The organism is Collinsella sp. AF19-1LB (assembly GCF_003459655.1).
GTDB lineage: Bacteria > Actinomycetota > Coriobacteriia > Coriobacteriales > Coriobacteriaceae > Collinsella.
The window spans coordinates 483-58,153 of sequence record NZ_QRWO01000012.1; the positions used below are offsets into that span (position 1 = coordinate 483).

The 57,671-nt window shown below is 58.3% G+C and carries 50 protein-coding genes and 1 tRNA gene (1 of these 51 only partly in view); 18 read left to right on the plus strand and 33 right to left on the minus strand.

Translation table 11 applies throughout. From position 1 onward, the window contains the following. Positions 1 to 196: 196 nt before the first annotated feature. Complete coding sequence (locus DWX39_RS04690; protein ID WP_117758667.1) at positions 197 to 1,228, minus strand: 3-deoxy-7-phosphoheptulonate synthase; 1,032 nt, start codon at positions 1,226 to 1,228, stop codon at positions 197 to 199. A 344-nt stretch (positions 1,229 to 1,572) separates the two neighbouring features. Here DWX39_RS04690 and DWX39_RS04695 point away from each other — a divergent pair, with 344 nt between their 5' ends. Then, the gene (locus DWX39_RS04695; protein ID WP_117736107.1) at positions 1,573 to 2,223 is read left to right on the plus strand and encodes a GNAT family N-acetyltransferase; all 651 of its coding nucleotides are present in this window, start codon (positions 1,573 to 1,575) and stop codon (positions 2,221 to 2,223) included. A gap of 373 nt (positions 2,224 to 2,596) precedes the next feature. Here the strand turns inward: DWX39_RS04695 and DWX39_RS04700 are convergent, their stop codons facing one another. The 4 genes from DWX39_RS04700 to DWX39_RS04715 all read right to left on the minus strand — a co-directional run bounded on the left by DWX39_RS04700 (position 2,597) and on the right by DWX39_RS04715 (position 8,427). Further along, the gene (locus DWX39_RS04700; protein WP_197032249.1) at positions 2,597 to 3,766 is read right to left on the minus strand and encodes an ATP-binding protein; all 1,170 of its coding nucleotides are present in this window, start codon (positions 3,764 to 3,766) and stop codon (positions 2,597 to 2,599) included. Between the two features lie 251 nt (positions 3,767 to 4,017). After that, a complete protein-coding gene (locus DWX39_RS04705; RefSeq protein WP_089572364.1) occupies positions 4,018 to 5,394 on the minus strand; it encodes an MATE family efflux transporter in 1,377 nt (458 codons plus the stop codon). A 96-nt stretch (positions 5,395 to 5,490) separates the two neighbouring features. Continuing rightward, the gene (locus tag DWX39_RS04710; protein WP_158561617.1) at positions 5,491 to 7,119 is read right to left on the minus strand and encodes an amidohydrolase; all 1,629 of its coding nucleotides are present in this window, start codon (positions 7,117 to 7,119) and stop codon (positions 5,491 to 5,493) included. 315 nt (positions 7,120 to 7,434) lie between these two features. Next, entirely contained in the window at positions 7,435 to 8,427 is a 993-nt protein-coding gene (locus tag DWX39_RS04715) for a helix-turn-helix transcriptional regulator (RefSeq protein ID WP_117758669.1), read from the minus strand. Positions 8,428 to 8,555: 128 nt separating this feature from the next. Between DWX39_RS04715 and DWX39_RS04720 the strand changes: the two genes are divergently transcribed. Continuing rightward, positions 8,556 to 8,747, plus strand: coding sequence for a hypothetical protein (locus tag DWX39_RS04720; protein WP_117758670.1), 192 nt, complete (start codon positions 8,556 to 8,558; stop codon positions 8,745 to 8,747). Positions 8,748 to 8,783: 36 nt separating this feature from the next. Here DWX39_RS04720 and DWX39_RS04725 read toward each other — a convergent pair whose 3' ends face one another. From DWX39_RS04725 to ptcA, 5 genes are all read right to left on the minus strand, one after another. Further along, entirely contained in the window at positions 8,784 to 10,193 is a 1,410-nt protein-coding gene (locus DWX39_RS04725) for an APC family permease (RefSeq protein WP_117758671.1), read from the minus strand. After that, entirely contained in the window at positions 10,183 to 10,365 is a 183-nt protein-coding gene (locus tag DWX39_RS10920) for a hypothetical protein (RefSeq protein WP_055252462.1), read from the minus strand. Before DWX39_RS10920 ends, DWX39_RS04725 begins: the two co-directional genes overlap by 11 nt. 467 nt (positions 10,366 to 10,832) lie before the next feature. Continuing rightward, on the minus strand, positions 10,833 to 12,038 hold the full coding sequence (locus DWX39_RS04730) for an agmatine deiminase family protein (protein ID WP_117583530.1): 1,206 nt from the start codon (positions 12,036 to 12,038) through the stop codon (positions 10,833 to 10,835). A gap of 367 nt (positions 12,039 to 12,405) precedes the next feature. Then, on the minus strand, positions 12,406 to 13,845 hold the full coding sequence (locus DWX39_RS04735; RefSeq protein WP_117758672.1) for an APC family permease: 1,440 nt from the start codon (positions 13,843 to 13,845) through the stop codon (positions 12,406 to 12,408). A gap of 132 nt (positions 13,846 to 13,977) precedes the next feature. Next, positions 13,978 to 15,051 (minus strand): putrescine carbamoyltransferase, encoded by a 1,074-nt coding sequence (gene ptcA, locus DWX39_RS04740; RefSeq protein ID WP_117758673.1) that lies wholly within the window; start codon positions 15,049 to 15,051, stop codon positions 13,978 to 13,980. Between the two features lie 330 nt (positions 15,052 to 15,381). On the opposite strand from ptcA, the gene DWX39_RS04745 reads away from it, so the two are divergent. After that, positions 15,382 to 16,347 carry a LuxR C-terminal-related transcriptional regulator gene (locus DWX39_RS04745; RefSeq protein ID WP_117758674.1) on the plus strand — a complete coding sequence of 322 codons (966 nt, stop codon included), beginning with the start codon at positions 15,382 to 15,384 and terminating at the stop codon, positions 16,345 to 16,347. A gap of 328 nt (positions 16,348 to 16,675) precedes the next feature. Here DWX39_RS04745 and DWX39_RS04750 read toward each other — a convergent pair whose 3' ends face one another. Both DWX39_RS04750 and DWX39_RS04755 read right to left on the minus strand, forming a co-directional pair. Continuing rightward, complete coding sequence (locus DWX39_RS04750; RefSeq protein ID WP_117758675.1) at positions 16,676 to 18,877, minus strand: ABC transporter permease; 2,202 nt, start codon at positions 18,875 to 18,877, stop codon at positions 16,676 to 16,678. Next, on the minus strand, positions 18,867 to 19,652 hold the full coding sequence (locus DWX39_RS04755; protein WP_099432192.1) for an ABC transporter ATP-binding protein: 786 nt from the start codon (positions 19,650 to 19,652) through the stop codon (positions 18,867 to 18,869). The genes DWX39_RS04750 and DWX39_RS04755 overlap by 11 nt, the downstream gene beginning before the upstream one ends. A gap of 148 nt (positions 19,653 to 19,800) precedes the next feature. On the opposite strand from DWX39_RS04755, the gene vsr reads away from it, so the two are divergent. The 3 genes from vsr to DWX39_RS04775 all read left to right on the plus strand — a co-directional run bounded on the left by vsr (position 19,801) and on the right by DWX39_RS04775 (position 22,894). Next, positions 19,801 to 20,787, plus strand: a complete 987-nt coding sequence (gene vsr, locus DWX39_RS11225) for a DNA mismatch endonuclease Vsr (protein WP_233508880.1) — start codon at positions 19,801 to 19,803, stop codon at positions 20,785 to 20,787. Between the two features lie 497 nt (positions 20,788 to 21,284). Then, positions 21,285 to 22,214, plus strand: coding sequence for an AraC family transcriptional regulator (locus DWX39_RS04770; RefSeq protein WP_158549316.1), 930 nt, complete (start codon positions 21,285 to 21,287; stop codon positions 22,212 to 22,214). Between the two features lie 56 nt (positions 22,215 to 22,270). Beyond that, positions 22,271 to 22,894 carry an HAD family hydrolase gene (locus DWX39_RS04775; protein WP_117758676.1) on the plus strand — a complete coding sequence of 208 codons (624 nt, stop codon included), beginning with the start codon at positions 22,271 to 22,273 and terminating at the stop codon, positions 22,892 to 22,894. Between the two features lie 434 nt (positions 22,895 to 23,328). Here DWX39_RS04775 and DWX39_RS04780 read toward each other — a convergent pair whose 3' ends face one another. Next, positions 23,329 to 24,186 carry a class II fructose-bisphosphate aldolase gene (locus tag DWX39_RS04780; protein ID WP_022095149.1) on the minus strand — a complete coding sequence of 286 codons (858 nt, stop codon included), beginning with the start codon at positions 24,184 to 24,186 and terminating at the stop codon, positions 23,329 to 23,331. Between the two features lie 335 nt (positions 24,187 to 24,521). On the opposite strand from DWX39_RS04780, the gene DWX39_RS04785 reads away from it, so the two are divergent. The 3 genes from DWX39_RS04785 to DWX39_RS04795 all read left to right on the plus strand — a co-directional run bounded on the left by DWX39_RS04785 (position 24,522) and on the right by DWX39_RS04795 (position 26,767). Then, positions 24,522 to 25,325 (plus strand): DeoR/GlpR family DNA-binding transcription regulator, encoded by an 804-nt coding sequence (locus tag DWX39_RS04785; RefSeq protein ID WP_117758677.1) that lies wholly within the window; start codon positions 24,522 to 24,524, stop codon positions 25,323 to 25,325. Between the two features lie 72 nt (positions 25,326 to 25,397). After that, a complete protein-coding gene (locus DWX39_RS04790) occupies positions 25,398 to 25,895 on the plus strand; it encodes a helix-turn-helix domain-containing protein (RefSeq protein WP_117758678.1) in 498 nt (165 codons plus the stop codon). Between the two features lie 20 nt (positions 25,896 to 25,915). Beyond that, the gene (locus DWX39_RS04795) at positions 25,916 to 26,767 is read left to right on the plus strand and encodes an IS3 family transposase (RefSeq protein ID WP_199411445.1); all 852 of its coding nucleotides are present in this window, start codon (positions 25,916 to 25,918) and stop codon (positions 26,765 to 26,767) included. 82 nt (positions 26,768 to 26,849) lie between these two features. On the opposite strand, the gene DWX39_RS04800 is transcribed toward DWX39_RS04795, so the two are convergent. Together DWX39_RS04800 and DWX39_RS04805 are read right to left on the minus strand one after the other, a co-directional pair. Continuing rightward, positions 26,850 to 28,010 carry an FprA family A-type flavoprotein gene (locus DWX39_RS04800; RefSeq protein WP_233508881.1) on the minus strand — a complete coding sequence of 387 codons (1,161 nt, stop codon included), beginning with the start codon at positions 28,008 to 28,010 and terminating at the stop codon, positions 26,850 to 26,852. A 129-nt stretch (positions 28,011 to 28,139) separates the two neighbouring features. Then, on the minus strand, positions 28,140 to 29,126 hold the full coding sequence (locus DWX39_RS04805) for a LacI family DNA-binding transcriptional regulator (protein WP_117758680.1): 987 nt from the start codon (positions 29,124 to 29,126) through the stop codon (positions 28,140 to 28,142). 383 nt (positions 29,127 to 29,509) lie between these two features. On the opposite strand from DWX39_RS04805, the gene DWX39_RS04810 reads away from it, so the two are divergent. Together DWX39_RS04810 and DWX39_RS04815 are read left to right on the plus strand one after the other, a co-directional pair. Continuing rightward, positions 29,510 to 30,715: a galactokinase family protein gene (locus tag DWX39_RS04810; protein WP_117758681.1), complete on the plus strand. Its 1,206-nt coding sequence runs from the start codon at positions 29,510 to 29,512 to the stop codon at positions 30,713 to 30,715. Continuing rightward, positions 30,706 to 32,334 (plus strand): UDP-glucose--hexose-1-phosphate uridylyltransferase, encoded by a 1,629-nt coding sequence (locus DWX39_RS04815; protein WP_233508882.1) that lies wholly within the window; start codon positions 30,706 to 30,708, stop codon positions 32,332 to 32,334. Before DWX39_RS04810 ends, DWX39_RS04815 begins: the two co-directional genes overlap by 10 nt. A gap of 319 nt (positions 32,335 to 32,653) precedes the next feature. Here DWX39_RS04815 and DWX39_RS04820 read toward each other — a convergent pair whose 3' ends face one another. From DWX39_RS04820 to DWX39_RS04850, 7 genes are all read right to left on the minus strand, one after another. Beyond that, a complete protein-coding gene (locus DWX39_RS04820) occupies positions 32,654 to 33,589 on the minus strand; it encodes a hexose kinase (RefSeq protein WP_117758701.1) in 936 nt (311 codons plus the stop codon). A 53-nt stretch (positions 33,590 to 33,642) separates the two neighbouring features. Then, positions 33,643 to 34,524 carry an aldose 1-epimerase family protein gene (locus DWX39_RS04825; protein WP_117758683.1) on the minus strand — a complete coding sequence of 294 codons (882 nt, stop codon included), beginning with the start codon at positions 34,522 to 34,524 and terminating at the stop codon, positions 33,643 to 33,645. 374 nt (positions 34,525 to 34,898) lie between these two features. Continuing rightward, on the minus strand, positions 34,899 to 35,423 hold the full coding sequence (gene lacB / locus DWX39_RS04830; protein ID WP_117758684.1) for a galactose-6-phosphate isomerase subunit LacB: 525 nt from the start codon (positions 35,421 to 35,423) through the stop codon (positions 34,899 to 34,901). A gap of 63 nt (positions 35,424 to 35,486) precedes the next feature. Next, a complete protein-coding gene (gene lacA, locus DWX39_RS04835) occupies positions 35,487 to 35,915 on the minus strand; it encodes a galactose-6-phosphate isomerase subunit LacA (RefSeq protein WP_006234830.1) in 429 nt (142 codons plus the stop codon). Positions 35,916 to 36,222: 307 nt separating this feature from the next. Beyond that, the gene (locus DWX39_RS04840) at positions 36,223 to 37,236 is read right to left on the minus strand and encodes a hypothetical protein (protein WP_117758685.1); all 1,014 of its coding nucleotides are present in this window, start codon (positions 37,234 to 37,236) and stop codon (positions 36,223 to 36,225) included. A 465-nt stretch (positions 37,237 to 37,701) separates the two neighbouring features. Then, positions 37,702 to 38,040 (minus strand): PTS lactose/cellobiose transporter subunit IIA, encoded by a 339-nt coding sequence (locus DWX39_RS04845; RefSeq protein ID WP_089572387.1) that lies wholly within the window; start codon positions 38,038 to 38,040, stop codon positions 37,702 to 37,704. A gap of 214 nt (positions 38,041 to 38,254) precedes the next feature. Further along, positions 38,255 to 39,259 carry a LacI family DNA-binding transcriptional regulator gene (locus DWX39_RS04850; RefSeq protein ID WP_117758686.1) on the minus strand — a complete coding sequence of 335 codons (1,005 nt, stop codon included), beginning with the start codon at positions 39,257 to 39,259 and terminating at the stop codon, positions 38,255 to 38,257. A gap of 358 nt (positions 39,260 to 39,617) precedes the next feature. Between DWX39_RS04850 and DWX39_RS04855 the strand changes: the two genes are divergently transcribed. Further along, the gene (locus DWX39_RS04855; RefSeq protein ID WP_117758687.1) at positions 39,618 to 41,393 is read left to right on the plus strand and encodes a lactose/cellobiose PTS transporter subunit IIB; all 1,776 of its coding nucleotides are present in this window, start codon (positions 39,618 to 39,620) and stop codon (positions 41,391 to 41,393) included. 66 nt (positions 41,394 to 41,459) lie between these two features. Then, on the plus strand, positions 41,460 to 42,899 hold the full coding sequence (lacG, locus tag DWX39_RS04860) for a 6-phospho-beta-galactosidase (RefSeq protein WP_117758688.1): 1,440 nt from the start codon (positions 41,460 to 41,462) through the stop codon (positions 42,897 to 42,899). Positions 42,900 to 43,302: 403 nt separating this feature from the next. On the opposite strand, the gene DWX39_RS04865 is transcribed toward lacG, so the two are convergent. Beyond that, a complete protein-coding gene (locus DWX39_RS04865) occupies positions 43,303 to 44,673 on the minus strand; it encodes an ATP-binding protein (RefSeq protein ID WP_117637046.1) in 1,371 nt (456 codons plus the stop codon). 157 nt (positions 44,674 to 44,830) lie between these two features. Further along, positions 44,831 to 45,595 (minus strand): DeoR/GlpR family DNA-binding transcription regulator, encoded by a 765-nt coding sequence (locus DWX39_RS04870; RefSeq protein WP_233508883.1) that lies wholly within the window; start codon positions 45,593 to 45,595, stop codon positions 44,831 to 44,833. A 205-nt stretch (positions 45,596 to 45,800) separates the two neighbouring features. On the opposite strand from DWX39_RS04870, the gene DWX39_RS04875 reads away from it, so the two are divergent. Next, positions 45,801 to 46,853 (plus strand): aldose epimerase family protein, encoded by a 1,053-nt coding sequence (locus tag DWX39_RS04875; RefSeq protein ID WP_158561618.1) that lies wholly within the window; start codon positions 45,801 to 45,803, stop codon positions 46,851 to 46,853. Between the two features lie 326 nt (positions 46,854 to 47,179). Here DWX39_RS04875 and DWX39_RS04880 read toward each other — a convergent pair whose 3' ends face one another. Continuing rightward, entirely contained in the window at positions 47,180 to 47,662 is a 483-nt protein-coding gene (locus DWX39_RS04880; RefSeq protein ID WP_117637050.1) for a PTS sugar transporter subunit IIB, read from the minus strand. 207 nt (positions 47,663 to 47,869) lie between these two features. On the opposite strand from DWX39_RS04880, the gene DWX39_RS04885 reads away from it, so the two are divergent. The 3 genes from DWX39_RS04885 (at position 47,870) to DWX39_RS04895 (ending at position 49,092) form a co-directional block, all read left to right on the plus strand. Then, a tRNA-Thr gene (locus tag DWX39_RS04885) sits at positions 47,870 to 47,945 on the plus strand. Positions 47,946 to 48,202: 257 nt separating this feature from the next. Beyond that, positions 48,203 to 48,712: a hypothetical protein gene (locus DWX39_RS04890; protein WP_117736086.1), complete on the plus strand. Its 510-nt coding sequence runs from the start codon at positions 48,203 to 48,205 to the stop codon at positions 48,710 to 48,712. A 14-nt stretch (positions 48,713 to 48,726) separates the two neighbouring features. After that, positions 48,727 to 49,092 carry a hypothetical protein gene (locus tag DWX39_RS04895; protein WP_117736085.1) on the plus strand — a complete coding sequence of 122 codons (366 nt, stop codon included), beginning with the start codon at positions 48,727 to 48,729 and terminating at the stop codon, positions 49,090 to 49,092. Positions 49,093 to 49,228: 136 nt separating this feature from the next. Here DWX39_RS04895 and DWX39_RS04900 read toward each other — a convergent pair whose 3' ends face one another. The 3 genes from DWX39_RS04900 to DWX39_RS04915 all read right to left on the minus strand — a co-directional run bounded on the left by DWX39_RS04900 (position 49,229) and on the right by DWX39_RS04915 (position 51,776). Continuing rightward, a complete protein-coding gene (locus DWX39_RS04900) occupies positions 49,229 to 49,702 on the minus strand; it encodes a YhcH/YjgK/YiaL family protein (protein ID WP_089572396.1) in 474 nt (157 codons plus the stop codon). A 197-nt stretch (positions 49,703 to 49,899) separates the two neighbouring features. Then, on the minus strand, positions 49,900 to 50,835 hold the full coding sequence (locus tag DWX39_RS04910) for a hexose kinase (RefSeq protein ID WP_117648435.1): 936 nt from the start codon (positions 50,833 to 50,835) through the stop codon (positions 49,900 to 49,902). Between the two features lie 59 nt (positions 50,836 to 50,894). Next, a complete protein-coding gene (locus DWX39_RS04915) occupies positions 50,895 to 51,776 on the minus strand; it encodes an aldose 1-epimerase family protein (protein WP_117758690.1) in 882 nt (293 codons plus the stop codon). Between the two features lie 157 nt (positions 51,777 to 51,933). Between DWX39_RS04915 and DWX39_RS04920 the strand changes: the two genes are divergently transcribed. Then, positions 51,934 to 52,518 (plus strand): hypothetical protein, encoded by a 585-nt coding sequence (locus tag DWX39_RS04920; protein ID WP_117648434.1) that lies wholly within the window; start codon positions 51,934 to 51,936, stop codon positions 52,516 to 52,518. Positions 52,519 to 52,593: 75 nt separating this feature from the next. Here the strand turns inward: DWX39_RS04920 and nagA are convergent, their stop codons facing one another. The 5 genes from nagA to DWX39_RS04945 all read right to left on the minus strand — a co-directional run. Next, on the minus strand, positions 52,594 to 53,763 hold the full coding sequence (nagA, locus tag DWX39_RS04925; RefSeq protein WP_117646248.1) for an N-acetylglucosamine-6-phosphate deacetylase: 1,170 nt from the start codon (positions 53,761 to 53,763) through the stop codon (positions 52,594 to 52,596). A 119-nt stretch (positions 53,764 to 53,882) separates the two neighbouring features. After that, positions 53,883 to 55,049, minus strand: a complete 1,167-nt coding sequence (locus DWX39_RS04930; protein ID WP_117756829.1) for an SIS domain-containing protein — start codon at positions 55,047 to 55,049, stop codon at positions 53,883 to 53,885. Between the two features lie 114 nt (positions 55,050 to 55,163). Then, positions 55,164 to 55,895: a GntR family transcriptional regulator gene (locus DWX39_RS04935; RefSeq protein ID WP_117758691.1), complete on the minus strand. Its 732-nt coding sequence runs from the start codon at positions 55,893 to 55,895 to the stop codon at positions 55,164 to 55,166. Positions 55,896 to 56,080: 185 nt separating this feature from the next. Then, on the minus strand, positions 56,081 to 57,163 hold the full coding sequence (locus DWX39_RS04940) for a PTS system mannose/fructose/sorbose family transporter subunit IID (RefSeq protein ID WP_117758692.1): 1,083 nt from the start codon (positions 57,161 to 57,163) through the stop codon (positions 56,081 to 56,083). Next, a protein-coding gene (locus DWX39_RS04945) for a PTS sugar transporter subunit IIC (RefSeq protein WP_035137676.1) crosses the window boundary here: on the minus strand, positions 57,153 to 57,671 show its 3' portion. It continues 282 nt past the right edge of the window; only the last 519 of its 801 coding nucleotides appear in the window; its start codon lies beyond the right edge, outside the window — the gene reads right to left on this strand; it ends in the stop codon at positions 57,153 to 57,155. Before DWX39_RS04945 ends, DWX39_RS04940 begins: the two co-directional genes overlap by 11 nt.

The following is a 57,671-nucleotide window of genomic DNA, read 5'->3' on the forward strand; positions in this document are numbered from 1 at the left end:
CTGGAAAAGGCCAACAGGGTAGTCATTGGGGACGTTCTTAAACGACCAGTCAAACAAGAACGTCCCCAACGACTACTTAAAAACGGGAGATTATCCACTCTCATTCTGCGAGCACTCATTTAAGTCTGTCCCCAATGAGTGCCCGGCAGCAACGGGACCGCCGATGTCTTGGCAGAGTCAGCGAAAACCCGCGTAACTAAACCCGCTCCGCGATCTCGTGAATGAGGTAGTCGGTCTTTTCCCAGCCCAGGCACGGATCGGTGATCGACTTGCCAAAGACACCGCCGTCGACCGGCTGGTTGCCGTCCTCAAGGTAGGACTCGATCATAAAGCCCTTGACCAGCCTTGAAATGGCTTCGTTGCGGCGGCAGCTGTCGAGCACCTCCTTGCAAATGCGATACTGCTCCAGTGGACGCTTGCCCGAGTTGTCGTGGTTGCAGTCGATGACCGCTGCCGGATTGGCATAGCCGGCGTGCTCGGTATAGCGCTCGGCCAGGCGCTCGAGGTGCTCGTAGTGGTAGTTGGGGTAGGTGCGCCCATCGAGACCGATGTAGCCACGCATAACGGCGTGCGCGAGCGGATTGCCGTCGCACTCGACCTCCCAGTTGCGGAAGATGAAACTCTGATGCGCCTGAGCGGCGTAGATGGAGTTGAGCATGACGGTGGTGGAGCCGGCAGTGGGGTTCTTCATGCCCACCGGCACCGAAATGCCGCTCGACACCAGACGGTGCTCCTGGTTCTCGACCGAGCGCGCGCCCACAGCGACGTAGCTCAGCAGATCGACAAGGTACTGATAGTTAGAGGGGTAGAGCATCTCGTCGGCGGTAAAGAAGCCGGTCTCCTCGATGACGCGCAGGTGCATGTGGCGAATGGCCTTGACGCCCTCGAGCAGGTCATCGGGCGCCTCGGGGTCGGGATTGTGCAGTAGACCCTTGTAGCCGGTACCCTTGGTGCGCGGCTTGTTGGTGTAGACACGCGGGATGAGGATGAGCTTGTCCTTGACCTCCTCGGCGGTTTTGGCCAGGCGGTTCATGTACTCGAGGACCGAATCCTCGCGATCGGCAGAGCACGGGCCGATGATGAGCACCTTGCGCGCGTCCTCGCCGGTAAAGACCTTGGCGACCTCGGCGTCGAATGCCTGCTTCTTAGCGGTAAGCTCGGCGGAAAGCGGCATTTCCTCGCGGATCTCCATGGGGATCGGCAGCCTGCGTTTGAAATCCATGGCCATAGGGGCCTCCTCAATCTATAGAGAGAGCAAAAAGCGTATTGTCGAGTGCTCGGCATTATCCGCTGTCGCACGCTAAAGTGCAAGCACAGCCTACTAAAAAGGGAATGAATCGACACAAGGGCCCGCTCACCACGAGAGTGGATAATCTCCCGTTTTTGGCCCATGTTCGCGCTCAAAGTGGGAGATTATCCACTCTCGTCGGGCAAGCGTCCGAAAATCCTCACTCGTGACCCCTTTTCCTCCGTCCCCGAGGGATCGGGGCTCGCCTGCCGAATGATTGATGCGGCCGCCCTGCGTCCATGTCACACTCAGAGGTGGCCTGACCCAACTTGGAAGGAGCCTTCATGAGCCTTGACAACGTAACCCTGCGCGCCGCCACGCTCGACGACCTGACCGGCATCGCTGCCATCTACAACCAGCTGTGGTGCAACACGCTGCGCAACCGCGGCGACGTCGAAGCTGCCGATTTCTGCGCGCGCTTTAACATCGCTATGCAGCTGCAACGCTCACCTATCGCGCTTGTCGCCGAGGCCGAGGGCCGCATTATCGCCGCCTGCTGCATCGGCATCTTCGAGGACGGCAAGCCGCGCACCAACCCCACGTGGGAGTCCTGCTACAACGAGATGCTCGCCCAGGCAACCGAAATGGCAAAGGCTGCCGACGCCAAGCTCGAGGGCTCGCTCTTCGGCGACAGTCGCGAAAAGGCCACGGCGGATCGCTTTGCCGCCACAGGCAACGAGTATGCCCAGGGCCAGCTCAACCTGATCATCATCGTGCCCGAGTGGCAGGGCAAGGGGCTCGGCCGCGCGCTTATCGACCTTGCGCGCGCCGAGCTCGCCAAGGCAGGCTGCACCAAGTTCTTCCTGATGAGCGACTGCAACTCCGACTGGCAGTTCTACGAGCACCTCAACATGAAACGCATCCTGGAGGATCACAGCCAAGACACCGGCGACGGCTTTATCGTCTACATGTACGGAGGCGACACGCAGGATTAGCCTGAGTGCCACCTCATGGGCTTTCTCCAAAACAGCCCAAACCAATCAGCCACGCCAAAAGGGACATGCCAAAAAGGGACAGGTTTATTTTGGCAGGTTTTATCTGGGAAAACGCCAACCGCCGCGAGGGGAGCTACTTGCCCTTGCGGCGGCCTTCTCGCCGAAAAACCAAGTGAGTAGACCTTTTGCAGGAGGCCGAGCACACTCCAAAACGCCACAGCTCTGACCTGCGGTTTTATTTAGCGTTTGTCGCGGTGTGCTCGACAGATCCAAAAAAGCCTACTCACTTGCATCTGAGGCGCACCGGATCGGCAAAAAACCGCCGCGAAAGGGATCCGGACCCTTCGCGGCAGTTGTTAATACGCCGAACTTGTTATCGCAAAAGCCAATCACGCGCCGAGACCACGCTACAGTCTTTCGACTCATACGTTGAATCCACGCGGGCCACAACATAGCGCGCATCTTTTGCAATGTCGATCTCATCGCATACAGCCTGTAAATGGCGGGCGTACTTATCGTGATACGTTCTGGATGATTTTATTTCGATAGCCTTGGGACTCCCTGAGTTTGTGCAGTCGAGCAAATCGATTTCTCGCTTGCCGTCGTCCCTATAGAAATACAACTCGGGATTCTCGCCCACGTTGAGATGGCTCTTCGCCGTTTCGGAAACGATGAGGTTTTCGAAAACTGCCCCCAGATAAGGGCTCTCCAAAAGTTGCTCCAGTGATCCAATTTTGAGCAAGTAGCAGAGCAGCCCCGTGTCGTAAAAATAAAGCTTGGGCGTTTTAGTCAAACGTTTCCTGGCATTTGCATAATAAGGCTGCAGTGAAAACGTCAGGTAGCTCTGCTCCAGGATAGACAACCAGCTTTTAATGGTCGATACGTTCACACCCGTATCTCGAGAAAGCGAAGATATATTAATGAGAGCACCGGCGCTCTGGGCAATTATGGACAGTAACTTATGAAACTCCGCTTTATTGCGCACGTCAAGCAAGCCCACAACATCGCGCTCAACATAGGTATCAATATAGCTGGGGAAATAAACCGAGGACGGCATTCCGGCGGAACGCAGGCGAGGGTATCCCCCTTCGAGCGCAAACAAATCCACTTCCAACTGCCCCTGCTGGCCCCTCTCCGCTTCTCGAAACGAAAATGGCAGCAATTTTAAGATCCCGACTCGCCCGGCAAGAGACTGGCCGATGCTTTTCATCATCAAAAAGTTTTGCGATCCCGTAAGGATGTATTGACCGGCATCTCCCCGCTCATCCGAAACAACCTGGATCATCGAGAACAAATCCGGGGCGTATTGCGCCTCATCGATGATGAGTCCGCCCTTTCGGTTGCGGATAAAACTCACCGGATCCTCCAAGGCCGCGCGCCTCGTTTGGGGGTCCTCAAGCGTGACATAGGAATAGTCGGGAAAGGCATGCCTAACCAGCGTAGACTTTCCGCTCTGCCTAGGCCCCGTCAACGACACAACAGGAAACCAACCCGCCATGCGAATGAGCAACTCATGCAAATCCCTGTTAATGTACTCGGCCATATCAACGCCCCTTATAACGCTGTTACCATAATCGTATAGTATCATTTGCCATAATCTCGCAGTAGCGTTTTCCATAATCTTGTAGTAGTGTTTTCCACAATCTTATAGTAGCCCAGTTCAAAAACGTTATTTATAGAGCCGAAATCTCAGACCCTAAATAACAATAGCCACCACAATGGGAACTGTCCCCATTGTGGTGGCTTGCAGGCGAGTTGACTTATTCGACTATCGCGGGCCGGCCGTGTCCGAGTCTAGAGCGTGGCAAGTCGCTTGGATTCGCGGACGGCGAGGGCGATGGAGATAAGACCAGTGATGGCGTCAGCCGCCACCAAGGCAAACCAGACACCCTGAACGCCCATCATGTTGCCAAGCAGGTACATAAGCGGCACGGAGCAGATCACGTAGCGGAGCAGACCGGTGAACGTGGCGATACCCACCTTCTCAACCGCCTGGAAGTACATCGACATGGTCATGGCAAGATAGCCCAGGGCCACGGCCAGGATAACGATGCGCGTGGCGTTGGCGGCAACCTCGACGAGCGCCGGGTCGCTACCAGCAAAAAAGGCGCAGACCGGCGTTGCGGCCACCCATAGCACAGCAGACACCGCAGCAAGCGTCACGACCTGGTACTTAAGCGTGCAGGAGAGCGTTTCCTTGAGGCGCGCCCACGCCTTGGCGCCGGCGTTGAAGGCGGCAATGGGCTGCAGGCCGTACGAGAAGCACTGGGCGACCATCATGGTAATGTAGAGGATGTAGCCGTTGATCACACCAAAGGCCGCGATGTAGAGCGAACCCATGTCGCCGCCGAGCTGGCCAAGCAACGAGTTGGCAACGGTGTTGAAGATGAACGTGGCAGCTTGCACCAAAAAGAACGGGAAACCAATCTTAATGATCTGGCCGCAGATGGCCATGTCGAGTTTGAGGTCGGCGGCGCTGATCTGGAGCTGCGACTTCTTACCGCCGATGAACCAGAAGATACCGATGGCCCAGATACCGATGGAAAGACCGTAGTACACGCCAGCTCCCATAACGCCAAGCTTGAGCACAAACGTGGAAAGCGCAAGCCAGCAGATAGCGACGATGGCAGACACGGTCATGAGGTTGGCCTGGATCTGAACCTTCTCGTCCACACGCATGACGGCGGTGACCATCTGACCAATGACCGTGAGCGGCAGCAGCACGGAGAAGGTGCGCACGCCGGCAACGGTATCGGCCATGATGTCGGGCGTGGCGCCGAAGAATGCGCAGATGGGCTCGGTAAACACAGCCATCACCACAGCAAGCAGCACACTCACAATCGTGGTAAGCCAAAAACCCTGGCTAAACGCCTTGCTGGCGCCCTTAATGTCGCCGGCACCCAAAAGGTTGCCCACCACGGCGGGCACGCCGGTGCCAAACAGGTTGCCAAAGGCCAGGTTAATGTACTCGACCGACATGATGATCGAAACACAGGCCAGGCCGTGTGCACCCAGGCCCCAACCCATCACGAGGCCCTCAAGGACCACCATGATAATCTGGGCGAGCATACCCTGGCCGGTGATGATGGTGTACTTGCGCACCAGGCCGGGAATCGGCTGCGAGGCAAGCTCACGCTCCTCCTCAACAGCGGCGGTTGTCTCTTCTGCCATTGTTCTCCCCTTTCCATGAGAGATTGATGAATGGATGGATGAATGGATGGGCGGCACGCACAGGCTGTGGCACCGCCCAGCGATGCAGCAGCCCCGCTAGGCCTCGTAGACCACCTTGCCGGCAATCATCGTGAGAGACGCCGTGGCCTCGAGGACCTCAGCCGGTTCGCAGTCAAAGAGGTTGCGGTCGAGCACACAGATATCAGCCTGTTTGCCGCATGCGAGCGTACCGATGCGATCCTCGGCATGCATGGCGTAGGCGCTGCCGTAGGTGTAGGCGCGCAGGGCCTCGGCCATGGTGATGCGCTCCTGCGGGAACCACCCTTCTGGGTTGGAGCCGTCCTCGAGCATGCGGAAGACCGCGCCGTACACCTCCTCCATGGGCTCCAAGCCCACAACGGGGAAGTCGCTGCCCAAGTGCACCACGGCACCGCTGGCAAGCAGGCTGTGCAGGGGCCACGAAAGCGCTGCACGCTCGGGGCCCACGGCATCGTCCTTGGCAAGGTCAGCCATATCGAGCAGCATGTGCCACGGTTGCATGCCGGGGCATATACCAAGCTCCGCGTAGCGCGGCAGATCCTCGGGCTGAACCGTCTCGTTGTGCTCCATGGAGTGGCGGCAACCCCGCTTACCATGCAAGCGCTCGCCCTCCTCAAAGCAATCAAGCACAAAACGCACCGAGCGATCGCCGATCGTATGGACGCGCGTGTCAACGCCCCATTCCTGCGCCCTGACAATGGCGGCACGGATGCGCTCTGGATCCTCCGCGGGCTCACCGCAGGTATCGGGCGCGTTGGAATAGGGTTCAAGCATCCAAGCGGTGTGGTCGGAGCACACGCCATCAAGAAACTGCTTAAAGCCGTGCCACTCGACCTGCGTACCCGAGAAGGCGTATTTCTCCTTGATCTGCTCGAGCGTTAAGGACTCGTTTTCGAACAGATCGGTGTACAGGAACACGCGCAGTGGCAAGTCGCCCTTGGCATTAAGACCTGCCAACACCGCATACGGGTTTTCCATGCTCACAAACGTAGGATTGACCATGCCGACCGTAGTGATTCCCAGGGCATTGGCGCGCCGGGCGGTTTTTGCAAACGACGCGTCAACAACCTCGGGCGCTGGGTCGTAGACCTCGTCCATAAAGAAGACGCCGGCGTTGTTGGAAAACACGCCCGTCAGATTGCCCTCGGCATCCTTAAGGATCTTGCCGCCTGCGGGATCGGGCGTCTGCGAAGTTACTCCCACCTTGTTGATGGCGCAGGTATTGGCACTAAAGGTATGCAGGTCAACCTGCTGCAGAAAGACCGGGCGGTCCGAGATGTACTCATCGATCATCGCGGCTGTGGGCATCTCGGGGACATCCCACTGGAACTGGATAATCTGGCAGCCCAGAATCCACTCGTTATCGGGATGGTCGGCCGCAAACGCCACGACACGTTCCATCGCCATCTCAAAACTGGTGCAGTCGATGAGGTTGACGGAAAAATCGGGGTCGGTCATAAGCGCGCCCTGGGCAAAATGCGTGTGTGAGTCGATCAGGCCGGGCATGACGAGCTGGTCGCCAAAGTCGCGCACCTCGGTATCGGGACCGATAAACGGTGCCAGGTGAGCATCGTCACCGCAGGCAACAATCTTATCACCGCGCACGGCAACGCCGCCCTTAAACGGCTCGAGCCCATCGCCGGTAAAGACGGCGTTGCTCTTGATAACTACATCAGCCTTGTCCATGTGAGCCTCCTCAGGCATCTTTGGTTGCAACGCGGACGCACCGCCCGCGTGGGCACTCGGTTGGGAGCGTAGCGCTCCCGCATCGGCGCGTGCCTACAAGCCGTGCTCGGACGTCTGTCCCACGTCCGCGGCTTCGCGCTACACCCATTGATACACAGGGGCAAATCCGTGCCAAGGCCAGGGATCGCAAACGGTCAGTTTAAGCAGGTTTACACGCTTTACCTGCAGGTTTATTGTCTGAGATTATTACCGCGTCATTACGCCCAACGGCGTGCCCGCCCACACGGCAAGACCCGCATGCAAGGAAGAATAGGACTAGGAACGCCAAAAGGCATCTATGAGGTCATCTCGGTTGGAGACACCGCTTTTAACGTAGATGCGATGCAAGTGCGCCTTGACAGTGCCAGGGCTGATGACCAACTCGCTGGCGATGTTTTGGGCGTCGTTGCCCTTCAGCACCAGCGTGAGCACCTCCTGCTCGCGCCGCGACAGCTTATGGGCATCGGCATAGATCACAACGCGTGATGCTAGATCGTCCCCAGAGCGTGCGCTCTCGGCCGCCACGTCCTCATCGGCACGCGGATGACGGGCATACACGCGCAGGATATGGCTAAACTGGCAAAAGAGTTGGACCGCGCATGCCACGAGCAGCACGTTTTCGGAGATATTGCGCTCGGACAGATACCACAAAAAGAGGCTGATGACGGGGTTTTGAGAGTCGGGGCGGCAGAGCAAAATCATGTAGGTGTCCTCGGCGATTACGCAAAACGCAAGAACGAGTGCCACCTTCCAAAAGAGCTTTGAGCGGTCGAGGTCGAGTTTCTCAACACGCGTGGCCCTGTGCCGGTAATGCCAGGCGGCATAGGCAAGACATCCTACATTTCCCAGGTCACGCGTGAGCCAAAAGAGATACTGCTGCATCTCTCCGGCAGCACCGCTGCGAGGCACCAGCACCAATTGCAAGATTGAAAACGGCACGATAACAAGTCCGAGCATGCGCGACGTCGGCCTTTTGCGCAAGCGCGCAAACATCCACAGTACCACGCAGGCATAGATGGCAATACCGAGCACGCAGCGCAGCAAGGGGTGCTGCAACGGCTCGCTAAAGGTAACAGCGTAGTCGTATTTGAGCCGATTGTACTCGTCAAAAAAAATGACCGACATATCGAGCATGTAGAGCAAAAAGCCCGCCGCGGCCACCAGGCTGTCGCGACGGCGCGTCATGAGCCAAACCACCAATGCCACGGCACTGGTCACCAGAGCCACACCCATGATAATCGTGGTGTAGATATAGAACGCGAAACTCATGCCCGCCTCCCCTGTCTAGATGCCGTGAGGATGTTGACAGATTCTTTGCCGCAAGATTAGACTCACCGATTAAACGTACTGTATCGTTTAGATAAACAAGCTGTGTCTCACCGATGAAAGGAGATGCCATGGCGCCTATCGCACCGCTCAAAATACTCGTTGCCCCTGCCGCCAAGGCCATCGTCCACCTGAGCGACTCACTTACCTACAATGACGTCCCCTGTGTCGTCGAGGCGCGTTCGGACAGCTGCCCCTACCTGGGCCACGTCCCCTACTTTGCGCCTAAGCTCGTTTCCGATCCCGAGCACCGCGAACAGTAATCCAAGATGCACCAAGCGCTGCGTAACTCGCGGCGCTTACTGTTTTGGTGCAAAGTAACCTGACCCCCGTGCACCAACGCCGGGATTGTCGACGCTTCGGCCGCGGCGAGATATGAGGCGCGAAACCTCGCCCAATAACACGCCAATCACTACGCCCGCGAGAATCGGCAACTTTGCCATCTCGGCAGGTGAGCTGTTGAGCGGCACAATCGTAGCAACAATCGAAAGCACGAGCTCCACCACGGGAATCGCAAGCGCCACCGCGAGCACCTTGCCCTCGAAAGGCGCACGGAACACACGCGAGCGATTATCGTGCTTGCGCAGACGCCAAAACGCTGGGAACATGGGGATATAGCTCATGAGCAGAAAGACGACGTTCATCGAGAAGAAGACCCAAAAGACGTCGGAACCCTCACCCAGCGGAATCTGGAGCAGCAGCACCAGGCTGGCAAAACAGCCGTTAATGAGCGCCGAGCCGTTGGGCATGCCGGTCTTTTTGGACACCAACGCAAAGGGACGCGGCATGTTGCCATGGCGCGCGGCATAGCTCGCTACGTTGTTGACGCCAAAGCTCCAGCAGATCATATTGGCGAACAGCGTCACCAAAAAGGCCACGCCCACGACCATCGTCAGCGGGTGGGTGCGCCCCACCATAGCGGCGACTGCGTCCACAATGCCCGAATCGAGTGAAAGCTGCTCGGTGGGAACCGCAGCTCCAATGCCAATGCCACAGATGATGTAGATCGCCGCAATGGCCACGCCACCGGCAATAACCGCCTTGGGGATATCACGCGACGGGTTCTTCATCGTGCTGGCAAAGGTCGCGACCACTTCGAAGCCCATAAAGTTGAACAGGATAATCGATAGGTACGTCAACGAATTGGTGTCGCCCAGATCTGGAATGAAGGTCTTAAACGACATGTCGTTGGCAAAGCCGTTATTGCAGGCAAACCAAATGCCGACGATTCCCACCACAGCGGTAATGAGCACCTTGATGACGGCGCCGCCGTCCATGACCCAATCTGCCTCGGCCACCGGCTGCATTGCCATGACCGTGACGCCCCACACAAAGGCAATCTCGATGGCGATTCGGATCCCGAGTGAAAACTCGATACCCCACACCGCATTAATGACACTGGGGAACATGCAGGCGATACTTGCCACCCACAGCGGAAAGTTAACCCAGTAGCACCAAGAGCAACGGGCGCCCCAACGGTCGCCCAGGCCCAAGCGAACCCAATCGTACAGGCCGCCCTCGGAATCAAACGCCGTACCCAGCTCGGCCACCACCAGACCATAGGGAAGCAAAAACGTAATGATAAGGAAGATCCACCAGAAGAACTGCACGTTGCCCATGGCAGATGCCGGAGCCGCCGCCTCGATGGTAAACACGACGCAGATAACCGAAAGGATGACCTCGATCAGGGAGAACTTTTTACCTGCCATGGCGCGCTCCCCCTACAGCAAAAAGGATGGCATCTGTACCGAAGGCGCAGCCCAAGGTAGGGTTGCAGGCCGCGTCACCGGTGCAGGTGCCATCCCAAAGAGAAGAGAGGATGCAATTATTGGACCAACGCTCGCGGAACAGGCGCGTGTAGATAACGATACGCTGGTACATAGATACTCCGATCAAAACGGCCGCGTTCACGACCGATAACTTTCGGCAATTGAAAACGCGTCTGACCTGGGAAATTCAAGCGAACAATTGGCCTAACCCGCAAAAAATCCCAGGCCAGACGCGTACTCAATCAAAGAAAAGGGCACTCCGAAGTGGAGGCAACGGAGTGCCCAAAGAAAACCCAACCGACCAAGACATCGGGCAAGCCGACCATCAATGCCCCAAGATGGTTCGATTCGCCGATTGTCCGATTGATCGGCTGGGTTTTCGAGGTGCCCCAGGTCGCCGCGAAAGAGGAGCGAAGCGTACTTTGGTACGCGAGCGACGGTTTGAGCGGCGAGATGGGGTGCCTCGGAAAGCCAGACGTTTACTCGGCGTGCTCAGGTGCGCCAGATTGGCGCGAACGAGGAGCGTAGCGTACTGACGCTACGTAAGCGACGAGTGAACGCCAAGGTGGCGTGCCTGAGTTACGCCGAGGGCTCCTGCTGCGTAATGCAGTGGATATTGCCGCCGCCGAAGACGACCTGCTCGGACTGAACGCCGACGCACTTGTAGACGCCCTCGCCCCAGACCTCGTCATAGATCTTCTGGAGCGTGTCAACGGCCAGCTGGTCGTTCTCGTCGCCGTACTGCGGGACGATAACGCCGTGGTTGGTGACAAGGTAGTTCATGTAGGAGGCGATCAGCGGCTCGTCGGGGACGCGCGGCTCGGCGTTCTCGTCGGCGTCGATGGTGTCGCAGGAAGCCTGGTCCATGAACAGCGGGTTCACGGGCATGCAGAGCTTGTAGACCTTCAGCTTGCGGCCCTTGGCGTCAACGGCGTTGGAGAGGGTCTCGTAGGCAGCGTGGCACTGCTCGTAGAACGGGTACTCGGGGTCGTCGGTCCAGATGCAGGCCATGACGCCCGGGGCAATGAACGTGGCGACGTCGTCGATGTGGCCGTTGGTCTCCTCGGGGTCGATGCCCTCCTTGACCCAGATGACCTTCTCGACACCCAGGTAATCCTTGAGGTGCTCGTTCATGTACTCGCGAAGCTCCTCGCTCCAGGGCTCGAACTTCTTGTGGTACTTAGGCCAGATGGACTCGGGATCCTCTTCCTCCTCGAGCACCGCAGAGCAGGTGCGGCCGGGGGACAGGAGGCACTGGTCGGTAACGACAAGGGTGCCCTCGCCGTCGACGGTGATGGAGCCGCCCTCGAGGATCATGTCGTCGGGACGATAGCGACGGCAGCCGGAGAGCTCAGCCATCTTAAGGGCGATCTGCTCGTCCTTGTCCCACGGGAAATAGAGGCCGTCGACGAGGCCGCCGTAGGCGTTGAAGTGCCAGTGGTTGGCGCGCTTCTCGCCCTTGCCGTTGATGACGTAGGTGGCGGCGGTGTCGCGGAACCAGGCGTCGTCGGTGGTCATCTCGATGACGGTGACGTTCTCGTCGTTCTCGAAGACGGCCTTGCAGTTGGCATAGTCGACCTGGTTGGCGCACATATAGACCGGGGTGAACTCGGAGATGGCGCGGGCGATGGCAGCATACTGCTTCTGAGCAGGCTTGGCGCCGTGGGCCCAGGTGTCGGTGCGGTGGGGCCAGCCCATCCACACGCGATCCTGCGGGGCGAACTCGGCGGGCATGAAGAAGCCGTCGGCCTTGGGGGTGGACTCGGACTCGGTGATCGTACGCATAAGATTTCCTCCAAATCGAACGATCGTTTGCCGCGGGCGGGTTACCCGCAGCCTAAAACCAAGAGATGGTAGGCGCCCGTTCCCCGGCAAAGGTCGGGGCGCCCGGCGCCGGTTTTCACGGAGTCGCACCGGCAAGCGACGACGTAACCCGGTGCGCGGAGACAGAACGCACGAAGGATACGGAAGAGAGATTGGGGTGGGCGGTGGTTACCGGAGCAATAGCTCACACCCACCCCAGGGAATGGTTAGCAAACCTGTCGCTTGGGCACGCCTCCAAAGAGGCCGGAGTGCCCAGAGTCGGGAGCGACAAGCCCGACGAAGCGCACGTTGGTACGCGAGGAGGGTCGGAGTCCCGAATCCGGGTGCTCTAGTCCTCTTCGGCCTCGGCGGCCTCCTCAGCGAGACGCTGAGCAGCCAGCTCAGGGGTGAGACCCTTGTACTCGGTCTCGCGACCCTTGGCGCTGACGACGCGGACGACCTCGCCGATGAGCACAAGCACGATGAAGATAACGATCATCGGGACCTTGTCGCCAATTTCATCGACGGAGAACGGAACCAGCGTTGCAACGATGGCCAGGATCAGCTCGATGCAGGGGATGGCCAGCATAACCTTCATCACGGCGCCCTTAAACGGGAACGTGAAGATGCGCTCGCGGTTCGGGTCGTTCTTACGAAGGTTGAGGAATGCCGGGAACATCGGGATGTAGGTGAGCAGCAGGAAGACGACGGAGGTGCCGAAGAGCATCCAGAAAACACCGTTGGAGATGGCGTCGATGGGAACCAGCTGCAGGCACAGCACCAGGGAGGCAACGACGGCGTTGACCAGGTTGGCGCCGTTGGGCATATCGTCGTCAGAGATCATCGAGGCGAAGACCTTGGGCATGTTGCCGTGCTCGGCAGCGTAGCGGGCGACGGAGTTAACGCCGAAGGACCAAGCGGCCATGTTTGCGAACAGGGTGATCAGGAAGGCGATGCAGATGACCTTAAAGATCATGGAGTCGCCCACCATGGTCTGGACTGCGACAATCATGCCAAAGTCGGGGTCGATGGAATCGGCCGGCACAGCAGCGCCGATGCCAAAGCCAGCGAACAGGTAGATCACGGCGATGGACAGGCCACCGACGATGATAGCCTTGGGGATATCGCGAGCGGGATCGGCCATGTCGTCGGTCATGGTGCAGATGACCTCGAAGCCCATGAAGTTAAAGATGATGATCGACAGGTAACCGAGAGCGTTGGTGTTGGTGAGCTCGGGCAGGAAGGTGGCGGCGGACATGTCGTTCGCAAAACCGTTCTCCATGGCATACCAAATGCCCAGGGCGCCGACGATAACGGCGACGGCGACCTTGATGATGGCGCCACCGTTAAGGACCCACTCGGAGTCGGCCGCCTTTGAGCGGCCCATAAGGTAGACGATCCACACAAAGGCAAGTTCGATACCCATCTTGGCGACCAAGTTGAACTCGACGCTAAAGGCCATGCCCAGGATGTCGGGGAACATCGTAGCCAGCGAGGCGATCCACAGCGGGTAGTTGACCCAGTAGTAGTACGAGATGCGGGCGCCCCATTTGTCGCCCAGGCCATCGCGTACCCAGTCGTAAATGCCGCCCTCGCCGTCATAGGTAGTACCGAGCTCGGCGACAACCATGCCGTAGGGAAGCAGGAAGGTCAGGATCAGGAAGATCCACCAGAAGAACTGCTGGTTGCCAATGGCAGCAGCAGGAGCGGCGGCCTCGCAAACGAAGACGACGCAGATGATGGTCGAAATGACCGTCAAGAAGGAAAGCTTTTTCTTTCCGTCGCTCATGATGAGCTCCTTCGCTCAGTCTTGGACAGATCCGAGGCCCAAGGTACTAAGGCAATTGCTTGAGCCTCGGTGAGCGGGCGACAGGAGACGAGCATCCGCCGCCCGCAAACGTGCTTTTAGAAGCTTTGAGGCTTAGAGCTGCTCGAGAGCCTCGAGAGCGGCGTGGAGCTCAGCCTTGGCGGAGTACTCGACACCCTCGTCGTTGAGCGGAGTGCGCTTGCCCAGGGCGGCAAGGAGAGCACGGATGGAGTGCTTGCGGTTCTCGGCCTCGACCCAGCACAGGGAGCGCTCGGGATCGTCCATGACCTCGTCGACGACTTCCTCATTGCGGGTGGCCGGCAGGCAGTGCATGAACTTGGAGTTGGGGCCGGCGAAGTTCATCATGTCCATGGTGACCTGATACTTGGGATAGAACACGTCCATGTAGTTCTCGCCCGAGACCTCCTCGTCGTACAGGCCATACCACACGTCGGTGTAGATGAAGTCGGCGCCCTTGATGCACTCGATGTCGTCGGAGATGACGACCGAGCCGCCGGAGACCTTGCAGTTCTCCTCGGCGATAGCCATCATCTGCTTGCCGAACTCGGTGCGCTCCTCAACGGTGCCAACATGCAGGCCGCCGTCGGGGATCTGGTGGCCCTTAGGTCCAAACTGGACAAACTTCATGCCGACCTTGGAGGCGATGAACATGAGGGAGACGCAGACCTGGGTGGCGTCGCCGATGAAGGCTAGGGTGCAGTCCTCGATCTTCTTGCCCTCGGGGAGGTTCTCGAGCATGGTCATGAGGTCGCCCATCTCCTGCGTGGGATGGTTGAACTCGGACATGCCATTGATGACGGGAACAGCGGAGCCCTCGGCGAGACCGACGACGTCCTTGTGACGGTCAACGCGAGCCATCATGATGTCGAGCAACGAGCCCATAACGCGAGCGGTGTCGCCCAGGGACTCGTGACCGCCGAGCTGGATGGTGCCAGGGCCATAGAACTGAGCATGGCCGCCGAGGTCGGTCATAGCGGTCTCGAAGGAAAGACGGGTGCGGGTGGAGACCTGCTGGAAGATCATGCCAAGGCTCTTGTTGCGGAGCAGGTGCGGATAATAACCGTCAACCTTGATGGCCTTCTTCATTGCCAGGCCAAGATCCTCGATAGCCAGAATCTGCTCTTTGGTGAAGTCGTTGGTGTCGATGAAATCCTTAGGCAGTGCCATGTCGATTTCCTTTCCGCCGGTCTTGCCGACTATTACTATGAGGCGCTCGTACATCACGCCTCGTGTTGACAAGACCATCATTCACCCGTATGCAATTTTTACCTAGTTTATTCGGGATTAAAGACCGTTCACGGAGTTACACCCCCTCTAAACCAATATAAACCCGCAGGTAGCGGGCTTGCAGGGGGTTTACTATCTAGAACCGCGAACGGTATACGGCTATGCTGTATCTCGGTGCCTAATCCGCAATGAAACGAAGGGTTGAGACGTCTATACCCCACAAGGCATACAGGGCTTTGCCATAGATTAAATGAGATGGGACGGTGACAGATGAACACTCTGATGTTCTTCTATACCCTAGCGATACTCGTGATCTGTATTGTGACGGCAGTGCTTTCGCTTGCCGCCTATGCCTCGTCCCGTCGCCGATTCTTTATCTATGGCAGCGGCGTTTTTATTTGCTATGCCATCGAGATGACCGAGATCTTCTTTTTTGAATACACGTTGCAAAACCAGAGTTTTCCGGCCAGTGACTATTACTCAATTACCATGCCTGTAATGCGGACCCTTGTGGCGACCGCTTCACAAGCTTTTATCTGGCTCATTGCCATGGACTTGCTCGACAAACATTCAAAAAAGCAGTTTGTTATTCCCGTCGCAACGTTCTTCCTGAGCGAGCTGCTGATCATTGTCGCTGTCCCCTACGGCCCCATGCATCAATGGCTCTACTACACGATGCGTCAGGCATTCCTTGTATTTGTGGGGCTCTATATCTTTTGGACGGCGCATAAAAGCACGCAGGTCGAGCTTAAGGCGCGCGTCAACAATCAAAGAAAGCACCTCATTATCGGCGCCATTCTGGTCGGGTGCATCGTTGCCGAGGATTTCTACAACATCCTTGTTGTTCCCATGAGCCTGGCACCCTCCTGGCTGCAACTGTACCTATCCGAGCGCAACTTTAGCGAGAACATCTTTGCATGCTACTTTGCGATTCTGCTGATCATCTACGCCTATCACGTGCTTTCGATTCGCATGCAGGAGGCACCCGAGGAAAAGAACGTCAGCGATCTTGATCGACACATCGAAGAGCAGATGCCCTTCTACCGCAACGCCTACAAGCTCTCCAACCGCGAGACCGAAGTCATGCACCTGGTTGTGCTGGGCAAATCGAACCAAGAGATCGCCGACGAGCTATTCCTTGCCGTGGGCACCGTCAAGACCCACATCCACAACATCCTGGTCAAAACCGAGCAGCAAAACCGCACGACGCTGATCCTCCACTTCTGGAAGCGATAACCTACCAAAAAGGGACAGGTTTATTTTGGCAGGTTTTATCTGGGCAAACGTGAAGGCCGTCGCGAGGGAACTGCTTTCCCTCGCGACGGCCTTCTAACAGCGAAAACCAAGTGAGTAGGCTTTTTGCAGAAGGCCGAGCACGCCCCAAATCGACACAGCTCTGACCTGCGGTTTTATTGGGCACTTGTCGCGGTGTGCTCGGTATATCCAAATAAGTCTACTCACTTGTATCTGAGACGCACCAGGTTGGCAAAAACCGCCGCGAAAGGGCCCCTGGTCCCTTCGCGGCGGTTATTCGCTCTGATTTTGCGACGGTTTTGCCCGCTTGCTACTCGCTGTAGCGGGTGGCTATGGCAGCTCGCACCATGCCGGTGCTCATGAGGTAGGTCACCAGGAAGTAGCCACCATAGGCTGCCAGGAAAATCGCACAGGTAAGACCCACGGTGCCGGCGATGCTCATATCGCCGAATACGCTCACCAGCTCGATGATCACCTTGAGCGCCACAAAGGAGTGCGCCAAGCCCACTGCCAGCGGGAACAGGAAGAACACCGCTTGCTGCGCCATCACCGAATGCCGGATCTGGCGGTCGTCACAGCCGATCTGTGCCAGCACACGATAGCTGCGGTTGCCGTCGGCCACATTGGAGAGCTGCTGGATCGATAGGATTGCCGCGCACGCAACGACCAGCACAAAGCCAATGTAGATGGCCAGATAGCTAATCATGCCGTTCATCTGCGCTGCTTGCGTGTACATCTCGGAACGCGTGATGAAGACTCCCCACGACCCCGGCTCCTTGCCGTCAACGAGCAGATTGTCGAGCAAGGTGTATTTAATGCTCTCGTCTGCCTCGGTCGTATCCATACCCTGTTTGTAATTAACGAGCAGATTACTGGAATACGGTTGCAGATTAAGCTGGGACAGCAGCTCATCGGCTACGACCACGGTACCGGGATTGCTGCCCATCGCCGAGTTGGCGATGGCCGCCGTGTCCTCGTCCGACTTATCGGTTGCGGGCTTGAGCGTATGCCCGCCCAAGGTTAGGGCATGGCCGCCAGCCATATACTTGGTGTACAGGTCGCCCAGCTCACCGCCCATATCACACGTGAGCAGATACTGGTCGCGGCCAATGCTCACCGGCTCCTCGCCCATCATCTGGCGCAGTTTGTTGTACTGGCTCGCCGGCGTCACATACAGACCCATCGCATCGGCGTTGCTTCCCTCGAGCGCCTTGGGAAGCTTTTCGCCCATGGCCTTGCACATCTCACCCGCCACCACCGAGGGGCCCGAGCCGCCAAGCGGATAACTCAGATACGAATCGATCTGCACATGCTCACCGGCAACATCGGCGATATTGACCTTCTTGCCGGTCTCATCGTTGTTGTCCGCCGACTTGCGCTCGCCATGCCATGCAGCGTACAAATCGACCGTTGCATCGGCCAGCACCATGCGATCGGCCTCAGACGGATTGACATACTCCTTGTAGTAGTCGAGCGTTTCGGGCGTGTAATAGACATACGTCTGAGACACGTCAACAGGGTTATAGCGCTCCAGGTTTTCGTTCATCACATTGGCAATAGACATACCGCACGTCACCGAGGTGATGGCCAAAAACAGGATCATCGCGATGACGCCCATCGAAAAGCACACCGTATTGACCTTGGCCGAAAGCTGACGCACGGTAAACATATTGAGGCCGCGCCAATACACGCTGCGCAAGCTCTGCAGCAGCTTGATAAGCATGCCCGAGAGTCCCCAGAACAGCGCAAAGGTGCCCACTGTAACCATAGCGGTCGTAATGCCAAACTGGCTCATGGCCTCTTGCAGCTTGCTGTCCGTCGCGGTTAGCGGGAACCCATCACGTAGCAGACGGTAATAGGCCACGCCCACAAGCACTACGCCCGCGGCAAAGATGGCAATCGCGATCCAGGGGTTGCGCGTCTTGATGCTCTCGTTGCGACGCTCGGCACCCATAAGCTCGATGAGTTTGGTACGGCGCACGGCGCGAAGGTTCAGCAGCAGCGTGAGCACAAACATTACGAGCATGCAGACAAGGGTCAGGTTGAACGCATGCACCGAGAAAAAGAAGTGGAAATTGGCGATCTGTGTCTTAAAGAGCGAGGCCGTAAAGAACGTCATGAGCTGGGAGAGTCCCACGCCCAGCACAATACCGGCGACAAAGGCCACGACCGATACTATCACGGTCTCGAGCACCATGATCGTGGCGACGCGCCCGCGCCCCATGCCGAGCACCTGGTACAGGCCAAACTCCTTCTTACGGCGTTTCATGATGAAGTTATTGGCATACACCATCAAAAAGGCCATGACACCGGCCAAAAAGTACGTCAGGTAACCGAGCATGCTGCCCATAACCTGCGCCAAGCCCTCTTCATCGATTCCGGCGATGTCGACCTGCATCGAAATGGTGTTAAAGGCATAGAAGACCGTGACGCCCAGGGTGAGCGTCAAAAGGTAGACGAGGTAGTCGCGGCCGGCGCGGCGGACGTTGCCCCAAGCGAGTTTACAGAGCATCGGAGCCCTCACCGCCCATCATGGCAACGACCTCCATAATGCGGTCGAAGAACTCTCGGCGGTCGGTGTCGCCACGGCGCAGCTCGGTGAAGATCTTGCCGTCGCGGATAAACAGCACACGGCTCGTGTAGCTGGCGGCAAAGCTGTCGTGCGTGACCATGAGCACCGTGGCGCGCAGGCGGCGGTTAAGGGCCTCCAGGCTCTCGAGCAGCAGACGAGCGCTCTTGGAATCGAGGGCACCGGTGGGCTCGTCGGCCATAATCATAGTGGGGTCGGTGACGAGCGCGCGAGCCGCGGCAACGCGCTGCTGCTGACCGCCGGACATCTGGTAGGGATACTTGTCGAGCACCTGACTGATGGACAGGCGCGCTGCCACATCCTGCACGCGGGTCGAGATCTCTGCCGAGTTTGTGCGGGCGATGGTGAGCGGCAGGGCGATGTTCTCGCGTGCCGTGAGTGTATCGAGCAGGTTGGAGTCCTGGAAGATAAAGCCCAGCTCCTCGCGGCGGAACTGCGAAAGCTTAGCCTGCTTCATGCGTGTTACGTCCTGTCCGTTGATGCGGATGGTGCCGCTCGTGGCGCTATCGATGGTCGAGACACAGTTGAGCAACGTCGACTTGCCCGAGCCCGAGGCACCCATGATGCCCACGAATTCGCCGCGGTTGACGGTAAAGTTGACGTCGTTGAGCGCGCGGGTCACGTTGCCCAGCGCTCCATATACCTTTTCGAGATGCGCGACCTCCAGTACCGGGGTCGCCATGTGCGTGGTTTGCATACCGAGTCCTTTCTTGCGATTAGTCTACGGCATCTATAGTCGCAAGAAGCCGAGTCGGCTACCATCGATATGGCTTACGCTTGCCTTACCGTTGTGTAAGGTACGGGTAGCTACCCTGTCACGTGTTGATGTTGAGAGAGGACTCCTGTTGAAGACTGTTCATGTTGCCGCTGGGATCATTCGCAAGGAAGGATCTGACGAGCTGCTTGCCGTGCAGCGCGGCTACGGCGACATGCAGGGACTTTGGGAGTTCCCCGGTGGCAAGCTCATGCGCGGCGAGACGCCCGAGGACGCCGTACGCCGCGAGCTTATGGAGGAGCTGCAGGTAAAAGTCACCAACCTGCGCGATTTCTACACCGTTGAGTATGACTACCCCGATTTTCATCTCTCCATGGAGTGTTACTACTGCTCGCTCGCCGATGAATCCGATGAGCCCCAGAAACACGACCGCCAGCTTGATATCCGCTGGATTCCGCGCACCTCGCTTGCCACGGTGGAATGGATGCCCGCCGACAAGGGGCTCATTGATGCTCTGATTGAGTTAAAGGAAGATCGGCTTGAGGCAAGCTCCGCCGATGACGCCGCGCCCAACACAACCGACAAACCCGCCACCAAACCCAAGCGCGCACCTAAACGCCGCAGCAAAAAGCGTCCCAAGCCCGGTCTGCTCGACGGCATCGATACCTCGGACCTCTCCGCTGACGAGCGCGAACTGGTCCGCCGTCGCGCCGCCATCAAAAAGTCCATGAAGGGCAACAAGCGCGCCAACACCAAGCCCGAGCTGCTCGTACGTCAGCGCCTACGGGCCGCGGGCCTTACGGGCTATCGTTTGGAATGGAAGGTACCCGGCAAGCCCGACATCGCCTTCCCCGGCCGCAAGATCGCCATCTTCGTCAACGGTTGCTTTTGGCACCGCTGCCCCAAGTGCAACCCAAGCCAGCCCAAGCGCAACGTTGAGTTTTGGGATGCAAAGTTCCGTCGCAACGTCGAGCGCGACCGTGCTGCTGTGGCAGCGCTCACTCAAATGGGCTGGACGCCCATAACCATCTGGGAATGCGAACTCAAAAAAGACCGCATCGACGCCACGATGGAAAAGGTCATCGAGCAGGTGCGCGCCACAGAGCCGCAGCGCTAACAGCGAGCATTCACACGCTACGCACGTCCGCGCCACATCCACGTCACAAACCTTAGAAAGCCCTTAAGCTCAAAACCTTTCAAGAGTGTTACTCGATACCTCTGACCTGCAGTTTCATCGTAACACCAAACCAGGTTAAGCCTTTCTTTAGCGCTTCTTTGCGGCAGCCGCGGCATAATGTAGCCAGCGCACGGGACCTAGCAGCAAACCCCGAGCGCATCCTTTTGGTGGATATCGAGGAGGCCGCAAAAGCATGCATTCTTCCAATGACGCAGCACAGCAGCCATCCCTAAAACATGCAAACCTTTTCTCCTTCCCCCCGACACAGAGAAACGGCCTCCTCGACTCCCCCACCACAAAAACCAAGCGCTCAGCCGATCAGAGCCTCAACTTACGAGCATCCTTCGAAAAGCTCCAAGCATCCCTAGACAAGGCGTTCCCCGAACAGGCAAGAGCAATCTAAGCCCATTGCGCTTTATACTGATGCCATGCGAAACATGGATCACATAGAATTGCACCGCGGAGGACGCGAGGAAGCGTTTCCCGAGACCGCCGAAGACTGGCCCTATATTGCCGAACGCGCAGAATTCGCTCGCTATCCGGGCAATTCCGTCCCCTGGCACTGGCATTCCGAAGTTGAGCTTTTCTACATGGAGCAGGGAGCGATTGACTATCGAACGCACGCGGCTCATGAGCACGTACGCTTTGAGGAAGGGTCCGCCGGCTTTATCAACGGCGGCGTTTTGCACAGCACGCTGCAATCACCCAATTCGGCGCCAGCCATTCAAATGCTGCATATCTTTCAGCCGTCGATGCTCGGCGATCCCGCGGGACGTCTCCAAAAGCGCTACATCAACCCATTGCTTCAATGTCGAGGCGTCGATGTGCTCAAATGGTCGCCCACCAATCCCGACGATATGCCCTTTATCGATTTGCTGAAGAGCTCCTTTAGCCACGACCTTCAACGGCCGCAGAACGAGATGGCGCTTCGAAATAGTTTGTCAGAGCTCTGGATTCAGATTAACGCCAAGGCCGAACCGCTCTTTTCTTCCGACGGCGCCTCTTGGATGACCAGCCGCGACGTACAGTTCAAGGCAATCCTGGACTTTATCCGCGCAAACTATGCAGCCGCTATAGATGTGCCCCAGATGGCATCTGCAGCCGGCGTAAGCGAAAGAGAGTGTTACCGCATTATCGAAACTTGTGCAGGAACGACCCCGGCGGCATATCTACGCGCATACCGCATAAACCGTGCTTGCGAACTTTTGGCACACACCACGCGAACCGTACAGACAGTCGCGCGCCAATGCGGATTTATAACAGCAAGCCATCTTGGCCAGGTATTTAAAGAACAAATGGGGTGCACTCCTTCGAGCTATCGAGCAGCGAGGCAGAATCTCGATAGCACCAGGCAGAAATCCCGCTAACCCTTCTTCTGTCACTGCATCAAACTTGCAGGCAAACAACAGAGAGGAGCAATCATATGAAGCACTTTGACCATATCGTATTTGACGTTGATGGGACATTGGCAGATACAGAAGAAAGCGTTCTGTCATCGCTTGTCCAGATTGTCCAAGAAGAGACCGGCAAAACGCTTCCCCGACACGAGCTTGACTTTGCCCTCGGCATACCCGGCAAGGATGCCCTTGAGAAACTTGGGATCTACTCGCAGGCAACGTTGGATCGCTGGTGCCAAGTTGCCGCCAGCTTTAAAAGCACCATCAGCGTGTTTCCAGGTTTGCTTGAAGTCATCGCAACACTCGCCGATAGCGGCTGCAAACTTGGCATCGTCTCCTCACGTGCGCGCGACGAATACACAAAAGAAATTGCACCCCTTGGTTTCGATAAGTATTTTGAGCACATCATCCTTGTCGAAGACACAACCGAACATAAACCCGCACCCGCACCCATGCTCGAATATCTCCGACGTGCGGGCGCGAATCCTGGCAACGTCGTCTACGTTGGCGACACCGTCTACGACGAACAATGCGCAACTTCAGCAGGGGTCAGTTTTGCCCGAGCAGCATGGGGATCACACCAAGATATCCCAAACGCCACCTACAACCTCAAAACCCCCAACGACCTACTAACCCTAACAACCAAATAACCCACGCGTCCCACCCTTTCAGTCCCAACACCACAAGGGCGATTGAGCAGAACGGCTTGGGCGGGTCCCCGTACTTAGTTTCCAAAATCATTCCGCAGCGCGAAGGCTTCTTATTATTTTCCGCCCTAACGCCACAAGGGCGACGACCTCGAGTAGGTCAACCTGGGAGGGACGAGGGCTTAGTTCCCCAATCTTTCCGCAGGAGGCAAAAAGCAACGTCTTATTTTTCCGACACTAACGCCACAAGGGCGATTGAGCAGGACGGTTTGGGCGGGTCCCGTACTTAGTTTCCAAAATCATTCCGCAGCGCGAAGGCCCCCGTTGTCAACGCTTCGAAGAAGCGAGACAACGGGGGCCTTCATGCGCGAGGACGTTTTGGAAACTAAGTACGGGACCCGCCCAAACCGTCCGGTGGGATCAGAGTACCCTTGCTGTTACTCTGCTTTGCCCACGGAGTTGAGGTTGGTCATGCGGATCTTAACCAGCTCAGTGATCTCACGCATGCCCTCCTTGGCCGGCTTCTTGGGGTCGAAGCAGGCGGGGTTCTCGGCCATGTAGGCCATGAAGCCCTTGGTGTAGGCCTGACGCAGCTCGGTGGCGTAGTTGACCTTGCAGATGCCGTTCTTCACAGCCTCGGCAACCTGCTCATCGGGCACACCGGAGGTGCCGTGCAGAACCAGCGGCACGTCGACGGCGTCGCGGATGGCCTTGACCACGGACTGCTCGATGTGCGGATCGCTCGTGTACACACCGTGGCTGGTGCCAACGCCAATAGCGAGAGAGGTGCAGCCGGTGCGCTCGACGAACTCCTTGGCCTCGGCCGGATCGGTGTAGGGGCTCTCGCCCTCAACCGCGGGACCGTCGTCCTCCTTGCCGCCAACCTTACCAAGCTCAGCCTCGACGGGCACGCCCATGGCGCGGCCAGCATCGGCGACGGACTTGGTCAGGGCGATGTTGTCCTCGAAGGACTCGTGCGAACCGTCGATCATGACAGAGGTGTAGCCAGTGCGGAAAGCCTGCATGCAGCGGTCATAGCCATCGCCGTGATCGAGGTGCAGAGCGACGGGCACGGAAGCGCGCTCGGCGGCAGCCTTGACCATGCCGTAGAAGTAGTCCAGACCAGCGGTCTTGATGGTGCCCGGGGTGGTCTGCATGATGACGGGGGACTTGGTCTCCTCGGCAGCGGCCAGAACGGCCATAACAAACTCGAGGTTCTCGACGTTGAACGCGCCGACGGCGTAGTGGCCGGCCTGAGCGTCCTTGAGCATCTTTTCGGTGGTAACAAGTGCCATGAGCGTTTGCTCCTCTCCCTCGCCCGCATCTGGACATCGGGCGTAGTTGTTCACAAGGCGTTTTACCTTGCGTTTTGCTGCCCCCATTGTATGAAAATCGTTCGTGTTACATGCATGAGATATCGCCGGCACGCAGGTCAAGACGCTCGTTTTTGAAAAGCAAACGGAAGGGATTCGGACCAAATTCCTCTATCCGACACTGAAGTTTTCACGCGAATTGTCTTTCTTTTATAGAAAAGATAAGTAATCGAAAGGCTTTTTCTTACTTAAAAAGAAAATGAACGAAAATAGACTCAACACAATTCCTGCAAATTTCAGACGATGATGGAGCGGATATGGCCCATGCAACAACCCGAGCTTTCGCCGATGAGCGTCGTGCCGCCATTATGGAAATGCTCGAACATAACGCCTCGGTGCAGGTAGCAGAAATCGCCCAGACCTTTGGCGTGTCCTCCGTTACCGCCCGCGCCGACCTAGACGCGCTCGCCGAGTCCGGCAAGCTGCGCCGCACGCATGGTGGCGCTGTATCGCTCCAGAAGCGACTGACCGTATCCACCCAGGATCGCCGCATCAACGTCAATGTCGCCGCCAAGCAGGCTATCGCGCAAAGCGCCATTGAACTCGTCGGCAATGGTGATACCCTGCTCGTCGACTCGGGCACCACGGCACTCGAGTTCGTTCGGCTCCTCGATCAACGCAACGGCATCACCGTTATCACGGCCGACATTACCATCGCCGATTACATCGACGAGAGCATGCCCTCGGTCGATGTCGTCATGCTGGGCGGGGCACTGCGCAAAGGCCATCGCTATCTGTACGGCCCACTTACCATGCAGGCGCTCCAAATGGTCCATGCCGATCTGGCCGTCATGTGCCCTGGCGCTTTCGTTCCCGGCTGCGGCTTTACGACCGACTTTCCGCAGATGGCCGAGACCAAAGCGGCTATGGTCGGTGCTGCTCGTCAAAGTGTCGACCTCATGGACGCCAGTAAGGTCAACGGACGTGGCATGTACCGCTTTGCCGAGCTGACCGACGTCAACGCCATCGTGATGGACCGTGACCCCGATCACGCCGTCGCCACCTCAATCGCCGAAATTGCCAGCGACGAGCGTCCAAACCTCATCATCGCCGGCGCGTAAACAAAAACCACCACAAAGGTTCACCGTGAACTGCCTCCCATTTCTTGGACATCGGGAAATGGGAGGTTTTCCATGAGTATAGACCTCAGGGTGAAGCACGACCTGGAGTCCAGGAGGCGGGCCGTCGAGCTCTTCGACGCCGGCGTCGGCTGCAAGCCGGCGGCCGAGGCCCTGTCCGTCCCCCGCGAGACCGTGAGAGAATGGCAGTGGGTATACCGGGCGTTCGAAAGCGAGGCGCTGCTGTCCATGGGCGGGAAACAATCCAGTTACACATTCGAGCAGAGGGTCGCCGCGGCGTCGGCCGTGGTCGACGACGGGATGGCGAAGGCCGACGCCATGGCCGAGTTCGGGATCAGGTCGAAGTCCCCGCTGGAGCGCTGGTGCAGGCTCTACCGCGAGGGCGGCGCCGAGGCGCTGCGGCCCGGCCCGAAGGGCAGGCCGAGGGGGTCGAGGTCGAAACCCCGGGCCCGCACCCGCGAGCAGGAGCTCGAGGAGCGCTGCCGCAGGCTCGAGGCCGAGGTCGCCTACCTAAAAAAATTGCGCGCCCTGGTCGAGCGGGACGGGTTCTGACCAGGGCGGCGGCCGAGGCGGTGGGGGCGCTGAGGGCGGAGGGGCACTCCCTGCGCCACCTGCTGGAGTGCTCGGGGCTCAGGAGGTCGACCTACTACTACGCGCTGGCGCACCCGCGGAGGCCGACCAGGCCCGAGCTGCGCGACGCCGCGGCCGAGATATTCTCGCGCACCGCCAACGGCTGCGGGCACCGGCAGATAGCCATGTGCCTGCGCGCCGAGCTGGGCGCGGTCGTGGCCGACAAGACCGTGCTCAAGATGATGCGCGAGATGGGCATCCGGTGCGGGATACGCCGCCGGGGCTCCCGCAGCCGGTACAGCTCCTACAGGGGGCCCGTGGGGAGCACGTTCGAGAACGTCATCGCGAGGGACTTCGGCGCCGAGGGGCCGTGGCAGAAGCTCGGCACCGACGTCACCGAGTTCAAGGTCGCCGGCGCCAAGGCCTACTGGGCCCCGGTGCTCGACTTCTGCACGAAGGAGATCGTGGCGAGCGACATATCGACCTCGCCGGACCTCGCCCAGCAGCACAGGATGCTCGACCGGCTCCTCGAGGCCCTGCCCGACGGGGCGGCACCGACCATGCACTCGGACATGGGCTGGCAGTACCAGCACGAGTCCTACACCTCCAGGCTGGAGGGGGCGGGCATCACCCAGAGCATGTCGCGCAAGGGGAACTGCATCGACAACGCCGCCACCGAGCAGCTCTTCGGCCACGTGAAGGACGAGTTCTACCGCGGCAGGGAGTGGGGCAGCTTCGAGGACTTCAAGCGCGACCTGGAGGGGTACATAGTCCATTGGAACACGCGGCGCAGGCAGGTAAGATTGAAGGGCCTGACGCCGAAGGAGTTCCGGAGCCGGGCCCTTGCGGCGTAGTCGCTATTTATTCAGTCCAAGTTTCGGGGCGCAGTTCACAGGCACCTTTGTGGTGGTTTGAGCGTTAAACGTGAACGTATCGCTACTTGGAGAGCTCGTCAGCGAGGGCCTCGATCTGAGCGCGCGAGGCGTCGTTGAGCGAACCCAGGACGGTCACTTTGTTCTGCGTCAGGGTGATGTCCTTCATGCCCTCGAGCTCCTTGGTCATAACCTTAGCGGCGGCAGGTGCCCAGGAGCCGGCCTCGACAAGCGCCACGGTACGGTTCTGGTAGGCATGCTCGGCAAGCGTATGGATAAAGGTGCTCATGAACGGGAAGATCTCGCCCTGATAGGTGATGGAAGCGAGCACCAGACGGTCATAGCGGAACGCATCCTCAACGGCCTCGGCCATGTCGTCGCGAGCCAAGTCAAAAACGGAGACCTTCTGGCCGCGAGCCTCGAGCGCTGCGGCGAGCTCCTCGACGGCGGCCTTCAGGTGGCCGTAGACGCTCGCGTAGGCAATGGTGATGCCCTCGTCCTCGGGCTGATAGCTCGACCAGGTGTTGTAGGTGTCGAGGTAGTAGCCCAGGTTCTCGGTCAGCACAGGACCGTGGAGCGGGCAGATGACCTGGATGTCCAAATCGGCGGCCTTCTTGAGCACGGCCTGCACAAACTTGCCGAACTTGCCCACGATGCCAAAGTAGTAACGGCGCGCCTCGCAGGCCCACCCTTCCGGATCCTCGATGTCGTTGGCGCCAAACTTGCCAAAGCCGTCGGCACTAAAGAGCACCTTGTCGGTAGCCTCGTAGGAGAAGAGTACCTCGGGCCAGTGAACGTTGGGGGCGCCGACAAAGGTCAGGCTGTGGCCGCCCAGATCAAGCACGTCGCCCTCTTTGACAACCATCTTGCGCTCGGGGAAGTCGGTGCCAAAGTAGTTGACCATCATGCGGAAGGCGCCCATGCTTGCCACAATCTGCGCCTGGGGATAGCGCTCCATAAAGGCGGCGATGCCGGCGGAGTGATCGGGCTCCATGTGATGGATGACCAGGTAGTCGGGCGTGCGGCCGTCGAGTACGGTCTCGAGGTTGCCGAGCCACTCGTCGACAAATCCGCCATCGACCGAATCGGCGACAGCGATCTTCTCGCCCAAGATAACGTAGCTGTTGTATGCCATACCGTTCTCGGACACGTCGTACTGGCCCTCGAACAGGTCGATGTCGTGATCGTCAACGCCAATGTAGCGGATATCCTTGGTGATCTCCATCAGGCAAAGCCTCCTAGATAGACAAATGAACCCGTCTATCATAGCACTCGCCTTCATAGTCACGGCTATCTGCCGGCATCCTTACCGATTGTTATTGATATGCAACGCCGAGCCGTTGACCTGCGAAAACTATGCGCGCGGCGCTGCCGTGGTGTGTCGAACGATGAGCTGACCGGGAATACGAATGGCGACGGTTTTGTCCGATGCCCCCGCCTTGGGAACTGCGCGCTCGAACACCTCGCGCCCGCGCTGATGCAGATCGAATCGAACGGTCGTGAGCTCGTTATGTGCGACAAAGTCGTCGAGCGAGTCATCGACGCCCACCACGCTCACGTCCTCGGGCACGCGCAAGCCGCTATCGCGCAGCGCGGCAATGGCGCCGTTTGCCATCTGGTCGTTTGCCGCGTAAATCGCCGTCATGGTGCGGTCGTGCTCAGCCAAGTACCGAGCGGCCTCGTAACCGCTGTTAGCAGACCAGTCGCCCTCGAGCGGCTCTGCCGGCTCGATGTGTTTACGCTCGAGCGCATCCTGCCAACCGGCGCGACGAAATTGCTCGTCGACCGAGAAGGACGGGCCGCCAATATAGCGAATCTGCTCGTGCCCCAGCCCAAACAGGTGATCCATAAGCAATAGCGAGCAGCCGTAATGATCGGAGTCGACCGTGGTCACCCGCGGGTGCGCGTACATGGTAACGATGACCGTGCCAATGCCCGGCAGTGGATCAAACGTCTCAAAATCGGGCGCCATACGGCTCATGCCGATGATGATGCCGTCCACGGGCAGCGCGGCCATACGACGCGTTGCCTCGGCAAGCGAAAACTCCTCGGTCTTGGACATCTCGACCAGCGTGATGGCGCAATTATGCTCGCGAGCAGCGCTGGCGATGCCGTCGATCATTGAGAGGTTGCCAAACTTGGTGACATCGTTGACGCACAGACCGACCGAATGGTAGCGGCCGTCGCGCAGCGAGCGACCGGCATAACTCGGACGAAAGCCGAGCTCTTGCATAGCGGCTTGCACGCGCTGGCGCGTCTGTTCGTTAACGTTGGGCAAGCCGTTGGCGACGCGCGAAACCGTCTGCTGCGAAACGCCAGCAGCGCGGGCGACGTCGGCCATGGAGACCGGACGCGTACCTGTATCGTTGGACGGGCGCCTTGCCACAGGATCACCTTCACCCTTGCGAGATCTGAATAGCGTGAATGCCGGCCCGGGCAGAAACACACCCCGCGCCGAGGCCCGCTATCGTCGGACGCATGTTAACGTACTCTACTTTTTCAATCCGCAACTCTTCTGCTCTATAAGTCCATACGGCAATACCGTTCACGGCTGAATTTCTACCGATTACCAGATTCTCAAAAAGTGATAAGTGTTGTGTTATGAGTACGTTAACATAGCCCATAACGTGCGGCATCGTAGATGCTGAGTTTATGCTGCTTCAGATTGTTAACGTACTCACTACGACGGAAAACTCGTCAGTATGCGCCAAGGAAAGGACCCTCATGACCACCCCCGACGAAAAGACACTCGCCACGCTCACCAAGCTGTTTGAGGAGGAGTTTGGCCCCATCGGCGATCGCCAGGTGCTCTATGTGCACGCGCCCGGGCGCTCCGAGATCAGCGGCAACCACACCGATCACGAGGGCGGTCACGTTATCGCCGGCTCGCTCGATGTCGCCGTCGACGGCATCGCCGTGGCAACCGATTCCAACAAGGTCCGCGTCGCCGACGAGGGCTACCCCACGTTTGAGATTACCCTCGACACGCTGGATATTCAAGAGTCCGAGAAAGGCACGTCCGCAAGCCTCGTGCGTGGTATGGCCCACGAGGTCGCAGCGCTTGGTGTTGAGCCCCAAGGCTTCGACTTCGCCTTCACCTGCTCCGTTCCCTCGGGCGGCGGCCTTTCCAGCTCCGCTGCCGTCGAGGCCGCATACGGTCGTGCCATGGAAACCCTCTGGGGCGCGCCCGCCATTGAGCCCGTCGCGCTTGCGCAGATGAGCCAGCGCACCGAGAACAACTACTACGGCAAGCCCTGCGGTCTGATGGACCAGGCCGCTGTGTGCCTGGGCGGCCTTGCCTACATGGACTTTGAGGACCAGGCCCAGCCTAAGACCCAAAAGCTCGAGCTCAACTTTGAGGATCACGGTTATGCGCTTGTGCTCGTTAAGGTTGGCGCCGACCATGTGGCAGCTACCGACGACTACGCCGCCGTTCCGCGCGAGATGCAGGACGTCGCCGCCGAGTTTGGCAAGGCACGCCTGTGCGAGGTCGACGTTGCCGACTTTGACGCTAAACTCCCCGAGCTGCGCGCCAAGCTGGGCGACCGCGCCTGCCTGCGCGCCGTTCACTACTGGTACGAGAACGGCCTGGTCGACAAGCGCTGGGCAGCGCTCAACGCCGGCGACATTGACCAGTTCCTGGTCCTGACGCGCGAGTCCGGCGCCAGCTCTGCCATGTACCTGCAGAATGTTGTTGCCAAGCTGGGTTCCGAGCAGCCTTCCATGTATGCCCTGGCGCTGGCCGAGCACGTGCTCGACGGCCGCGGCGCCGTCCGTATCCACGGTGGCGGCTTTGGTGGCACCATCCAGGCCTTCGTGCCGCTCGATCTGGTCGACACCTTCATTGCCAAGATGAACGGCTGGCTGGGCGAGGGCTCTGCCCGCCACTACGCTATCTCTGACAAGGGGGCTTACGCGGCATGGCTGTAATGACTGACGTGCGCGAGGCCGCGCAGAGCCTGATCGAGTACGCCATCCACCGATCGATGATCGGCCAGGACGATCGCATCTGGGCATACAACACCATTTTGGAGTGCATCGGCGCCACGGGCCCCGCACTCGACATGGCTTGGGCACTCAAGACCGAGAAGATTTCGCTCTTGCACCCCGATACCCTGCCCGACTTTAATCTAGAGGGCACGCTCGCCGCGCTTGCCGAGGCCGCCGTTGCCAACGGTGCTGCCGAGGACACGGCATCGGGGCGCGACCGCATCGCCATGCGCATCATGGGTATGCTCATGCCGAGGCCTTCGGTTGTAAACGAGGAGTTCAACGGCCGTATGGGCGTCAACGAGCCCCGCGCCGCGACCGACTGGTTCTACGGCCTGTGCTGCGACGCCGGCTATGTGCGACGCGCCGCCATCGCACGCAACATCAAATGGAGCACCCCCACCAACTTGGGTGACCTGGAAATCACCATCAACCTGTCCAAGCCTGAGAAGGACCCGCGCGATATCGCCGCGGCAGGTGCAGCCAAGAACACGGGCGAAAAGTATCCCGCCTGCCAGCTCTGCATCGAAAACGAGGGCTATCCCGGACGCTCCGCCGCAGCCGACGGCGGCGCTCACCCCGCCCGCCAGAATCTGCGCGTTATCCCCATCTCGCTCAACGGCGAGCGCTGGGGCTTCCAGTACAGCCCGTACGCGTACTTTAACGAGCACTGCATTGCCATGAGCTCCGAGCATCGTCCGATGCACGTCGACCGCAAGGGCCTGACCTGCCTGCTCGACTTTGTGGACCTGTTCCCGCATTACTTCATCGGCTCTAACGCCGACCTGCCCATCGTAGGCGGCTCAATTCTGTCGCACGACCACTTCCAGGGTGGCGCGCACGAGTTCCCCATGATGCATGCCGCCGAGGTCTCGCAGTTTAGCGTGCCCGGATTTGACCAGGTCACCGGCACCGTGCTGCAGTGGCCGCTCTCGGTGCTGCGCCTGCGCTCGCATGACCGCGCTCAGCTGCTCGACGCTGCCGAGAAGATTATCCTCGCCTGGCGCGAGTGGACCGATGAGTCTGTAGGCGTCATCGCGCACACAGCCGACGGCGTGGCCCACAACACCGTGACGCCCGTCATCCGCCGCGTCGACTCCCGCGGCAATGCCGGCGGCGGGATTTACGAGGCCTACCTGGCGCTTCGCTGCAACATCACGACCGACGAGCATCCGCTGGGCGTGTTCCATCCGCATGCCGAGTACCACCATATTAAAAAGGAGAACATCGGCCTGATCGAGGTTATGGGTCTCGCCATTCTTCCGCCGCGCCTGGTTCCCGAGCTCGGCGCTGTCCGCGAGCACCTGCTGGCGGCCAAGGCCGATGCCAGCTACGATCTCGCCGGCTCGCTCGAGGGCGATGGTCTTTGCCGCAGCCACGCCGCATGGGCCGAGGACGTTTTTGCCCGCCGCGCCGACGAGCTTACGGCCGACAACGCCATCGATATCCTGCACGAGGAGGTCGGCGTGGTGTTTGGCCACGTACTCGACAACGCCGGCGTCTTTAAGTGGGACGAAGCCGGCCGCGCCGCCCAGCAGCGCTTTATCGACTCGCTGTAGCATACGAGTTCGAGCCTCATCAGCGGCCACGACACAACCGCCCACACGACAACGGCGCCCGCCGGCAACATCGCCGACGGGCGCCGTTTTTGCGTGTAGTCATTGGGGACGTTCTTAAACGACCAGTCATTAAAGAGCGTCCCCAATGACTACGTCGATGTTTTGGCAACGACAGCGAAAACCCGCCAGAGCGAGCAAGGTGCCTTGAAACGAGGCGGCATTGACCTTCTGGTCATGCCGCCGAAGTTGAAAGGCAGATTGCCGCTCTGGCGGGTTTGCAGCGTCTGCTGGTTACGCGGTTTGGTAAAACCGCGTAACTCTACAGTTCAGTCACGACAACGTTGTTGAAGATTTCATCCCAGCGGTCCATGACCAGGTGGCCGGTCTTGGGATCCATGGCGTTGAGCTTGCCGCAGGTATTGGCGGTCTTGAGCACCGTGACATCGTCGGCACCAGCAGCAATGGCATGCGCAAAGCCAGCGATGGTCGAGTCGCCGGAACCCGTCGCGTTCACAGCCGCAATCGCGGGCGTCTTGGCGCGGAACGCGCGACCTTCATGGAAGCCTACCGAACCGGCAGCGCCCATCGAAACGACAACCCAGGGAATACCGGCAAAACGGTCATCGGCGGCAAGCGCCTCGCGCAGGGCATCGACATCATCGGTCGTAAAGGACGTACCCAGCAGGCCGTTAATCTCGGTCAGGTTGGGCTTTACGAGCTCGGGCTTAGCGTCGGACTCCAGCGCTGCCTCCAGCGATGCACCCGAGGTGTCGAGCAGCACCTTGGCGCCCGCCTCCTCGGCGATCTTGACGAGCTCGGCATAGTAGCCGGCATCGACGCCACGCGGCAGCGAGCCCGAAAGCGTCACAACGTCCGCCTTCGCCGCAAGCTCGGCGAACTTGGCCGTAAAGGCCTCGAGCTCGGCCGGGGCGATTTGCGGGCCGCTCTCCAGCAGCTCGGTCTGATTACCCTCGTGCAGGATATTCAGGCAGATGCGCGTCTCACCGGCGATGCGCACAAAGTCGTTCTTGACGCCGTCGGCATCCATAAGCTCGGCCATATAGGCACCCATGTGGCCGCCGAGCAGACCGGTCGCGAGCACATCGTCGCCCAACTGCAGCAGCACACGGCTCACGTTGAGGCCCTTGCCGCCAGCGGTCTTTTCGGGCGTCACACGGTTAACATCGTCGATGACCAGCTTGTCGAGCTGATAGCGCGTATCAATCGACGGGTTCATGGTAACGGTCAGAATCATATTGAACTCCTGTTCCGGGGCGGCACGACCCACCCCAAACATACGATAGCTCGTTAAAGGATCTCGATCTCAAAGCCGCGGGTGACGGTCTCCCCCGGCTTGGCAACCAGGCAGCCACGCTTGTGCTCCAGAATATCGTCCTCGTCGGAGCAGGTGGACAGGCCGCCCCACGGTTCCACGGCCACAAAGTCGCCCTCGGGCTTGCTCCACACAATCAGGTACGGCATATCCTGGAACGTCAGGCGCACGCCCTTGTCCTCGGTTTTCTTGGTCAGCGTAACCACGCGGCTCTCGAGCACGTCGAAGATGGTCTCCGCGAAGTCGAAGAGTTCGTGGGTCAGCGGCAGGTTCTGGTCGATCATGGGGTTCTTGCTGCGATGCTCAACATCAATCAAGCCCGTCGAGGGAACGGCAGTACAGAGCTCGGCGGCCTCACGCTGCTCAAAACGGAGCTCGTAATCGTCATAGGACTCGCCCTCGTCGAGCGGGCACTTAAAGCCGGGGTGACCACCCACAAAGAATGGCATATCCTCGGTGCCCTCATTGGTCACCTCGTACGACACGGCCACCTTTTCCGAATCGATCGTGTAGCGAGCAACGATCTTAAACGGATACGGGTACTGCTCAAGCAACTCGGCATGGTCGGCAGAGCTTAGGCTCAGCGCAACCATGTTGTCGCTCTGCTCCTCGAGCTTCCACTCCTGCTTGCGGGCAAAGCCGTGGCGGGCAAGCTTGACCTCGCGGCCACCCATGGTCATCGCGCGGCCATCACGAAGGCCGCCGCAAATCGGAAAGCAAATGGGTGCCTGGCCCGACCACACCGCCGGATCGCCCTGCCACAGATACTCACGACCGTTGGCCGCAATAGAAGTGAACGACCCGCCCGCCGTGCTCAACGCCACACGAATAGAACCGTTATCAAGAACAAACTCCATAGGAGCCTTCCCTTTCTTACGACAGCCCGCCAAGTCAATAGGGCTGATAGAAAACCGGCCCGCGCCCCCTCACAGAAACGCGAGCCGTCAATTAAAAAGCTGCAGAATACCGTGTACCGCCAAGAGCGAAGCACTCAAGCCAAGCAAGCAAACGTGTTATCGGAGCAGCTAGCCGTACCAGAACGCTTCGCAACAACAGCGGTAACCCCACAGGTCACTCAGACATCAGCGAGAAGCCAGCTGGCGAGGCAAGGTGCCGTGAAGCGAGACGGCATTGACCTTCTGGTCATGCCGTCGAAGCTGAGCGGCAGATTGCCCGCCAGATGGCTTCGCAGCGTCAACCGGTCCGGCGTTTGTTAAAACGCCGGAACCCCTTAGTCGTGGTATTCGCCGCGGTCCCACTTCTCGAGGAACTCGTCAAAGAAGTGCGGGTCAGCCTGAGCCACGGCGTCGGCCTTATTGCAGGCATCGATCTTGGCGATCAGGGCATCGTGCTCGGGGGTCTTCTCGTAGGGCTCCTCCAGGAAGGCAAGCATGATATCGGCCATCAGGAACTCGCCGGTGATCTTGCCGCCAAAGCCCACGATGTTGGCGTTGAGCTCGCGACGGGCATACAGGGCAGAGGTCATGTCGCGAACCAGGGCGCAGCGGGCGCCGGGAACCTTGTTGACGGCGTTGGTGATGCCGATGCCGGTGCCGCACAGGGCCACGCCAAAGTCGGCCTTGCCGCTGGCGACAGCCTCGCCCACGGCCTTACCGTAGATGGGATAGTGCGTACGGGTGTGGCTGTAGGTGCCGCAGTCGAGCACCTTGTAGCCAGCCTGCTCCAGGCGGTCGGCCAGATAGATCTTCTCGTCCGTAACGATATGGTCGCAACCGATTGCGATGGTCTTCTTCATCAGAACGTCCTTTCGTCTGAATTCACAAGTTGAGGTAGAAGTTCGAGTTCTCGGTGGCTCTCGTTAGGCCATCTTGTTGAGCATGTCGACACGGATCTGGTGACGGCCGCCGGCGTACTGGGCGCGCAGGAACTCGCGGGCGATCTTCTTGGCGACCTCGGTGCCCACAACGCCCGGGCCCATGGTGACCATGCGCGAACCGTTGTGCTCGCGGGTCATGTAAGCGGAACGCTCGTCGGAAATGTTGGCGACGACCATGCCCTTGATCTTGACGGCGGCCATATAGGAGCCGACGCCGTACTTATCGAATGCGAAGCCCTGGGAATCCTTGTGCTCCAGCAGGTCCTTGGCAACGGCGGTCGCGGAATCGACAAAGTCCGCGGCAGGGGTCTCGGAATAGTCGACGACCTCGTGACCGTCGGCGATGAGCATCTCCTTGATGGACTCCTTCATCGACATACCGTCGGCATCGGAAGCGATTACAACCCTCATGACATCCTCCTTGAGAGATACGCAGGTGCGTAGTTTCTGTTTGGAAGTGTTGAATCGCGTTCAGGTCCGGGCATCTGAATGTGCGGTTCTTCACTGTTCATGTTTATTTGAACACATTCGAACAGCGACTGCAACCATTATTTGTTTATCTTTGTTCTTTTTTGAACAAATACCGTTCGCGGTTGATTGGCGACCGTTTGAGCCCGGCGCAGACGTAGCGACCATGTGTTCAGCAAACAAAAGGGCGGCCGAGAACGTGTCTCGGCCGCCCTTCTTACGGTTGATCTTCCAAAGTTCGCTTTGCCGCCTACTCAGACTGCCCACTCTTCTTGGCATGTTTGGACGGAGCGCTCAGAAAACGGCCCGTCAAATAGTTCGCCGGGCCAGAGATATCGATCCCCAGTAGCGTGTGTCCCAGCCACAGAAACGCCGCGAGCACCAGCAGCGGGATAACGCACGAGGTCACGATCATCACGATGACGCCTTCGATGAGGTCGGTCACCTGCTGCACGATCTTGTCGGTCATCTGCTTGGCACCGCTGGTCACCGACGTGACCAAGCTCGAGGCCCCGTCAGTCAACTGCTCGAGCACGTTTTTGGACTCTGTAGACTCGGTCTTTTTCTTGCTTGCTTTGGAGCTGTCGCTATCTGCCGCACTCGCAGCGTCGGCCGCCTTTTGCTCGGCCTGTTCAATGCTGACGCGATATGTCTCGTCGACCTTTTGCGATACCCACACGCTTGCAGGCACCAACGCCATGCCGATCATGGCGACTACCAGCACGCGGGTCGCCACGCGGCGCAGGACGGCACTCGTGCTCCAGCGCCCGTGAATGCCAAGCGACACCGCAAAGAGCGCCAACGCAAACGGGATTAAGATGCCCAAGCCAACCGACCACAAAATCGTGAGCAAGTATTTCTCTAGGTATAGCACGGCAAGCACGATACCAAGGTTGCCTGAAAGCTGTGCGAGCTGCTCAGCGACCGGCGTACCCGTATCACCCGGCAGCGCGGTAATGCCCGCAGACAGCGCCACGCACGAGGCCGTGAGCGCCAGTACGTTACCTTTCTTTTGGTCGATAACCTCGATGGTGGAGTCCCAAGTCTTGGTATCGGCAAAATGCGGACGAGCCACAAATCCCGACAGCAACGCCAGCACCACGAGCGCAACGATAAAGCCAATCTGCAGCTTTTTGTTTGCGCACACGACATCGGACAGGCTGGGCTGCAGCTCGGTTACCGTCGTGTACTCGGTTATCTGGACAGGACGCCCATGAGCCATCTCGTGCGCGTCTCTCTTTTGAATCGATCCGTTGTCCGGCATTTGGATACCTCCTCAGTCCGGTCTGTATTGCGGATGGAAGTATACCCACCCAGCAAAAAACCGAACGGGAGGGCGTGCAGAAGCTCCATAACGCTGCTAGTCGAATAGTGCCATTTCAAAACTATGCCGGTTTACTACGATAAAACCGATAGGACCGACCACATTTGCTATTAGCAGAAAATGACAAGCTTTCTACCTGCGGCTTTGATAACGCTGTTCTTTCCATAGTTGAAAGAATGCGATTCATCGTAGTAAACCGGCATAGTTTTGTAACCGACAGACCGAGTCGGCACCGCAGCAAACCTAATGACCCGGTTTCTTCCATCCTCAAAGGATCGAATGCATGGCAGGAGTGTCCCAAACTGCCGGCAGATAAGGAACGTCCCCAAGTGCCGGGTAAACAGAAAAAGCCCTGCCGCGGGTAGCGGCAGAGCTTTTGGAAGGGGACTTGGTTGTGAGAGCTCGTTAGGCGAGCTTAGCCTCGAGTGCGGCGATGCGCTTATAGGCATCGATGGTAAAGCGGGTCTGCTTCTCCAGGATCATGGTGGTCATGAGAGTATCCTGAGCGTGAGCCATGATGAAGGTCATCTCCATCTCGCCGCCGCCGGCCTCCTGCGAAAGCAGCTTGGTCTGCGTGTCGTGGGCGCCGATAAGTGCATCGCTGGCATCCTTGTGCAGCTGCTCGGCCTTCTCAAAATCACCCTCGCGAGCAGCATCGAGCGCTGCAAGCAGATCGGTCTGGGCGTCGCCCGCGTATGCGACAATCTCGAATCCAACCATCGAGATTTCTTCTTTGGTTGCCATATTGCGTTCCTTTCACATATGAACCAACGGAGAGCATCGCGTCCGGGCATACGCGCTGCGCTGTGTATGGCAGGAACATTAACATTCAAACAAAAAAGAACAGCGCAAAACGTAATTTCGAGCTATGAACGGTTGCTTTTCACCCGTGAACGGTTTTTAAACCAATCTGAACATTCTCGAACACAATTAGCGGCAACCCAAACAGGTCCGCACCCTAGCGTACATCGCGCACCGTATCGCCCGCTACGAGCACGCCGGGGATCAGCATGTGTTCCACGCCAGGCGCAACGCCCTCGGCGCCGGCGATCTTGTCGACCGCCCACATGCCGACACGCTTGTTATCAAAGCGCACCGTGGTCAGGCGAAGATCGGGCACGATGTCGCCCAAACTATCGTCAACACCCACCACGCTTACGTCCTGGGGCACGTGCTTCCCGCGCGACTCGAGCCCGCGAATGCAGCCGTAGGCCATGGCGTCGTTGGAGGCATAGATGGCCGTACAGGTCGGATCGTCTGCCAGAGCCTGACCGGCAGCATAGCCGCTCTGCGCCGTCCAATCGCCACGAATGAATCGCGGCGGCTCAATACCATGCGCGCGCAGCGTCTCGCGCCAGCCCTCCTCGCGCTGCATGCCCGAAAGCGAGCGCTCGGGGCACGAGATAAAGTGCACAGTCTTGTGCCCCTGCCCCAGCAAGTACTCGACAACCTGGCGCGAGCAATCGAACTGGTCGTTATCGACCGTCGAGCACAGCGGGTGCTCCAGCATGGTAACGAGCACCGTCTGCATACCGGGCAGCGGCTCAAAGGTGCCAAAGTCCGCCGGCATGCGGTTCATAATCACAACCATGCCGTCCACCGGCAGTGCGCTCATGCGCGACGATGCGCTCTCGAGGGTATACGGATGCCCGTCTACTTTAGTGAGGGTGATGGCATAGCCATGTTTGTCGGCCGCGGCGGCAAAGCCCTCCATGCGGTCGAGGTTGCCGGTGCCGGTAATGTTGAACATGGCGACGCCGACGGTCTTAAACTTGCCGCGGCGCAGCGATCGACCGGCAAAATTGGGGCGATACCCCAGCTCGCGCATGGCGGCACGCACGCGCTCCTTGGTCTCGGGGCGCACGCTGGGCGAATCGTGCACCGTACGCGAGACTGTCTGCTCCGAGACGCCCGCGAGACGCGCCACGTCCTTAACGGAAACCGATTTTTTAACAGCGGCCATAGGTCGATCTTTCTATGTCAACGATGCCATTGGTGGCACCCTACGCAGTCACATGAAACGTCTTTAAGTATATCTAACGCCTCCTCCGCCATACGCTCACCACCCAAAACCTACCGTTCACCGACATTTTTGCTTCCCCGAACGGCTTTTGTAGTCCAAATGTTAACGTTGCCATTGTGCAAACACAGAGCCACCGGGCGGCTCAAACGTTTACGCATAAGGAATCGACGGTTCGCAGGCACAGGAACCATCAGTTCGCGTCTTTTTTTTGTGTCGCAAAATGGCAACGTCAACATTTTGGCAACCGAACGCCAAAAGTTACCATCGTTGCTAACCCACCGACTCTTAGGAGCATTGCATGGAGCAACTCATCGCCATCATCGAAAAGGGCCAACCCTTTTTCAACGCGATCGCCCGCAACAAGTACCTCAAGGCGATCCGCGACGGCTTTATCTCCGTCATCCCCATCATCATCTTCTCGTCCATCTTCTGCCTGGTAGCCTCGGTCCCCAACATCTGGGGTTTCTACTGGCCCGATGACATCAACAACGCCCTGTGGAAGTGCTACAACTACTCCATGGGCATCCTGGCCATCGCCTGCGCCGCCACCACGGCCAAGCACTTCGCCGACGCCCAGAACCGTGATCTGCCCAAGAACAACCAGATCAACTTCATCTCGTGCATGTGCGCGGCCATCATCGGCTTCTTGCTCCTTTCGAGCGACACGATCGCCACGGACGCCGCCAGCGGCTTCAACACCACCTACCTTGGTTCCAAGGGCCTGCTGACTGCTTTCATCGCTGCGTTTGTGACTGGCATCATCTACAAGTTCTTTATCAAGCGCAACATCACCGTCAAGATGCCCGAGCAGGTTCCGCCCAACATTTCGCAGACCTTTAAGGACATCATCCCCTTCTCCGTCTGCATCACCGTCTTTTGGGTCTTTGACATCGTCTTCCGCGCTGCCTTTGGCTTCTGCTTTGCCCAGGGCGTCATCCAGGTGTTCCAGCCCCTGTTCACCGCCGCCGACGGCTACATCGGCCTCGCTGTGATCTACGGTGCCATGAGCCTCTTCTGGTTCGTCGGCGTCCACGGCCCCTCGATCGTCGAGCCCGCCATCGCCGCCGCTCTCGTTGCCAACATGACCGACAACCTGGCTGCGTTCCAGGCCGGCCAGCACGCTTCCGCTGTCCTGACCCAGGGTGCCCAGTACTTCGTCGTCTGCATGGGCGGCACCGGTGCCACGCTCGTCCTGGTCTTTATGTTCTGCTTCCTGGCCAAGTCTCAGGAGATGCGCGCCGTCGGTAAGGCCGCCATCGTCCCGGTCTGCTTTGCTGTCAACGAGCCGCTGCTGTTCGCCGCGCCTATCGTGCTCAACCCCGTCTTCTTTGTCCCGTTTGTTTTTGCCCCGATCGCCAACATCTGGATCCTCAAGATCTTTATCGACTTCTTGGGCATGAACGGCTTTATGTACACCCTGCCCTGGACCGTTCCCGGCCCCATCGGCACCATCATGGGCTTGGGCTTCCAGCCGCTCGCCTTTGTGATGCTCGCCCTCATCCTGGTCGTCGACTTCGTCCTGTACTACCCGTTCTTCCGTGCCTATGACGCCCAGAAGTGCGCCGAGGAGGCCGAGATCTCCCAGGAGGAGCTCACCGCCAAGAACGCCGAGAAGGCCGCCAAGCTCAACGACGCCTTCCAGGGCAAGGCCGATGCCAAGAGCGTTGCCGCCGGCGCCGCAGCCGAGGCCGTGAAGGCCGACGCCCCTGCCGCTTCTGCAGCACCCGCTGCCGAGGCAACGACCGCCAGCGACCTCAACGGCAAGCGCGTGCTCGTGCTCTGCCAGGGTGGCGGAACCTCGGGTCTGCTCGCCAACGCGCTGGCCAAGGCTGCCAAGGAGCGCGGCATCAATCTGGAGACCGCTGCCGAAGCCTATGGCAACCACGTCGACATGCTCCCCGACTTTGACCTGGTCGTCCTGGCCCCGCAGGCAGCCAGCTACCTGGCCGACCTGCAGAAAGACTGCGAGCGTGTGGGCAACAAGTGCGTCGCCTGCCGTGGCAAGCAGTACATCGAGCTCTCCCAGAACGGCGACAAGTCTCTCGCCTTCGTCTCCGAGCAACTATCGAAGTAAGTAACGCCCAGGGCCAGCCGACCATCAACAGCCGGTTGGCCCTTCGATTTAGACGATTGGATCATCATGTCCGTTAATCCTGCTAGCGTCACCAATCCGCCTGCGCAGTTTCCCGAGGACTTTGTCTTTGGCGGCGCCACTGCTGCCTACCAGGTAGAGGGCGAGACCCGCACTCACGGTAAGGGCAAGGTTGCCTGGGACGACTTTCTGGAAGCCCAAGGCCGTTTCTCCCCCGATCCCGCTTCGGACTTCTACAACCAGTACCCCGTCGACCTGGAGCTGTGCGAGGAGTTTGGCATCAACGGCATTCGCCTCTCCATTGCCTGGAGCCGCATCTTCCCCAACGGCACCGGCGAGATCAACCCCGAGGGTGTCCAGTTCTACCACGACCTTTTCGCCGAGTGCCACAAGCACCACGTTGAGCCGTTTGTCACGCTGCATCACTTTGATACGCCGCTTCCCCTCTTTGAGAAGGGCGATTTCCTCAACCGCGAGACCATCGACGCCTTTGTGGACTTTGCCACCTTCTGCTTTAAGGAGTACGCCGACCAGGTGACCTATTGGTTCACCTTTAACGAGATCTGGGCGGACGCCTCCAACACCTACATCGAGGGCACCTTCCCCGGCGGCGTCAAGGCGCATCTGGCCGAGGCCTTCCAGTGCGAGCACAACATGATGCTCGCCCACGCCAAGGCCGTGCTGGCCTTCCACAACGGCGGCTTTAAGGGCAAGATCGGCGTCATCCAGTCGCTGGAGTTCAAGTACCCGCTCAACGAGAACGACCCCGCCGACATCAAAGCCGCCAACAACGAGCACGTGCTGCAAAACCAGTTTTTGCTCGACGCTACCTTCCGCGGCGACTACGCGCCCGACACCCTCGAGTGCGCCAACCGCTTGGCCGCCATCTCGGGCGGCACCATCGAGATCCTGGACGAGGACCTCGAGATTATGCGCGAAGCAGCGCTCTACAACGACTACTTGGGCGTTAACAACTACCAGTGCCGCTTCCTCAAGGCTTACGATGGCGAGAACGACCTGCACCACAACGGTACGGGCGAGAAGGGCACCGGCCGCTGGCGCGTTAAGGGTATTGGCGAGCATGTGAACAAGCCCGGCATCCCCACCACCGACTGGGACTGGATCATCTATCCCGAGGGCCTGTTCGATCTGCTCGTCTACATTAAGCAGCGCTACCCCAACTACAAGCAGATCTTCATCACCGAGAACGGCATGGGCTACAAGGACCCCTACAAGGACGGTTTTGTGGACGACCAGCCGCGCATCGACTACATCGAGCAGCACTTGCGCTGGCTGCTCAAGGCCATGGAGGTGGGCGTCAACGTGGGCGGCTACTTCCTGTGGAGCCTGCAGGATCAGTTCTCCTGGACCAACGGCTACAACAAGCGCTACGGCTTCTTCTACGTGGACTTTGAGACCCAAAAGCGCACGCCCAAGGCAAGCGCCTACTGGTACAAGCACGTGGCGCAGACCCGTCGTCTGGACTAGCGACTTGCGACTAGCGAGATGCCCCGCTCACATAACTTGTCCCCATTTCTCAGCCGGGGGCGGCACGTCACACGGCGCGCCGCCCCCGGTCTTTTTTGTTTTTGAGCGGGTCGAGGTCCGTTTGTCTCAATCTGTAACATCTAGCCGAGTTTTTCGGTCCCACCTGTTACAGATTGAGACAAACGTGGAGGCCGGGCCGAAATATCTAAATCTGTAACACTTAACCCGGTTTTGGACGTCTAGTTGTTACAGATTTAGATAAACGTGCGAGCCAATCCCTTCAATCTAAATCTGTAACAACTAGCTTGTGTTTTCGCCCCTAGCTGTTACAGATCGAGACAAATAAAAAAGACCGGGCTGACAATCTCAGCCGCATGCCCCCTTTTTGGCCGCATTCCACCGATTAGATAAAGATCGTCATATACAGAGGTAGATATATCCTATGCCCTTCAGCCCTGAGCTGTTTTGGGTGAAGAACTATCTCTTCTCCGACTCGTCGTTCGAATCGTCTGCCGAAATCGTCAAGCGAGATTGTTGAATACGATTTGGAAGATTTAACTTCAACAGGAGTGACCCGCGGTTTTCCAGCCGCGTCTTCAAAGCCGCGCGAAACAAGAAAATCAATTTCACGCGTTCTGGGCCGACTCCCCTCTGTTTTGGAAGGCTCCTGCCAGCTGTAATAAAAAAGCGAATGCCCCAGACTCTTAAGCTGCTGCGCCACGATGTTCTCGATTAGCATTCCTTTATTAATTGAAATTCTTCCAAATTGAATGTCTCTATGAACATCCATAAGGTCCGGACCATCATCAAACGCCAAGCTCACGAGCAATCCCGTGTCCGCCATATAGCATTTAAGCGAAGACGCGTCCTCGTGCAGGCGGTAACCCACGCTCGGATCACTGCATAAATAGCAACGGTTAATCAGTCGCGCATCCTCAAGCCAGATTAACGCCGACTCATATGTCTCAAAACGGGACCCCTTCTCCACGCTGTCAAATTTGAACCGTTTATTTGCCGCAGATAATTGACCCGGAATATCGTCATAAACCGCCCGCGCACGTCTAGCGTCCGAACCTCCAAACTTGGCAATGTCCTCCCTGTACAGTGCGATAATCTGCCGTTTAACCCTGTCGCATCCTCTAAAATCATTCTCTGCCACAAAGGAGTCGACCGACTGAGGCATACCACCGACAAGCATATACTCATCAAATAATCTCATGCACGTCGCATGAACGCCGTCCGGAAGCGCGGTCCGAGATTCGCGCGCTTTACGGATCTCTTCTGCATAAAGATCTTTTCCGGTCGCCCAAAGATACTCCTCAAAATCGAGGGGCTCGAGAGGGATTCTTTCTTCCTCTGACGGTATGACAATGCTATCGACATTCTTTTTGATGGAGACAAGAGAGCCTGTCTCGATGTAATCAAATCTGCCGTCTTCTACAAGATGCTTTATGTATTCGCGCGCGATGGGAAACCGCTGCACTTCATCAAAAATGACCAGCGACTCTCTCGGTTCGAGGGCCTTACCATACTGCAGCTGAAGCATGCGTAAAAAAAGATCGACATCTTCACGATGGTTCAGAAATATATCGAGCGTGGCTTTGCTAGCAGCCGAAAAGTCAATGTACAGATAATCCTTGTATTCATTTTGCGCGAAGCACTTGACGAGCGTCGTTTTGCCAACGCGTCTTGCACCCTCAATAAGCACCGCAGTGCGCCCTTGCGAGCGTTCTTTCCACTCCTGCAGACGATCATATGCCTTCCGTTTAAACATAATCTCACCTCAGCATAATTTACGTGCTAGTTTACAAAAATACCGACCTTCAGATATATCTAATAATACAAAAATACCGAGCTTTAAATGAGCTTATAGTTACAAAAATACCGACCATTGCAAAGGTCACAACAAACAATATCTCCGGCAACGCTCGCTAGCAGATGACCTGCGTGTGCTCCTCGATGGCGGCGCGGTTCTCGTCGGCAATATCCGGCTCGCACACCACGGCGTCCAAGCTGTCCAGGCGGCAGAAGGTGTAGAAGTCACGTTTGCCGATCTTGCTGGAGTCGGCGATCAGATAGCGCGAGTCCGCCTTGCTAAAGGCGAGCTGCTGGATACGGCCCTCGTCCATGTTGGACGTGGATACGTCACCGTCCAAGATACCGTTGGCGCCGATAAACGCCGCATCGATGCCCAGCGCGCGCAGGGTATCCTCGGCCGTTGGTCCCACAAAAGCGGCGGTGCGGCGACGGTACATACCGCCCACGAGGCACAGCTCGCAGTCTTCGCGCGCCTCGAGCAGGTTAAACACCGAAAGCGAATTGGTCACAATGCGCAGGCGAAACGTCGGCAGCATCGAGGCCATCTGCTCAACCGTGGTGCCCGTGCCCAAAAAGATGGTCGAGCCCTCCTCGATAAGCTCCACAGCACGGCGCGCAATCTGCAGCTTTTCCTCGGCATGCTTAGTGCGCTTTTCGCTGTGCGAATACTCATGGCGCAACATAGCGTGCGGACGGCCCTGTGCACTGCGGGCTCCGCCGTGCACGCGCTCAATCTCGCCTAGGCTCGCAAGTTCTTCGAGGTCGCGGCGAATCGTCATGTCCGAAACGCCCAACGCATCCGAAATCTCTTTGACCGAGACCGTGCCCTGCTCCTCGAGCAGCTGACGAACCTTATCCTGTCGCTCTGCCTTAATCACGATGAATCCTCGCCGTTCTTTGCGCGCATATCATTCAAACAGTAACGAACAAATTGTATCAGACTCGTACGCGTCAAAAATGAACGCCCGCACAGCTCCAATCATCACTTTTTTGAGAAAAATACCCCCAGCTTTAGTGGGGTGTAGTGATAATCTCGCCTGTTCGCGCTACAGTTTGTCGGAATACCTCGATGTTAGGAACCAAATGATCACTTCCGAGCTTTTCGGCACCGCGCCGTGCGGTACCCCCGTTCATCGCTACACCCTCAACGGGCCCGAGATCTGCGTTCGCATTATGGACTATGGCGCCACCGTGCTGGGCATCGATGTGCCCGACATTCCCGGCAACGTACGCGATGTGGTGCTGGGCTTTGATAAGCTCGAGGATTACTTTGACAACCCCGCCTGCTTTGGTGCGACCATCGGCCCCGTGGCAAACCGCACCGCTGGCGCCACGATCGCCATCGACGGCACGGACTGGCATATGCCCGCCAACGAGGGCGCCAACAACCTGCACAGCGACCTTGAGCACGGCCTGCACAAACGTGTGTGGGATGTTGAGCTCGACGAGGTCCATAACGCCGTGCGCATGACCACCTCGCTTAAGGATGGCGAGCTGGGCCTGCCCGGCAACCGAACCTTTACGGCCGTGTTTACCGTTACGCGCACCGGCGTCTTCCGCATCGATTATGGCTGCGAGAGCGACCGCGCCACCTACGTGTCCATGACCAACCACACGTACTTTAACCTTGCAGGCCATAACGCCGACATGGACTGCGAACATTTCTTTGTCGCCAACGCCGCCCACTACCTGCCCATTAACGAGCAGAACATCCCCACCGGCGAGATTGCTCCGGTCGAGGGAACACCGTTTGACTTTCGCGAGCTTCGCCCCGTCGCACCCGGCATGGAGGCCGACGACCCGCAGATCAAGCAGGCCCGTGGCTACGATCACTGCCTGTGCATCGATGGCTATCAGTACGGCCGCAACCTGCGCCGCGCGATGCACGTCGAGGAGATGTGGACCGGTCGTGAGATGGACTACTACACCACTGCCCCGGGCGTGCAGCTCTACACCGGCAACTGGCTGGGCGACGAGCACGCCAAGGACGATGCCAACTATGGCTGGGGCGCCGGCTTTGCCCTCGAGGCCGAGATGTACCCCGACACGCCGCACCAGCCCCTGTTCCCGCAGGGCATTGTGGGCCCGGGCCATCCCTACAGCAATGTGATCGAATACCACTTTATGAGGCACTAAGCCCGCAACGCGACATATCGCACAGCAGCGCCCGCCGGCACCACCGCCAGCGGGCGCTTTTTCATCTTTTAGGCTCGTTTTTTCTGTGACTGTATGAGTGACATATCAAAACTATGCCCATTTACTACGTTTAGCCCGGGATGCTCGACCATGCACCGGTTTTTGTTACATTTGTGAGCAGTATACCTGCGGTTTTGTTTATCTCAAATTCGACATGCTCGACGATAGCCAATCAAACGTAGTAAATGGGCATAGTTTTTGACAGGCGGCATCGCACGCGTCCCTCGCAAGGGCAAAATGATCCGTTTTCCTCCGTCCCCAAGGGATCAGTTGAACAGATTGCCAATGGGGTCGGGGGCGGAACTGGGGAGATAGCGGATTTCTAGCTCTATGCCGAGCTTTTGCAACTCTTTGAAGGCGGCGATGTCCGTATCGTCTACGGCAATGGTAGGCGTTGCAGAGCGCTTGCCCTCCCCTGCCTGCATATGGCCAATGCTGATCTTGGTTATTGGCACACCACCCTTAACCAGCGCGAGCGCATCGGCGGGTGAGGCCACTATGATCAAGATCCATTGACGCGGCGTTGCGGTATGAATGATGTCGATAGTCCTTTGCACCGAGAAAAACCGCGTCCAAACGCCTTCTGGCACCGCCACCCTCATTGGTGCCCATTGGCGCGAATCCGCCGCGATCTCATCGTTGACGATTAGGACAAGGTTGGAACCCACGGCTTCGTTCCACAGCTCAACGTCTTGCCCGTAAATGAAACGGTCATCGATACGCGTAAGAAGAATCTTGGGTTGAGCCATGGCTGCCCCATTCTGTTTGAGACCCATACGAGCGGGACGTCGACCACCAACTCAACAGCAGGTCAAGTAACAAATGGGCACTGCAGACATCACGCCTCTAATATTAGTGCATTTAAAGTGAGAAAAGCCGTCAGAACACTTGCGCGGATGTGTGATGTCCCGTATCATAGACAGCCGTTGACGCCTCAGTTGCGTCATCATATGGCCGCCAGCGTAGCTCAGTTGGTAGAGCACCGCTCTCGTAAAGCGGGGGTCACCGGTTCGAGCCCGGTCGCTGGCTCCATTACACAAGATAGCCGCCTTCGGGCGGCTTTTTTGTTGCCGATTTTGAGTGCGTGCGCGCCAATCCAAACATCGCCACGTCAACGGCGGCCCACTCGGTGGACTTCGGGTTTAATGCTTAGGGGCGGGGATTTACCAAAGTGAAATCTTAATGAAAAGAAACCCAGCTGCAACAATTGCCATGGTGAGGGCTCAAATTGGCCATATAGATCTAAAATAGTCACAATATACAAATGTCGAGAGATATTGGCGATATAGATGAAAAGAACTAAGGGTTTTCTTTTGTTGGTAATGATGCTGCTCGGACTGTTCTGCCTGAGTGGCCCTTCTTGGGCCGAGGCTGCCTGTCCTGAAGGTGAGCCTCAGCAGTCTTATACGGGCAGCCTGCTGATAACTGCTAAGGAGGGCGATGCCGACTCTCAGTCTGGGGTAAATCCCCTTGCCACTTTTGAGGGGGACGGCGGAACGGTCAAGCTTGACCATATTGGTAGCGGGATTTTGAGGTGGCAAGTTCTTCCGGACAAAATTGCGAACGATCCCTTCTCTTTTGCTGGAACGATATATCTATACAAGGTTGTGAGCGGAAAACAAAAATACGTCGATTGCTATCCGACAAACGGGTCTGGAATTGCATTCACCGGCATTTCGGGGCAGATTGATACACATGTACGAAAGGGAACCTATGTGGTGCGTTGGGTTGGAGCTGCTGCAGGCCCGATATGGATTGCGGTCTTGCGCCCCGATGTCCAAATAGGTTTCTCTCTCTAGACGGGAAGTTGCTCATGGACGCCATATATGACGGAGATGACTGGGTCGATCATTATACTTGGCGCCTGGTCGGCTCGAACGACAATGGGGATGTGGTGTTTGATGGACTATGTCCAAAGCATCTCCATCCTTTTGTCTCGTCGTTAATTGAGAGTTCCGCTCGTGTTGCCCCCTACAGCTCGGCATCGCTTCATGATACGGACGTTTTGAAGACCATAAGGGAATCAATTGACGAGGGAACGATGAGCGGCCCGCTGTTTTCTCGGCTTGTGGGGCTAGATGAGATTGGCTCGAAACGACTGCTTGCGGGCGAAAAAGTGGAACTCACTTATCGGTCGATGATTTCAATCCTGCGGCTAGCCGATGTTCTTCGCAAATAAATGAGGCTTCCCTATTCAAAAAACCGAAAACCCCGCCAAACGTGATTTCCCTAGGGAAAAAACGCTTGGCGGGGTCCTGGCGTGTTTTCCCTAAGGGGATCACGCCATCAGACGAGCAGCTCAGCCGAGCAGTTCGCTACTCCTCCCAGTAAGCATCTGCAAGCAGCTTAAAGCAAATCTTCTTGACCGGCTGTGCGCCATCGCCCGGGAACTCGAGCGTGGGCATGTGAGGCTCGCCGGCAACGAACAGTGCAAACTTATCGTCGGCAAGATCGCCGGCGATCGAAGCGTCGGAATCGACCAGATCGTAGTCGTCCTTCTCGTCAAACTCCTGAACCAGCGTCAGGCTGCCCGTGGCGACCTTAAAGGCCTCGCGACCCTCGACGTCGATCTGCAGGTCGTGATAGCGCTGATGCGTCTCATAGTGAGCCTCGGCCTCGGGACGCGTCGTGGGAGACATGACGTTCGCAAAGACCTTCTCACCCAAAATCGGATGGCTGCCGACCTCGAGCTGTGCCGGGTCGTTCTCCTCGAGCCAGTCGATCAGCACGTCGAGGCCCTTGAGCATTCCGCGGTACTCCTCGATATCGCCCAATGCACCGTAAATCATCTAAATCCCCTCTCGGATCGCTTCTTTGGCGGCTAATCGGCAAACGCGTTACCGATGCTGTTGCCACCCACATACGCCTCGACCAGGGTAAGGTCGGGATTGAACACGACAAACTCGGCGTCGCGCCCCAGCATAATGCTACCGCACTTGTCGTCGACATGGGCTAGCAAGCAATGCCGGGGCCGACGCCCAGGCTTTTACAGCTCGGTCACGACAACGCCGTTGTAGACCTCGTCCCAACGGTCCATGACCAGATGGCCGGTCATGGGATCCATGGCATTGAGCTTGCCGCAGGTGTTGGCGGTACGCAGCACCGTCTCGTCATCCGCGCCAGCAGCAATCGCATGCGCGAAGCCGGCAATGGTCGAATCGCCAGAGCCCGTAGCGTTAACGGCGGGGATATCGGGGGTCTTGGCGCGGAATGCACGGCCATTATGGAAGCCCACGGAGCCGGCAGCGCCCATGGACACGACGACCCAGGGGATATCGGAGAAGCGGGCATCAGAGGCGAGCGCGGCGCGGAGCTCGTCCACATCGTCGGTGGTAAAGCTCGTGCCCAGAAGGCCGTTAATCTCGGTCAGGTTAGGCTTGACCAGCTCGGGCTTAATTTCGGACTTAAGGGCGGCCTCGAGCGAAGCACCCGAGGTATCGAGCAGCACCTTGGCGCCGGCGTTCTCGGCAATACCCGTGATCTTGGCGTAGTAGCCCGCCTCGACACCACGGGGCAGCGAACCCGAGATGGTAACGACAGCGGCCTTGCTCGCAAGCTCGGCGAACTTGGCGGTAAAGGCATCGAGCTCCTCGGGGGCAATCGTCGGGCCGCTCTCGAGTAGCTCGGTCTGGTTGCCGGCGTGGAGGATGTTAAGGCAAATGCGAGTCTCGCCCTTGATGGGTACAAAATCATTCTTAATGCCGTTGGCATCCATGAGCTCGGCCATGTAGGCGCCCATGTGGCCGCCGAGTAGACCGGTTGCCACAACGTCGTCGCCCAGCTGACCCAGTACACGGGCCACGTTGAGACCCTTGCCGCCGGCGGTCTTTTCGGGCGTCACACGGTTAACGTCGTCGATAATGAGCTCATCGAGCTGATAGCGTGTATCGACGGACGGGTTCATCGTAACGGTGAGGATCATTTTTAGCTCCTTATCTCGCAGGCTCCTTGTGCCTCGCGATACGAGTCGACAAAACGGAATTACAGAATCTCAATCGTGAACGAGCGAACGACGGTCTCCTTGGGCTTGGCGACAAGGCAGCCGCGCTTATGCTCAAGCACGTCATCCTCATCGGAGCAGGTCGAAAGGCCGCCCCAAGGCTCAACTGCCACAAAATCACCCTCGGGCTTGCTCCACACAATGAGATATGGGAAGCCCTCAAAGCTCAGGCGAACGCCCTTGTCCTCGCCCTTTTTGGAAAGCGTGACCTGGCGGCTCTCGAGCACGTCAAAGATGGTCTCCGCAAAATCGAAGAGCTCGTGCGACAGGGGCAGCGTCTTTCCCACCATGGGGTTCTTGGAGCGGTTGGTCACGTCAATCAAGCCAGTCGAGGGGACGGCAGTGCAAAGCTCCGCCGCCTCGTCCTTCTCGAAGCGTAGCTCGTAGTCCGTATAGGCCTCGCCCTCGTCGAGCGGGCACCTAAAGCCGGGGTGTCCACCGATAAAGAACGGCATGTCCTCGGTGCCCTCGTTGGTCACCTCATAGGAGACGCGCACGGCAGCGTCCTCGAGCGTATAGCGGGCGACGAGCTTAAACGGATACGGATAATCGCTCAGCAATGCAGCGTTATCCTCGGATGCCAGACACACAGCCAGCTCGTTCGTGCTTTGGCTCAGCAGTTTCCACTCCTGCTTACGCGCAAACCCGTGGCGGGCGAGCTTCACATGATGCCCAGCGAACGTCATGGCGCTGCCGTCGCGCAGACCTCCGCAAATCGGGAAGCAGACCGGCGCCTGACCGGACCATACTGCGGGGTCGCCCTGCCACAAATACTCGCGACCGTCGGCCTCAATCGAGGTAAACGAGCCGCCGGCAGTGGAAACCTTAATAGAAATCGAATCGTTGGAAAGAGCGTATTCCATTACCCATCCTTTCGAACAACTGCTTTATTTCACGCAAGCGCCCGTTTCAATCCTAACCATAGAACAAACCCGCACGCTCATCGATGCGTCCGGTATCCCGGTCATGTAACGGGGTACCATACAGACATTGATGCAATTACAGCTGAAAGGCCTTCTTATGCGAACCATCATTCTTTATGCCTCACGCCACCACGGCAATACGAAAAAGCTCGTGGACGCCATCGTCGAGGCGCACCCCGAAATCGATACCCTCGACGTGAAAACGCTCGGCAAAAACGAGTATCCCAACCTGCACGAATACCATCTGATTGGTGTCGCCACGGGCATCTATTACTCCGAGATCGACAAGGACATGGCACGCGTGCTCACTAACGTGCTGCAGCCGCAGGACAAGGTGTTTGGCCTTATGACCTACGGTGGCAAAAACAAGTGGTACGGCAAGGATATCGATGGCATCTGCCGCATGAGGCAGGCCATCTTTATGGGTGTCTACGGCTGCCCCGGCTTTGATACGTGGGGGCCGTTCAAACTCACCGGCGGGGTCCAAAAGGGGCACCCGACCGCTGAGGAAATTAAGGGTGCCGTCGACTTCTTCGACAAGATCGAAGACGAGTATGGAGACATCATCGTCGAAGAGTACGCCAAGCGCGAGAAGCGTCTAGCCTACGAAAAGGAGCATCCTGCAGGAGGCCTGGTGGCCGGCGTTAAGCGCACGGCAAAGAAGATCGCTAACAAGCTGTAACTGTAAAGGTGCTTTTGAGCGTTTAACCCATACGGCGGGTCCGAGCAGATTCGGGCCCGCCGTCTTTTTCTTTCGTTACTCGGTAAAGGCGTTGCCGACGCTCTGGCCGCCAACATACGTCTCGACGAGGGTGAGCTCATGGTCGAACACGACAAAGTCGGCGTCGCGACCCGGCATGATGCTGCCGCACTTATCCTCGATGTGCGCGGAGCGTGCCGGCACCTCGGTTGCCATGCGAATGGCGATATCGGCGCTGGCGATGCCCCAGTCGACGATGTTCTTGACGCCCTGGGCAAGCGTGAGCACCGAACCGGCAATGCTCTTGCCATCGGCGAGCCAGCACAGGTTGTCCTTCATGATGACGTCCATGCCGCCGCTGGTGTAGCTGCCCTCGGGCATGCCGCCGCAGCCCAGGCAGTCGGTGATGAGTACCGTGTGCTGCCAGCCCTTGGCCTGCAGCAGCGCCTTGATGGCGGCAGGGTTTACGTGCTTGCCGTCACAGATGATCTCGGCGTAAGTCTCGGACGTGGACATAGCAGCACCCACGACACCGGGCTCACGGTGATGCAGCCCGCGCTGGCCGTTATAGGTATGCGTAAAGCAGCTGGCACCGGCGTTGATGGCAGCGATGCACTCATCGTAGGTGGCGTCGGAGTGACCGATGCTGGTCACCACACCCTTGGCGTTCAGAGCAGCCGCATAAGCAGCGGCACCGTCGCGCTCGGCCGCCATGGCGCTCTTAACGATGCGACCGCCCGCAGCCTCCTGCCACTGATCGAAGACCTCCTCGGAGGGGTCGATCAGATAAGCGGGGTTCTGCGCGCCCACGTGCTTCATGGTAAAGAAAGGGCCTTCCAGGTAGATGCCCTGAATGCGAGCACCGCAGAAGTCGGGGCCGCGACCCTCGTCCGCCTGGGCGATGGCGGCGCAGGCGTCCTTAATCTGCTCGACGCCATCGGTGAACGTCGTGGGCAGCCAGCTGGTGGTGCCGCGACGGGCGAGCTCGGTCGAGCTGATATCGATGCCCTCGGGATCGTTATCGGTAGTCGAGTGGTTATAGAAGCCATGGATGTGGGTGTCGACCATACCCGGTGCGATCCACGATCCCGTGTAATCCTTAATCTCGCAAGAGGGCTCGTCGGCCTGCCAGGCGCCAAAGACGCCATCCTCGACCATAAGATAGCCGCCCAGCTGCGGACCTGCCGGCAAGAAGAACTTGTCAGCCTTAATTGCGTACGTGCTCATATGCACTCCTTGCTTCTAAAGCAGTTGACTGTGGTGATGCTTATACCCGGTCCAAGTGAAAACAAAAAGCGCCCGCCCGCCGTTATGAGCGGACGGGCGCCCTTACAGGGGGGACGCGATTAAGCGGTGAAGGGGTGAATCGTCACGCCCTTAACCACGCGGTTGACCGTGCCGGTGGGGCTCGGCGTATCGGGCGTGTTGCCCACGCGCACGGAGTTGAGCAGGCTGATGGCCTGGGCAAACATCACGAACGGCAGGGCAAGGTAGCCCTCGGGGAGTGCCTCATAGCCCTTAAAGGTGAAGGACTCGCCCTCGTAGACGGTAGCGCCATCCTGCTGAACGGCAACGGTGTGCTGAGCGATCTTGTCGCCACCGATCTCGTTGAGGATGTCGATATCGTACTGACGGGTGTAGGCATCGTTGTTGACGAACACGAACACGAGGGTCTTGTCGTCGACGAAGGACTTGGGTCCGTGACGATAACCCATAGAGGTGTCGTAGGAAGTAGCGACCAGACCGTGAGCGAGCTCGAGGATCTTGAGCTGGCTCTCCTGGGCAAGGCCACCGAAGGAGCCGGAACCCAAGTAGGTCACGCGGTTGAAGTCGCCAGCCAGGTAATCGGCGACCTCGGGCTCACGAGCGATGACCTCCTCGCCCATCTTGGCGATGGTCTCGACCCACTCGGCCTTCTGCTCGTCGGAAGCCTCGTCAAAGATGAGGGTAGAGAGCAGGGTCATACAGGTGTAAGAACCGGTCATGGCGAAGCCCTTGTCGTTGGCGCGCGGGATGAGCAGCGTCAGCGCATTGGGGTCATCAGCGGACTCGACAGCGAGCTTGCCCTCGGGAGCGCAGGTGATGTTGAGGAACTTGACGTTGTGGACGAGCTCCTTGGCAACGGCGACGGCGGCAAGGCTCTCGGGGCTGTTGCCAGAGCGGGCAAAGGAAACCACGAGCGTGGGATCCTCGGCGCGCAGGAAGTCGCGCGGGGCGCTCACGATATCGGTCGTGGCGATGGGCTTAAAGTCGTAGAGATCAGTGTTGCCAGCGTGACGCAGGTACGGGGCGCAGGTATCGCCAACATAGTCGGACGTACCGGCACCGGTGAAGACAACGGACAGACGGCCCTCGCCCATAGCGCGAGCCTCAGCCAGAAAGGCCTCGATGGCCTCTTTGTTCTCGCGGTAGATGTTGAGCGTATCACGCCAAAGCTCGGGCTGCTGGGCAATCTCGGCCGTGGTGATCTGGGCGCCGAGCTCAGTGAGCTCCTCGACACTCTTCTCGAACATTTCTAATACCTCTCTCTAGAAGTAATCCTCTGACGTGCAATTATACACTTCAGTTGGTTATCTGGTAGTAACCAGTTGACTGCAAAGAATCAACACAACGAAACAAGTGCATCATTAATCGTTGCGCTGGTGATAAACCTTGTACTTAAACTGGTCGGCACGAGCAACCGAGAGCGTATACTCCACAACCTCGTTTGACTCGTTATACGTAGTCCTGACCAAATCGAGCACTGGCGAGCCCTCGACGATTCCCAAAAGGTGAGCGTCGGTGGGACGGGCTATGCTCGCATAGAACTCCTCTTCGGCCACGCGTATCTTTTGTTGGAAATCTTGCTCAATCACATCGTAGAGCGGTTTACGCTCCAAGAGCGGACGCTTGAGCGACAAGAACTTACGCACCGGCAGATAGCTGCGCTCGACCATCATGGGCATGTTGTCGGCGGAACGAAGGCGCTTGAGCTTAAAGATACGGTCGCCGATGCGGCACCCCATATGCTCGGCCAGATTCTTATCGGCCTCCATCTCGCAAAAATCGAGAATCGTGGTCTCTGGTTCGCGACCCATCGCACGCATCTGCTCGGTAAAGCTGTAGGACTGCGTAAGATTGGTTACCTTTGCCGAACGGTCAGTCACAAAGGTGCCGCGACCGTGCTGCCGAACCACCAGCCCCAAGCGTTCCAACTCCTGCAGGGCCAGGCGCACTGTGGTGCGCGAGAGACCATAGCGCTCCGATAATTCGCGCTCGGAAGGAATCATGTCACCGGCATGATATTCATGGTCAATCTTTTCGGTCAGAATATCGACCAGCTGATCGTATAGGGGCTGTTTGCGCACTCCGATCGCCATCCTATCCTCCCTTTTGCTCGAATTCGGCTAACTACCTAGGGTGTTAAGCATTATCAGTCCGCAACACCCGAATCATCAAGAAAACAAAAGCCGCGCGCTCTTTCGAGCACGCGGCTTTTAACATACACATGGCTTAAGGGGTCGGGGTGTGAGCCGCGTAGGGACACACCCCTCAAGCTAGAGCCTTACCAGATGCTCGGCCAGAGACCAAGCGGGCCAGCGCCCAGGATGCCCAGGACGAAGAGCAGCAGAATGCCCTTGGTCGGGGTCCAGCTGTGCTTAGCGAACATGTAGTAAAGCAGCAGCGTAAGCATAAGCGGGACGAGCTTCGGGACGATGGTGTTGAGGGTGTCGGCAACGGAGAAGTTGACCGGATCCTCGGTGACGGTGCCGTAGGTAACGGACTCCATGCCGTTGCCCAGATCGGTGACGCCGCACTCGACAGCGTTGCCGTCGGCATCGGAAGCGGTGAGGGCGTTGCCGTCCTCATCGGTCATGGCGATGGTACCGGCCTCAGCGGTCTCGGTATCGATGCCCTCCATACCGGTGAAGTTCTCGGCCTCCTTCTCGGAGACGATCACGGTATTGGCGGAGAGGCCACGGGTGGTGCCGTTGGGGATCTGGAGGTTGATCTGGGTGCCACCCATGGTGACGACCAGGCAACCGACGACGAAGACGCCCATGATGGAAGCGGCACGCGTGAAGGCCTGCATGTTGGCAGTCAGAGCGTCAATAGCGCTGGTGCCAAGCTTGTAGGACCAGTTCATGAGCCAGAAGCGCAGAGCGAACTGGACGACGTTGAAGATCACCAGGAAGATGATCGGCGCAGCGGCGTTGCCGTTGATGGCCATGTTGGAGGTGATGCCGGCCGTGATAGGCACGAGCGTCAGCCAGAACAGGGCGTCACCGATACCACCGAGCGGGCCCATTGCGGCGACGCGGACGGCGCGGATCGTGGGGATGTCAACCTTGTTCTGCTCGAGCGAAAGCACGATACCCATAACAAAGGTGACGAGGAACGGGTGGGTGTTGAAGAACTCCAGGTTGTGGCTCATGGAAGCCGCGAGGTCGTTCTTGTTGGTGTGGATCTTCTCCAGACCGGGGATGATGGAGTAGAGCCAGCCAGCGGCCTGCATGCGCTCGTAGTTGAACGATGCCTGCAGGAAGCAGGAGCGCCAAGCCATCTTGTTGAGGGTCTTCTGGTCGAGCTGCGGAGCAGGAGTGAGATCCTCGTAGTGCTCCGGGATCACATACTCATTAGATGCCATCTTCGAAGTCACCTCCGTCAGAAACAGCTGCACCCTTCAGCTCGGTCTGCTGCTGGAAGTCCCAGAAAGCGATGCCGAAGCCGATGAGAGCGAGGATGAGCAGGGCAGGGGTTGCCAGAGAATCGTTGGCAACGGTGATGAGTGCGAGGCCAAAGCCCATGAGGAAGAAGCCCCACATATCGCGGTTCATCATAACCTTGAGCAGGACGGCGAAGCCGACGAAGCGCATCATGCCGCCTGCAGCGGAGAGACCGGTCTGCAGCCAAGTCGGGATGGCGGAAGCGATGGTCTGACCGATGGTAGCGCCAGCGATGAAGAACAGGGTGACGACGACAGCGAAGATCAGGCCGAGCAGAGCCATGGCGAAGTAGTTCAGACGCTCGATACCCTTGGTGTCAGCGTTGTGAGCCATGTTGTCCGCGGAGGACATGAGCGGCGACATAAGCGTGAAGACCAGGGTAACGCCGAGCTGACCAAGCAGAGCGAACGGAATGGCAAGACCGACTGC

Coding starts and splice junctions, on each gene's coding strand:
- DWX39_RS04910 (WP_117648435.1), bottom strand. CDS start 50,835: ATGATCCTCACCGTTACGATGAACCCGTCCGTCGATACACGCTATCAG.
- DWX39_RS04935 (WP_117758691.1), bottom strand. CDS start 55,895: ATGGCGATCGGAGTGCGCAAACAGCCCCTATACGATCAGCTGGTCGAT.
- DWX39_RS04820 (WP_117758701.1), bottom strand. CDS start 33,589: ATGATTCTGACCGTTACCATGAACCCGTCGATTGATACGCGCTATCAG.
- DWX39_RS10920 (WP_055252462.1), bottom strand. CDS start 10,365: ATGTACCAGCGTATCGTTATCTACACGCGCCTGTTCCGCGAGCGTTGG.
- DWX39_RS04855 (WP_117758687.1), top strand. CDS start 39,618: ATGGAGCAACTCATCGCCATCATCGAAAAGGGCCAACCCTTTTTCAAC.
- lacB (WP_117758684.1), bottom strand. CDS start 35,423: ATGAAGAAGACCATCGCAATCGGTTGCGACCATATCGTTACGGACGAG.
- DWX39_RS04850 (WP_117758686.1), bottom strand. CDS start 39,259: ATGGCCGCTGTTAAAAAATCGGTTTCCGTTAAGGACGTGGCGCGTCTC.
- DWX39_RS04800 (WP_233508881.1), bottom strand. CDS start 28,010: ATGGAGATCACCAAGGATATCCGCTACATTGGCGTTGACGATCACGAC.
- DWX39_RS04895 (WP_117736085.1), top strand. CDS start 48,727: ATGGACGCCATATATGACGGAGATGACTGGGTCGATCATTATACTTGG.
- DWX39_RS04750 (WP_117758675.1), bottom strand. CDS start 18,877: ATGCTCTGTAAACTCGCTTGGGGCAACGTCCGCCGCGCCGGCCGCGAC.
- DWX39_RS04700 (WP_197032249.1), bottom strand. CDS start 3,766: ATGGCCGAGTACATTAACAGGGATTTGCATGAGTTGCTCATTCGCATG.
- DWX39_RS04775 (WP_117758676.1), top strand. CDS start 22,271: ATGAAGCACTTTGACCATATCGTATTTGACGTTGATGGGACATTGGCA.
- DWX39_RS04780 (WP_022095149.1), bottom strand. CDS start 24,186: ATGGCACTTGTTACCACCGAAAAGATGCTCAAGGACGCTCAGGCCGGC.
- DWX39_RS04810 (WP_117758681.1), top strand. CDS start 29,510: ATGACCACCCCCGACGAAAAGACACTCGCCACGCTCACCAAGCTGTTT.
- DWX39_RS04730 (WP_117583530.1), bottom strand. CDS start 12,038: ATGCGTACGATCACCGAGTCCGAGTCCACCCCCAAGGCCGACGGCTTC.
- DWX39_RS04695 (WP_117736107.1), top strand. CDS start 1,573: ATGAGCCTTGACAACGTAACCCTGCGCGCCGCCACGCTCGACGACCTG.
- DWX39_RS04805 (WP_117758680.1), bottom strand. CDS start 29,126: ATGGCCGACGTCGCCCGCGCTGCTGGCGTTTCGCAGCAGACGGTTTCG.
- nagA (WP_117646248.1), bottom strand. CDS start 53,763: ATGAGCACGTACGCAATTAAGGCTGACAAGTTCTTCTTGCCGGCAGGT.
- DWX39_RS04920 (WP_117648434.1), top strand. CDS start 51,934: ATGCGAACCATCATTCTTTATGCCTCACGCCACCACGGCAATACGAAA.
- DWX39_RS04725 (WP_117758671.1), bottom strand. CDS start 10,193: ATGGCAGGTAAAAAGTTCTCCCTGATCGAGGTCATCCTTTCGGTTATC.
- DWX39_RS04865 (WP_117637046.1), bottom strand. CDS start 44,673: ATGTTTAAACGGAAGGCATATGATCGTCTGCAGGAGTGGAAAGAACGC.
- DWX39_RS04715 (WP_117758669.1), bottom strand. CDS start 8,427: ATGAGTTTCGCGTTCTATATCTACACCACGATTATCATGGGTGTGGCT.
- DWX39_RS04735 (WP_117758672.1), bottom strand. CDS start 13,845: ATGAGCGACGGAAAGAAAAAGCTTTCCTTCTTGACGGTCATTTCGACC.
- lacG (WP_117758688.1), top strand. CDS start 41,460: ATGTCCGTTAATCCTGCTAGCGTCACCAATCCGCCTGCGCAGTTTCCC.
- DWX39_RS04770 (WP_158549316.1), top strand. CDS start 21,285: ATGGATCACATAGAATTGCACCGCGGAGGACGCGAGGAAGCGTTTCCC.
- DWX39_RS04940 (WP_117758692.1), bottom strand. CDS start 57,163: ATGGCATCTAATGAGTATGTGATCCCGGAGCACTACGAGGATCTCACT.
- DWX39_RS04745 (WP_117758674.1), top strand. CDS start 15,382: ATGAACACTCTGATGTTCTTCTATACCCTAGCGATACTCGTGATCTGT.
- DWX39_RS04880 (WP_117637050.1), bottom strand. CDS start 47,662: ATGGCTCAACCCAAGATTCTTCTTACGCGTATCGATGACCGTTTCATT.
- DWX39_RS04930 (WP_117756829.1), bottom strand. CDS start 55,049: ATGTTCGAGAAGAGTGTCGAGGAGCTCACTGAGCTCGGCGCCCAGATC.
- DWX39_RS04875 (WP_158561618.1), top strand. CDS start 45,801: ATGATCACTTCCGAGCTTTTCGGCACCGCGCCGTGCGGTACCCCCGTT.
- DWX39_RS04755 (WP_099432192.1), bottom strand. CDS start 19,652: ATGCAAACCACGCACATGGCGACCCCGGTACTGGAGGTCGCGCATCTC.
- DWX39_RS04690 (WP_117758667.1), bottom strand. CDS start 1,228: ATGGCCATGGATTTCAAACGCAGGCTGCCGATCCCCATGGAGATCCGC.
- DWX39_RS04825 (WP_117758683.1), bottom strand. CDS start 34,524: ATGGAGTTTGTTCTTGATAACGGTTCTATTCGTGTGGCGTTGAGCACG.
- DWX39_RS04705 (WP_089572364.1), bottom strand. CDS start 5,394: ATGGCAGAAGAGACAACCGCCGCTGTTGAGGAGGAGCGTGAGCTTGCC.
- DWX39_RS04785 (WP_117758677.1), top strand. CDS start 24,522: ATGGCCCATGCAACAACCCGAGCTTTCGCCGATGAGCGTCGTGCCGCC.
- DWX39_RS04845 (WP_089572387.1), bottom strand. CDS start 38,040: ATGGCAACCAAAGAAGAAATCTCGATGGTTGGATTCGAGATTGTCGCA.
- DWX39_RS04790 (WP_117758678.1), top strand. CDS start 25,398: ATGAGTATAGACCTCAGGGTGAAGCACGACCTGGAGTCCAGGAGGCGG.
- ptcA (WP_117758673.1), bottom strand. CDS start 15,051: ATGGCACTGCCTAAGGATTTCATCGACACCAACGACTTCACCAAAGAG.
- DWX39_RS04840 (WP_117758685.1), bottom strand. CDS start 37,236: ATGCCGGACAACGGATCGATTCAAAAGAGAGACGCGCACGAGATGGCT.
- DWX39_RS04710 (WP_158561617.1), bottom strand. CDS start 7,119: ATGGACAAGGCTGATGTAGTTATCAAGAGCAACGCCGTCTTTACCGGC.
- DWX39_RS04915 (WP_117758690.1), bottom strand. CDS start 51,776: ATGGAATACGCTCTTTCCAACGATTCGATTTCTATTAAGGTTTCCACT.
- lacA (WP_006234830.1), bottom strand. CDS start 35,915: ATGAGGGTTGTAATCGCTTCCGATGCCGACGGTATGTCGATGAAGGAG.
- DWX39_RS04900 (WP_089572396.1), bottom strand. CDS start 49,702: ATGATTTACGGTGCATTGGGCGATATCGAGGAGTACCGCGGAATGCTC.
- DWX39_RS04720 (WP_117758670.1), top strand. CDS start 8,556: ATGGCGCCTATCGCACCGCTCAAAATACTCGTTGCCCCTGCCGCCAAG.
- DWX39_RS04815 (WP_233508882.1), top strand. CDS start 30,706: ATGGCTGTAATGACTGACGTGCGCGAGGCCGCGCAGAGCCTGATCGAG.
- DWX39_RS04890 (WP_117736086.1), top strand. CDS start 48,203: ATGAAAAGAACTAAGGGTTTTCTTTTGTTGGTAATGATGCTGCTCGGA.